The 49,810-nt window shown below is 46.9% G+C and carries 47 protein-coding genes; 29 read left to right on the forward strand and 18 right to left on the reverse strand.

The window, feature by feature from the left end:
* From Q0502_RS17815 to atpG, 14 genes are all read left to right on the forward strand, one after another.
* The coding region (locus tag Q0502_RS17815) for a hypothetical protein (protein WP_298653729.1) at positions 1–511 on the forward strand (511 nt) is incomplete at its 5' end.
* A 283-nt stretch (positions 512–794) separates the two neighbouring features.
* Positions 795–1,856: a TerC/Alx family metal homeostasis membrane protein gene (locus Q0502_RS17820; RefSeq protein WP_298653731.1), complete on the forward strand. Its 1,062-nt coding sequence runs from the start codon at positions 795–797 to the stop codon at positions 1,854–1,856.
* A 51-nt stretch (positions 1,857–1,907) separates the two neighbouring features.
* Complete coding sequence (locus Q0502_RS17825) at positions 1,908–2,714, forward strand: MotA/TolQ/ExbB proton channel family protein (protein ID WP_298653732.1); 807 nt, start codon at positions 1,908–1,910, stop codon at positions 2,712–2,714.
* Between the two features lie 39 nt (positions 2,715–2,753).
* Positions 2,754–3,356, forward strand: coding sequence for a biopolymer transporter ExbD (locus Q0502_RS17830; protein ID WP_298653734.1), 603 nt, complete (start codon positions 2,754–2,756; stop codon positions 3,354–3,356).
* Positions 3,357–3,557: 201 nt separating this feature from the next.
* The gene (locus Q0502_RS17835) at positions 3,558–4,241 is read left to right on the forward strand and encodes a biopolymer transporter ExbD (protein WP_298653736.1); all 684 of its coding nucleotides are present in this window, start codon (positions 3,558–3,560) and stop codon (positions 4,239–4,241) included.
* Between the two features lie 15 nt (positions 4,242–4,256).
* The gene (locus tag Q0502_RS17840; RefSeq protein WP_298653738.1) at positions 4,257–5,093 is read left to right on the forward strand and encodes an energy transducer TonB; all 837 of its coding nucleotides are present in this window, start codon (positions 4,257–4,259) and stop codon (positions 5,091–5,093) included.
* A 263-nt stretch (positions 5,094–5,356) separates the two neighbouring features.
* On the forward strand, positions 5,357–5,572 hold the full coding sequence (locus Q0502_RS17845; RefSeq protein ID WP_298653739.1) for a hypothetical protein: 216 nt from the start codon (positions 5,357–5,359) through the stop codon (positions 5,570–5,572).
* Positions 5,560–6,561 carry a substrate-binding domain-containing protein gene (locus tag Q0502_RS17850; protein WP_298653741.1) on the forward strand — a complete coding sequence of 334 codons (1,002 nt, stop codon included), beginning with the start codon at positions 5,560–5,562 and terminating at the stop codon, positions 6,559–6,561. The genes Q0502_RS17845 and Q0502_RS17850 overlap by 13 nt, the downstream gene beginning before the upstream one ends.
* A gap of 22 nt (positions 6,562–6,583) precedes the next feature.
* Positions 6,584–8,287, forward strand: coding sequence for a tetratricopeptide repeat protein (locus tag Q0502_RS17855; protein ID WP_298653742.1), 1,704 nt, complete (start codon positions 6,584–6,586; stop codon positions 8,285–8,287).
* Between the two features lie 46 nt (positions 8,288–8,333).
* On the forward strand, positions 8,334–8,603 hold the full coding sequence (gene atpE, locus Q0502_RS17860) for an ATP synthase F0 subunit C (RefSeq protein WP_298653744.1): 270 nt from the start codon (positions 8,334–8,336) through the stop codon (positions 8,601–8,603).
* Between the two features lie 15 nt (positions 8,604–8,618).
* Complete coding sequence (atpF, locus tag Q0502_RS17865; RefSeq protein ID WP_298653746.1) at positions 8,619–9,119, forward strand: F0F1 ATP synthase subunit B; 501 nt, start codon at positions 8,619–8,621, stop codon at positions 9,117–9,119.
* Between the two features lie 7 nt (positions 9,120–9,126).
* On the forward strand, positions 9,127–9,660 hold the full coding sequence (locus tag Q0502_RS17870) for a F0F1 ATP synthase subunit delta (protein ID WP_298653748.1): 534 nt from the start codon (positions 9,127–9,129) through the stop codon (positions 9,658–9,660).
* Between the two features lie 62 nt (positions 9,661–9,722).
* Complete coding sequence (gene atpA, locus Q0502_RS17875) at positions 9,723–11,312, forward strand: F0F1 ATP synthase subunit alpha (protein WP_298653750.1); 1,590 nt, start codon at positions 9,723–9,725, stop codon at positions 11,310–11,312.
* 4 nt (positions 11,313–11,316) lie between these two features.
* Positions 11,317–12,183 (forward strand): ATP synthase F1 subunit gamma, encoded by an 867-nt coding sequence (atpG, locus tag Q0502_RS17880; protein ID WP_298653752.1) that lies wholly within the window; start codon positions 11,317–11,319, stop codon positions 12,181–12,183.
* Positions 12,184–12,211: 28 nt separating this feature from the next.
* On the opposite strand, the gene yihA is transcribed toward atpG, so the two are convergent.
* A complete protein-coding gene (gene yihA / locus Q0502_RS17885; RefSeq protein WP_298653754.1) occupies positions 12,212–12,808 on the reverse strand; it encodes a ribosome biogenesis GTP-binding protein YihA/YsxC in 597 nt (198 codons plus the stop codon).
* 104 nt (positions 12,809–12,912) lie between these two features.
* On the reverse strand, positions 12,913–14,394 hold the full coding sequence (locus Q0502_RS17890; RefSeq protein WP_298653756.1) for a sodium:solute symporter: 1,482 nt from the start codon (positions 14,392–14,394) through the stop codon (positions 12,913–12,915).
* Positions 14,395–14,685: 291 nt separating this feature from the next.
* Here Q0502_RS17890 and Q0502_RS17895 point away from each other — a divergent pair, with 291 nt between their 5' ends.
* Positions 14,686–15,636, forward strand: coding sequence for a diacylglycerol kinase family protein (locus Q0502_RS17895; protein WP_298653758.1), 951 nt, complete (start codon positions 14,686–14,688; stop codon positions 15,634–15,636).
* Positions 15,637–15,639: 3 nt separating this feature from the next.
* On the opposite strand, the gene ovoA is transcribed toward Q0502_RS17895, so the two are convergent.
* The 5 genes from ovoA to Q0502_RS17920 form a co-directional block, all read right to left on the reverse strand.
* Complete coding sequence (gene ovoA, locus Q0502_RS17900) at positions 15,640–17,745, reverse strand: 5-histidylcysteine sulfoxide synthase (protein ID WP_298653760.1); 2,106 nt, start codon at positions 17,743–17,745, stop codon at positions 15,640–15,642.
* 93 nt (positions 17,746–17,838) lie between these two features.
* Positions 17,839–18,393, reverse strand: coding sequence for an N-acetyltransferase (locus tag Q0502_RS17905; RefSeq protein WP_298653761.1), 555 nt, complete (start codon positions 18,391–18,393; stop codon positions 17,839–17,841).
* 142 nt (positions 18,394–18,535) lie between these two features.
* On the reverse strand, positions 18,536–20,299 hold the full coding sequence (locus Q0502_RS17910) for a DUF2207 domain-containing protein (protein WP_298653763.1): 1,764 nt from the start codon (positions 20,297–20,299) through the stop codon (positions 18,536–18,538).
* Positions 20,299–20,853 (reverse strand): LemA family protein, encoded by a 555-nt coding sequence (locus Q0502_RS17915; RefSeq protein ID WP_298653765.1) that lies wholly within the window; start codon positions 20,851–20,853, stop codon positions 20,299–20,301. Before Q0502_RS17915 ends, Q0502_RS17910 begins: the two co-directional genes overlap by 1 nt.
* A 110-nt stretch (positions 20,854–20,963) precedes the next feature.
* The gene (locus Q0502_RS17920) at positions 20,964–22,862 is read right to left on the reverse strand and encodes a biotin/lipoyl-containing protein (RefSeq protein ID WP_298653767.1); all 1,899 of its coding nucleotides are present in this window, start codon (positions 22,860–22,862) and stop codon (positions 20,964–20,966) included.
* A gap of 259 nt (positions 22,863–23,121) precedes the next feature.
* Between Q0502_RS17920 and Q0502_RS17925 the strand changes: the two genes are divergently transcribed.
* Both Q0502_RS17925 and Q0502_RS17930 read left to right on the forward strand, forming a co-directional pair.
* Entirely contained in the window at positions 23,122–26,403 is a 3,282-nt protein-coding gene (locus Q0502_RS17925; protein WP_298653769.1) for a S41 family peptidase, read from the forward strand.
* A 72-nt stretch (positions 26,404–26,475) separates the two neighbouring features.
* Positions 26,476–27,708 carry a PQQ-dependent sugar dehydrogenase gene (locus Q0502_RS17930; RefSeq protein WP_298653771.1) on the forward strand — a complete coding sequence of 411 codons (1,233 nt, stop codon included), beginning with the start codon at positions 26,476–26,478 and terminating at the stop codon, positions 27,706–27,708.
* On the opposite strand, the gene Q0502_RS17935 is transcribed toward Q0502_RS17930, so the two are convergent.
* The 9 genes from Q0502_RS17935 to Q0502_RS17975 form a co-directional block, all read right to left on the reverse strand.
* On the reverse strand, positions 27,685–28,116 hold the full coding sequence (locus Q0502_RS17935) for a VOC family protein (protein WP_298653773.1): 432 nt from the start codon (positions 28,114–28,116) through the stop codon (positions 27,685–27,687). The two genes, Q0502_RS17930 and Q0502_RS17935, sit on opposite strands and share 24 nt — an antisense overlap.
* 213 nt (positions 28,117–28,329) lie before the next feature.
* Positions 28,330–29,193 (reverse strand): VOC family protein, encoded by an 864-nt coding sequence (locus tag Q0502_RS17940; protein WP_298653775.1) that lies wholly within the window; start codon positions 29,191–29,193, stop codon positions 28,330–28,332.
* A 131-nt stretch (positions 29,194–29,324) separates the two neighbouring features.
* On the reverse strand, positions 29,325–29,906 hold the full coding sequence (locus tag Q0502_RS17945; protein WP_298653777.1) for a Crp/Fnr family transcriptional regulator: 582 nt from the start codon (positions 29,904–29,906) through the stop codon (positions 29,325–29,327).
* Between the two features lies 1 nt (position 29,907).
* Positions 29,908–30,843 carry a TIGR01777 family oxidoreductase gene (locus Q0502_RS17950; protein ID WP_298653779.1) on the reverse strand — a complete coding sequence of 312 codons (936 nt, stop codon included), beginning with the start codon at positions 30,841–30,843 and terminating at the stop codon, positions 29,908–29,910.
* Positions 30,844–30,872: 29 nt separating this feature from the next.
* Positions 30,873–31,151, reverse strand: coding sequence for a GNAT family N-acetyltransferase (locus Q0502_RS17955; RefSeq protein ID WP_298653781.1), 279 nt, complete (start codon positions 31,149–31,151; stop codon positions 30,873–30,875).
* A gap of 17 nt (positions 31,152–31,168) precedes the next feature.
* Complete coding sequence (locus Q0502_RS17960) at positions 31,169–31,852, reverse strand: zinc metallopeptidase (protein WP_298653783.1); 684 nt, start codon at positions 31,850–31,852, stop codon at positions 31,169–31,171.
* 282 nt (positions 31,853–32,134) lie between these two features.
* Positions 32,135–33,394 (reverse strand): adenylosuccinate synthase, encoded by a 1,260-nt coding sequence (locus Q0502_RS17965; protein WP_298653785.1) that lies wholly within the window; start codon positions 33,392–33,394, stop codon positions 32,135–32,137.
* A complete protein-coding gene (locus tag Q0502_RS17970) occupies positions 33,391–33,915 on the reverse strand; it encodes a transcriptional repressor (RefSeq protein WP_298653787.1) in 525 nt (174 codons plus the stop codon). Before Q0502_RS17970 ends, Q0502_RS17965 begins: the two co-directional genes overlap by 4 nt.
* Positions 33,916–34,053: 138 nt before the next feature.
* On the reverse strand, positions 34,054–35,505 hold the full coding sequence (locus Q0502_RS17975) for a family 10 glycosylhydrolase (RefSeq protein ID WP_298653789.1): 1,452 nt from the start codon (positions 35,503–35,505) through the stop codon (positions 34,054–34,056).
* Between the two features lie 336 nt (positions 35,506–35,841).
* Here Q0502_RS17975 and Q0502_RS17980 point away from each other — a divergent pair, with 336 nt between their 5' ends.
* From Q0502_RS17980 to Q0502_RS17995, 4 genes are all read left to right on the forward strand, one after another.
* Positions 35,842–35,964, forward strand: a complete 123-nt coding sequence (locus Q0502_RS17980) for a nucleotidyltransferase domain-containing protein (protein WP_298653814.1) — start codon at positions 35,842–35,844, stop codon at positions 35,962–35,964.
* Positions 35,965–36,073: 109 nt separating this feature from the next.
* The gene (locus tag Q0502_RS17985; protein ID WP_298653790.1) at positions 36,074–36,577 is read left to right on the forward strand and encodes a UpxY family transcription antiterminator; all 504 of its coding nucleotides are present in this window, start codon (positions 36,074–36,076) and stop codon (positions 36,575–36,577) included.
* A 231-nt stretch (positions 36,578–36,808) separates the two neighbouring features.
* Entirely contained in the window at positions 36,809–37,006 is a 198-nt protein-coding gene (locus Q0502_RS17990; RefSeq protein ID WP_298653792.1) for a hypothetical protein, read from the forward strand.
* Positions 37,007–37,113: 107 nt separating this feature from the next.
* Positions 37,114–37,539 carry a BT0820 family HAD-type phosphatase gene (locus Q0502_RS17995; RefSeq protein ID WP_298653794.1) on the forward strand — a complete coding sequence of 142 codons (426 nt, stop codon included), beginning with the start codon at positions 37,114–37,116 and terminating at the stop codon, positions 37,537–37,539.
* Between the two features lie 120 nt (positions 37,540–37,659).
* Here the strand turns inward: Q0502_RS17995 and Q0502_RS18000 are convergent, their stop codons facing one another.
* Entirely contained in the window at positions 37,660–40,065 is a 2,406-nt protein-coding gene (locus Q0502_RS18000) for a polysaccharide biosynthesis tyrosine autokinase (protein ID WP_298653796.1), read from the reverse strand.
* A 15-nt stretch (positions 40,066–40,080) separates the two neighbouring features.
* On the reverse strand, positions 40,081–40,878 hold the full coding sequence (locus tag Q0502_RS18005; RefSeq protein ID WP_298653797.1) for a polysaccharide biosynthesis/export family protein: 798 nt from the start codon (positions 40,876–40,878) through the stop codon (positions 40,081–40,083).
* 456 nt (positions 40,879–41,334) lie between these two features.
* Here Q0502_RS18005 and Q0502_RS18010 point away from each other — a divergent pair, with 456 nt between their 5' ends.
* From Q0502_RS18010 to Q0502_RS18045, 8 genes are all read left to right on the forward strand, one after another.
* A complete protein-coding gene (locus Q0502_RS18010; RefSeq protein WP_298653799.1) occupies positions 41,335–42,306 on the forward strand; it encodes an SDR family oxidoreductase in 972 nt (323 codons plus the stop codon).
* A 15-nt stretch (positions 42,307–42,321) separates the two neighbouring features.
* Complete coding sequence (locus Q0502_RS18015) at positions 42,322–43,617, forward strand: nucleotide sugar dehydrogenase (RefSeq protein ID WP_298653801.1); 1,296 nt, start codon at positions 42,322–42,324, stop codon at positions 43,615–43,617.
* A gap of 10 nt (positions 43,618–43,627) precedes the next feature.
* A complete protein-coding gene (locus tag Q0502_RS18020; protein ID WP_298653803.1) occupies positions 43,628–44,815 on the forward strand; it encodes a hypothetical protein in 1,188 nt (395 codons plus the stop codon).
* A 21-nt stretch (positions 44,816–44,836) separates the two neighbouring features.
* Entirely contained in the window at positions 44,837–46,273 is a 1,437-nt protein-coding gene (locus tag Q0502_RS18025; protein ID WP_298653804.1) for an oligosaccharide flippase family protein, read from the forward strand.
* Between the two features lie 17 nt (positions 46,274–46,290).
* The gene (locus Q0502_RS18030) at positions 46,291–47,556 is read left to right on the forward strand and encodes a glycosyltransferase (protein ID WP_298653806.1); all 1,266 of its coding nucleotides are present in this window, start codon (positions 46,291–46,293) and stop codon (positions 47,554–47,556) included.
* A 1-nt stretch (position 47,557) separates the two neighbouring features.
* Positions 47,558–48,481 carry an NAD-dependent epimerase/dehydratase family protein gene (locus Q0502_RS18035; RefSeq protein ID WP_298653808.1) on the forward strand — a complete coding sequence of 308 codons (924 nt, stop codon included), beginning with the start codon at positions 47,558–47,560 and terminating at the stop codon, positions 48,479–48,481.
* A gap of 257 nt (positions 48,482–48,738) precedes the next feature.
* A complete protein-coding gene (locus Q0502_RS18040) occupies positions 48,739–49,014 on the forward strand; it encodes a transposase (protein ID WP_298653810.1) in 276 nt (91 codons plus the stop codon).
* Positions 49,015–49,028: 14 nt separating this feature from the next.
* The coding region (locus tag Q0502_RS18045; protein WP_298653812.1) for an IS3 family transposase at positions 49,029–49,810 on the forward strand (782 nt) is incomplete at its 3' end.

Consider the following 49,810-nt stretch of genomic DNA (forward strand, 5'->3'; position numbering starts at 1 on the left):
AAGTGTTTTTTTGGAGAAATTAAATATAATGATGAAACGGATCCTTACATATTTATTTTGTTTTTCCATTACTTTACAGTCGGTACTCGGACAGTTCCTCTTGTTTGATTATTCGACCGGCTCATTTGGTCTGTTGCCTTCCGTTGCCTCTCTTTTTTCAGATAAAACCGCCACCGACCGTATTTACCTACCTGTAACCGATATTTCGGAAGAGAATATCGAAAACATTAAGGAAAATAAAATTCCGGAAACTACGGCTCATACGGGCGGCTTGAGATTCGTACGTGATTTGGCCGGGGAGCACCTGTTTTCTCCTTTTAATTGTCCGAATGAAACGGCCCATCATGTATTTGTTACTTTCTCTTATCTTTATGTGGGGAACTATTATGATGTATTCGCCATTGAAGAGAAGATCAATAATTTTATCATTTTTTACTCGGAATTTTTCAGGATCATCCGTATCGGCCTTCCTGTAACAAAACTGATCTACCCTTTCCACTACTTTTACTGAATACCCATTGAAAACACGCTAAAAGGGCGCTGTTAGAAACAGTTCTTCGCCCGTCTTTACATCCCTGTTTTCTTCTTTTACAATAATTTTGTCAACGGTTTATTTGTTTGATAAAGCTCCTTCTTTATCCGGTAAATATAGCCTTGACTGACGTCACTTAACAACGACTGTTGCAAACTGTGATATGCATCTGTTATCTGCATAGATAATATATAGATTCATATACACAGTCTATCCATCTGCAATAAAAGAAGAATACCCCATATTTATTAAACATCTTATTATGAGTGCAATCACACTTTATTGGTTTACGTTTATAGCGATTTTTATCATCGTCTATGCGATTGATCTGTATGTCACTTCCCATAAAAGAGGTCCTGTAAGTTTAAAATCGTCGCTTAACTGGGTGGCCGTGTGGGTGTCTATCGCGCTGCTTTTCGGCTTATCGCTCTATTTTTTCTTCCCGCAGAATCCGGGGAGTACGGTCCGGACAGGGCCGGTGATGATGTCGAAATTTATGGCAGGCTATTTTACAGAATATTCCCTGTCGATAGACAATCTTTTTGTCTTTATCCTCATCTTCTCGATGATGGGAATTCACCCGAAGAATCAACCTAAACTACTGAAAATGGGGATACTTATTTCCATTATACTGCGTATCCTGTTTATAGTGGTAGGGATGGAACTGGTGGAACGCTTTCACTGGATCATTTACATTTTTGGCATCCTCCTGATCGGGACAGCGTACAAAATGGCATTTTCAAAAGAGGAAGATAATGTGAATCCCGAATCGAATATTTTATACAAGATTGCATCGAGATTATTTCATATAGATCCTGATGTACACTCACCTCATTTCTTTACCAGGATAAATGGGAAAACGCACATAACAAACATCTTTCTGGCATTGCTCGTCATCGGGTCTACCGATATTCTTTTCGCGATAGATTCCATTCCGGCCATTATCGGCGTAATAAAAGAAGGGGCAAATAATATACTCACGCTGGCAGAAGAGAATTTTATCGCCATCTCATCCAACCTCTTTGCCGTGATGGGGCTGATATCCCTTTTCTTTGCCCTGAGAGGTATCATGGGCATGTTCCGGTACCTGAAGACAGGCGTCAGCGTTATCCTTCTGTTTATCGGGGTAAAGATGTTATTGGGCTCGATCGGGCCGGTAAGTGATTTTTTCACACATCATGCATGGTTCTCCCTGGCGGTCATTGCCGCTATACTGATTATCTCCATCCTGCTGTCGGTTTTCGTCACCGAAAAGGAAGCAGCGCTCAGGAAACAGAAAATAAGCGAAGAACCCCGGAAAGAATACCGGAATAAAAACAAATAATCATTTATTATAAACTTAAACACAAATTTAAATTTAAAAAAAGAATTTATTATGGAGACAAAAAAACAGACAAAAAGTAAAGGAGTTTCAGCCGGTTTAATAATTCTCGGAAGTGCAATTGTCGCTTCAGTTTTCTTTTTCGCTGTATGTGGGCATCCAAGCCATTTCGATGACAAAGGCCATCCCCTGCAAGGCGATGTTTTCGGTGTCCTTTATCAGGGAGGATATGTAATTCCTCTGGTGATCACACTATTATTAACGGTACTGACTCTCTCTATTGAACGTTTGTTTGCATTACACAAGGCTAGTGGCCAGAACAAGAATGAACGATTCGTAGTGAAGGTAAAACAGAAAATCGACGAAGGTGATATTAACGGAGCTACTAAGCTTTGCGACGAACAAAAAGGTTCTATTGCAAATATCGTAAGAGAGGGTTTGGTGCGCTATAAAGATGTGGAAGACATTCCGAATATCACCAATGCCGATAAGGCCGAACTGATTCAAAAAGAGGTCGACGAAGCCACTACGCTGGAATTACCCTATCTCGAAAAGAACCTGAATATCATCGCGGCCATTTCTACTTTAGGTACATTATTCGGGCTGTTCGGTACTGTGTTGGGAATGATCCGGGCGTTCTCTGCAATGGGACATGAAGGCGCACCCGATTCCACCGCACTCGCCGTCGGTATCTCGGAAGCCTTAATGAACACGGCTTTGGGTATCGGTACCGGTGCTTTGGCTATTATAACCTACACCTATTTTTCAGGGAGGATCCAGACTATGACGAATGCTATTGATGAGATCGGATTCGCCATCGGACAGTCATTCGTAAAACGTCATGGCGGCCTGGTAAAATAACAGGGATATTGAATCAGATTAAAGTTAATTCAAGAAAAAATGGCCAAAGTAAAAAAACATAGCGTCTTTATCGACATGACCGCTATGAGCGATGTAACGGTACTGCTGCTTACATTCTTTATGCTTACTTCCACCTTTCTGCCCCTGGAACCGGTCAAGGTCACCGCCCCGGCATCCGTAATGGAATTCAAGGTGCCGGATTACAATGTGATCAATATCCTGATCGATCTGCAGGGAAAAGTCTTTGTGAATATCGACCCTGCCGAAGTGCGCCTGGAAGCGTTGGAGAAGATGTCTGAAGAATATAGAGTAACACTCAATGATAAGCAGAAGAAAGCTTTTCTGGAACAGCCATTTATCGGTGTACCGATGAATCGTCTTCCCGCTTTGCTGGATTTACCCCTCGTGGAACAGGATGCGGCAATGAGGCAGTACGGCATTCCCAATGACAGTACCAACAATCAGTTTATTAACTGGGTACAGAAAGTAAGGGAAATAGACAGTGAAATGAAAATAACGATAAAAGCCGACCAGACAACTCCTTATCCGCTCGTAGAGAGTGTGATGAAAGACCTGGTAAAAATAAAGGCCAACCGTTATAATTTGATAACCGTGCTCAGAGGTGCGCCGGAAGGATTTTAAACGGACTATTTCGTTAAGCAATACGAGCAGAAGACAAGTTTTACTTGAATTATGCCATTGCAAAAACTATTTCGTTAAGTGAGAGTAAAGTAAATTTATTTGCTTTGCCGAACGTAGAATTAACAATTGAGGAGCGAAGGCGACTCAAATAGTCTAAAGCATTTGAAATAGTCTAAATTTATTGAATTTAATTGATAGAATATGGCAAATATTGATACAGGCGGAGACGAGGTAAAAAAAGGAAAACCGAAGAAGGAAACTCTGCGCGTAGATTTCACTCCCATGGTGGATATGAACATGTTGCTTATTACATTTTTCATGCTCGTTTCAACATTATCAAAACCCCAGGTAATGGAGATTGCGATGCCCTCGGACCAGAAAGTGGAAGAGGACCAGGCGCCCAAGGTGAAAGAATCGAAAGCGATCACTCTTTTGTTGGCAGAAGATGACAAGGTATATTATTACCTGGGTAAACTCGATGAAAGCGCTTATAGCGATTATACCGTTTTAAAAGAAACCACCTATTCCACCAACACTTCCAATGAGGGGCTCAGGAGTATCCTCCTGGAACGGAATGCAGATGCTGTAACCATGATGCGCAATCTGAAACTCGAAAGGGCTGAAAAGGGAAACAAGATGTCGGAAGAAGAGTTCCGTGAACGCTCCAAGGATATAAAAGCCGATATAGATGCACTCACGGTAGTTATTAAACCGATGGCCACATCCAATTATAAAAATCTGGTGGATGCCCTCGATGAGATGCAAATATGCAGCGTTGGGAAATACGCTATTGTGGATGTGACCGAAGGGGATCATTTTCTGGTGGAGAACTATAAGACCAAAGGCGCTTACGGCGCCGCCAACTTAGCACCTCGTAACCCATAAACATAAAGATACGATATGGATAAATTCATAAACTTAAACTCCACTGAATGGTGTGATCTGGTATTCGAAGGGAGAAATAAGAGCTACGGGGCATATAAGTTGCGTCAGACTTCATCCGAAAGATACCTTGTTGCATTTCTTATAATGGTGGCTTTTACAGCTATTATCGCTGTACTGCCTCAATTGTACGGAGTGGTAGAGAATCTGACAAAAAAAGACCTCGGCCCCATGGAAGAAACGGTAGAACTATCGAATCTGCCGCTTGAAGAGCAGGTTCCCGAGGAAAATATCATCAAACAGGAAGTAGCTCCCCCACCCCCACCTTTGAAGTCAACCATTCAGTTCGTACCTCCCGTGATCGCCAGGGATGAAGAAGTGAGCGAAGATGACAAAATGAAAACTCAGGATGAGTTGCAATCCACAAATCTTCAGATTTCTGTAGCGGATGTGAAGGGTACGGATGAGGAGCACGGAATCGACATCGCCGAACTGAATCAGAACAAAGTGATCGTTGAAGAAAAAGTAGATGACGATAAACCGTTCGAAGTGGTAGAGCAGGCCCCGTCTTTCCCGGGTGGTCTTGCGGAATTGAATAAATTTTTATCGGATAATATCCGGTATCCGGTGATCGCTCAGGAGAATGGTATCCAGGGCAGGGTAATTATAAAATTCGTGGTTTCCAGAACCGGGAATATATCGGATATTCAGGTTGTACGCGGAGTCGATCCTTCACTCGACAGGGAAGCTGTCAGGGTAGTGCAATCGATGCCTAAATGGATACCGGGACGACAGAGAGGACAAGCGGTTCCCGTTTATTTCACTCTGCCGGTTGTATTTAGACTGCAAAACTAGTTTTCAAAGTGATTGACGAATGGGATATTCTTCAGTCACGAAAAACGCAAAACTAGCTTTCATTGTGTGTAAGAAGAGAAACGGGAGATAGGATGAAATGAATAATCGATGTTTTATGAAATCATATTCCTTGATGTTTTTAATGATTAATTGTAGACAATGTTATGTTTATTTCTTCTACCCTCTCTTTCTCTTCTTTTTTTATTCACGCGAGATAAAAAGAACAAAGTCCTTTACATATTGTTAGAAACAGATTAAATGGAATGAACAAAAGAAACAACAGACAAGCCGGCCATTATAAAAGAGGCTTTAAACTGATAGGGGGCATAATGATGATCATTATCTATATATCAGTTGCCTATTTATTGGTTTTCACTCCTCTGTTCCGGAAAAATATTCCTGAAGGAATAAGGATCGCATTTGGAATAATCTTTACAGTTTATGGAATATTAAGAGGTTATAGGTTATGGAAAGAATAGTAATAATGATCGGGGTGCTTTTTCTGTCATCCTGCCATCAAAGGAATATCAGACCCGACACATTGACGTCCGGTATTGCCCAGGTAGCGGTGGATGAAAGTTTTGCTCCTATAGTGGAGGCAGAGATCAATGTGTTTGAATCGCTCAATACCGAGGCTACCGTTATTCCTGTGTATACTTCCGAACAAAACGTGTATAATTTATTGATGGAGGATAGCATACGCTTGATTATCGGAACCCGTTTATTAACGGATCAGGAGCAAGCCATCCTCAAAGAGCGGAAACAGCGCATACGCAGCCAGAAAATCGCGATTGACGGCATTGCGCTGATTACCCATAAAGAGAACACAGACACTCTCTTGACAATAAATGACATAAGGAATATTATGTCGGGTGAAATCGGGAGTTGGAAACAGATAAACCCCACCTCCCCGTTAGACACGCTGACCATCATATTCGACACCCCTAATTCGAGTATGGTCCGTTACATTCAGGACTCACTTTGTAACAAGCTCCCTTTCGGGAAAAATGTGAAAGCCCTTTCATCAGACAGCTCTTCGGTCGATATAACCCGGGTGAACTCCCATGGTAAAGTGATCGAATATGTCGCTTCGCACCCGAATGCACTCGGCTTTGTAGGTCTGAACTGGATCGCCAATCCTGTCGATACGACAAACCTTAGTTTTATCGATAATGTGAACATTGTATCCGTGAGCAATTCAACGCAGGCTACTCCCTACAACAGCTATAAGCCCTACCCTTATCAACTGGCCTTAGAACTGGCCCACCGGGAATCTCCGCTTGAATTTCCAACAGGCGGTTACCCGTTGGTACGCGATATATATATTATTATCACGGACGCTACCGGTGGCTTACCCTCCGGATTTTTTAACTTTATCGCCGGCGACAGGGGGCAGCGGATCATATTGAAATCGGGCATCCTGCCCGCAAACCGGCCAATCAGATTAATTCATATAACAGAAGATTGAAAAAATTAAACATACACCGATAATGAAAAAAAGTCTCTTATTAGTCGTAATCTTTTCTTTCCTTACTACCCCGGGCGCATGGAGCCAGGTGGAAAAAGGAATAGAATTATTTCTCCTGGAAGATTTTGAAGAAGCAAAAAAAACCTTTGAACAATCAGCCTCTCAGGCCCCGGATATATCATACTATTATTTAGGTGAAATAGCGCTCCGGAAAAATAATTCCGAAGAGGCGGCAGCCTATTATGAAAAAGGAATTTCCGCTGACAGAGAAGCTGTTTTTTGCCGGATAGGAAAAACGAAACTGGAATTGAAATCGAATCCGGAAGAGTTGAAAAAAAGCATAAAAGCCATTACCAATAAAAACAAGAAAAAGGCGCCCGTCCTTTTAGCGGCCGCCCAGGCATACCTCGATAATAACCTGCCCGGGGAAGCGGCAGGCGTATTGTCTATGGCACGTAATGCAGACAAAACCTATCCTTACATTTATATTTTCGAAGGTGACCGGTTAAAAGAAAAAGGAGAACCGGGGAAAGCCGCAACACAATACGAACAGGCGGTCAATTTCGATCCGAAATGCGCGATAGCTTATGTAAAAAATTCAATGGTATATGAATCCATTTCACCAACCACAGCGATCAACACGCTGAAAAGCGGATTGGAAGCCAATCCCGATAATATACTGATCAGGAAATACCTAAGTCGGAGTTATTATAGAAACGGATTTTACGAACAAGCAATTGCTGAATATGAAACATTGAATCGGAGTGAATTATTACAATCCGAAGATGCGAGGAATTACGCAGCCAGTCTTTACTTTGCAGGGAAATACAACGAAGCATTGACCTCTCTCAATCATATTGTGTCGAATGAACCCAATCATCCGGTGATAAACCGGTTATTGATGTACACACAGGATAAATTAAAAAACTATGATGAAGTCATAGCAACCGGTAAGAAGTTTTTCAGTTTGCCGGCCAGCGGAGAAAACATCCATTATTTAGTGACTGATTATACCGTATTTGCCGACGCACTGATGGCCAAAGGACAAATTGATGAAGCCATAGAAACGTACAGAAAGGCCGTGGCTGTTGAACCTGCACAGGGCGCACTCAGTAAAGAAGTTGCCGTCAGGCTTGCCGGCGCCGACAGGACCGCCGAGGCGGCGGATTTTTACCAGAAATATATAGAAGCAGAATCAAGTGAAGATGCTTCCGATTATCTGCAGTTAGGCATCTATTATTACCGTACTGCGAGCCAATTCGCGGGAAAGGCGACAGCCGCAGGGAAAGCCCCGGCCGGCGCCGTGGCAAATTCCGGACAATCCGGTACCGAAGGCGATTCCGCAGCTCTGAAAGAGAGTACAGCCCAATATGTATCCAAAGCCGATGAAGCATTCGCCAAAGTAATTGAACTTGCCCCCGACAGTTATCAGGGATATTACTGGCGTGCTAATGCCAATACGCTGTTAGACCCCGATTTATCGAAGGGATCGGCCAGCGAAGATTATGTGAAAACAATCGAAATCCTGACGGCAAGCGGCGATAAAGAAAATCAAAGTAAATTAATAGAAGCTTACCGCTATTTCTCTATCTACCACTTATACCAATTCGACGCGAACAAACAAGCCACTGATAAAAATAAAGCCAGAGAATATGCGGATAAGGTTTTGCAACTGAAACCTGACGATGAGACTTCCCTGAAAATAATAGAAGTATTGAATAACTGAACTGACTTTCCATTATAAACATATAAACACATAAAAAATAAACATTATGGTACTACTTACAGTTTTATTACAGACAGCCGGCACGCTGCTACAGGTAAGCGCCGACGGCTTAGGATCTTTAGGGGCAGCCATCGGTATAGGCCTTGCTGCGATCGGTGCGGGGTACGGGATCGGGAAGATCGGAGCATCGGCCATGGAAGGTATTTCCCGCCAACCGGAGTCCACCCCCGATATCAGAATGAATATGATCATTGCCGCAGCCCTTATCGAAGGCGTGGCTTTGTTTGCAGTAGTAGTCTGCGGTTTTATTCTCTAATAAAAGCAATAAGGTATGTCGTTACTTACACCCGAACCCGGCCTGCTCTTCTGGATGCTTATTTCTTTCGGCATCACGGTGTTCGTGCTGGCAAAATTCGGATTTCCCGCGATACTGAAAGCGGTTGAAAAGCGGAAGAACTATATCGAAGAGTCGCTCCTCGCTGCCCGGAAAGCGCATGAGGAACTGGCCGGCATAAAGGAGACCGGTGAAGCCATACTGGCGCAAGCCCGTAAAGAACAGGCAGATCTACTGAAGGAAGCTTCCCTGAAACGGGAAATGATGATAGAAAGGGCCCGGGAAGAGGCCCGCGTGGAATCGGAGAAACTGATCGTCTCAGCCCGTCAGCAAATCCGTGCGGAAAAGGAGGAAGCCCTTCGTTCCATCCGAAACGAAGCGGCCACACTGTCGCTGACCCTTGCCGAAAGGATATTACGGGAAAAACTGGGAACAAAAGAGGAACAGAAGAACATGATCGACCGCCTGTTCAACGAAATGGATATCTCAAGATCATAAGGCCAATATGAATACCGGACTCATTTCTTCACGTTATGCGGACTCCCTGTTGCAATATGCCGTCAGCCTGGGGCAACAGCAAGAGGTATACGATAAGATAAAATTGCTTTCGGAGATATTCATGAAAATGCCCGGACTGCGCAGCGCGATGATGAACCCGTCCATAGCACGTCAGGATAAAAAGAAAATTCTCATGACCGCTTGTAGCGGCAGTATGCCCTCATCGCTCTCCAAGATGATCGATCTTATCCTGAAGAACGAAAGAGAAGAGGTACTTCAATACATTGCCCTCCGCTTTATCGACCTCTACAGGGAAAAGTTCAATATCCGGAGCGGCAGGCTGGTCACCGCCATTTCTATCGACCACGAAACGGAGTTACAGCTTATTGCCCGGATACGGAAAATGGTGAATACCGAAGTGGAGATGGAATCTGAGGTCGATCCCGGAATCATTGGCGGTTTCGTGTTAACTTTGGGGGATCTCAGGTGGGATGCGAGCATATCGGGTGAATTGACCCGTATAAAAAATAATATACAATAGGGTCAGTAAAAATATCTGCAGAAAGAATCACATTAAAAAACAGCATGTAATAAAAAAAGAACATGTCCAATAATACTATCAGGGTAAGCGAGGTCTCCGAGGTGCTACGGATGCAACTCGAAGGGATCGATACCGGCATTCAATTCGATGAGACAGGTAAGGTCATCACCGTGAGCGATGGGGTCGTACGCATTTTCGGGCTACGCAATGCGGAAGCGAACGAGTTACTGGAGTTCGATAACGGCATGGGGGCTATCGTGATGAATCTCGAGGAAGATAATGTGGGGGCCATCCTGTTGGGCAGTTCCACGGAGGTCAAAGAGGGGTTTACTGTCAAGCGGACCGGCCGGGTAGCCTCCATCTTTGCAGGAGAAGGTATGCTCGGTCGTGTAATCTCTCCCACCGGGGAACCGGTCGACGGGAAAGGTCCGTTAGAAGGTGAGTTGACAGAGATGCCGATGGAGCGGAAAGCGCCCGGAGTGGTTTTCCGTCAACCCGTAAACATCCCGTTACAGAGCGGCCTGAAGGCGGTCGATACCATGATCCCTATCGGGCGCGGCCAGCGTGAACTGATCATCGGCGACCGGCAGACCGGCAAGACCAGTATCGCCATCGATACCATTCTTAACCAGCGGAAAAATTTCGAGAACGGCGACCCGGTCTATTGTATCTACGTGGCGGTGGGACAAAAGGGGTCCTCGGTGGCATCCATCGTGAAGACACTCACCGACGGGGGCGCTATGGACTACACCGTGGTGGTCTCCTCCAACGGGTCTGACCCCGCTGCCATGCGGTATATCGCACCCTTTGCCGGCGCAGCCATAGGCGAATATTTCCGCGACACGGGCAGGCATGCCTTAGTGGTCTACGACGACCTCTCCAAACAGGCGGTAGCCTACCGTGAGGTGTCGTTGATCCTGCGCCGCCCGTCAGGCCGGGAAGCCTATCCCGGCGACATATTCTACCTTCACTCCCGCCTGTTGGAACGGGCGGCAAACATTATCTCCCAGGAAGATGTGGCCATACGGATGAACGATCTACCCCCCAGCCTCGAAGGGAAAGTAAGGGGAGGCGGCTCACTCACCGCCCTGCCCATCATCGAAACGCAGGCAGGTGACGTCTCGGCCTATATTCCCACCAACGTCATCTCCATCACTGACGGGCAGATATTCCTGGAAACCGATCTTTACCACAGGGGAATCCGCCCTGCCATCAACGTGGGTATCTCCGTCTCCCGCGTGGGGGGTAACGCGCAGATCAAAGCGATGAAGAAAGTGGCCGGCACGCTGAAGATCGACCAGGCCCAATACCAGGAGCTGGCAGCCTTTACCAAATTCGGTGGGGATATGGATGCTGTAACAGCCATGACCATCGACAAGGGGCGGAAGAATGAACAATTGCTTGTCCAACCCGTACATAGCCCTATGAGCGTGGAGCAACAGATCGCCCTTCTCTACTCCGGGACTCATGGCCTGTTGAAGGATATTCCCCTCGAAAAAGTGTCGGCATTCGAAAAAGAGTTTCTCGCTACGCTGGAAATAAGCCATCGTCATGATGTACTCGATCCGCTGAAGAAAGGTGAAATTAATAATGGGATCGGCAAGATCATTGAAACGGTGGCGGCAGATACCGCAAAAATAATAAAATCGTGAATCGATGGCGCAGTTGAAAGAGATAAAAAGCCGGATCCAGTCGGTGCGGTCTACACAAAAGATCACATCGGCCATGATGATGATCTCTTCCGTCCGGTTGCGGAAAACCCAGCATATCATCCAGAATCTCTATCCCTATGAACAGAACCTGTACCGGATACTGCAGTTGCTTCCGGATCGGGAAGAGAGTATAGATTCGCCTTTCCTGCAAATACGCACCGTCAGACGGATTGCCATTGTGGCATTTGCGTCCAACACCGGGTTGGCCGGCCGGTTCAACGACAATATCTCCGAAAAACTGAAATCAGTAGTAGAGCACTATATACCGCTCGGAAAAGAAAATATCCTTCTTTATCCCATAGGGGAGAAAGTGGCGAAAACCGTGCGGAGTATGGGATTGGAACCGCAAGGAGATTACAGTGCGATCAGCGAAAACCCCTCCTATGGCAACGCGCAGCGGATTGCCGGGGAACTGATGGAAATGTACCTGAAAGGGGAAACCGACCGCGTGGAGCATATCTATCACCATTTCCGCAGCAAAGGGTCGCAGGTGGTAGTCAACGAGACATTTCTTCCCCTCGAACTGAAAATGCCGGACGCCGGAAAACCCGCCCCCGATTATATCGTCGAGCCCGACAGAAGGACTATCCTGACGCAACTGATCCCCAAAATACTGAAAATACAACTCTTTACCGCCCACCTCGATTCGGTCACCTCGGAACATGCCGCCCGCATGACGGCCATGAGGATGGCTACCGATAATGCCGACGACCTCACCGAAGCGCTTACGCTGGAATACAACAAACTGCGACAGCAATCCATTACCAACGAGCTGCTCGATCTTGTCGGTGGTTCATTCGACAACCACTAAATTCAATTTCCTCATCCGGCAGCCACGCCTAAATCGTTGTAGTGATATTGCCGATATAACCGAGGAGTTCTTCCCTGCCCTGCCCTTTTTCGGATGAGGTAACAAAGACGGGCGGCAACTCCTCCCAGGTTTCCAACAGCTTCTCTTTATAGGCATCGATATTCAACTGCAGACGCCCGGAACCCAGCTTATCGGCTTTGGTAAAGACAATGGCAAACGGTACCCCGTTCTCACCCAACCACTCCATAAATTCCAGATCGATCTTCTGCGGCTCATGGCGTGAATCCACCAGCACAAACAGGTTGGTCATCGCTTCGCGCTCAAGGACATAATCCTCGATGATCTTACGAAGTTTATCGCGCCCCTCTTTACCCCGGCGCGCATAACCGTATCCCGGCAGATCCACCAGGTACCATTCGTCATTGATCAGAAAATGGTTGATGAGCATGGTCTTTCCCGGCGTAGAAGAGGTCATGGCTAACCCTTTACGGTTGGTCAGCATGTTGATAAGCGACGACTTCCCCACATTCGACCGGCCGATAAACGCGTACTCCGGCTTCCCGTCCTGCGGGCATTTCCGGTAGTCGCTGTTACTCACTACAAATTCGGCTTTCTTTATAATCATATTTCTTTTATTTCAAATTCAGGATTTCAGATTTCAGATTGTCTTAATCAACACATCTTTAAATCATCACATCATTAAATCACCTAACCACTTATCCCTACTTTTTAGTTTTTCACTTTTAGTTTTTCACTTTTCACCCCCGAGACCGCCCAGAGCCCCAGCCCCGTCAACAACCCGTTCAGCAGCAGCAGTTCATATCCCACCCGGTAGGCGAATAACTGCAGTATTGCCGCTTCTATCACAAAACAAAGTACCGGCGCCGCGAAAGCCACATAGGGTACCCATTTGTCCGTCGGTTTCACCTTGCTGTAAAGCCCGAAGAAATAAAGTCCCAGCAGCGGCCCGTAGGTATAGGAGGCCAGCTTGTAGATAGCCGTGATGATACTGTCCGACCCGATTGCTTCGATCAGCAGGATGATCAGCACAAACACCCCGCTGATCCCTACATGTACCATCCGCCGTGTGCGGATATCCCTCTGTTCCTGCTCTTTGGTCTGTGAAATGGGTTTCATATCCAGAATATCCACACAGAACGAAGTCGTCAATGCAGTCAAAGCCGAATCCGCACTCGAAAAAGCCGCCGCAACGATCCCCACGATGAAAATACCCAATACAGCCTGGCCAAGGTACCCGCTCGCAATCACGGGCAGGATATTATCCGACACTTCCGGCAGTAGAATACCGTGCTGTTCCGCAAAGACAATCAGGAGCACCCCCAGGCAGAGGAACAGAAAATTGATCGGGGCAAATGCCATTCCGTACGATACCACATTCTTCTGTGCATCTTTCAACGTGCGGATGGTCAGGTTCTTCTGCATCTGGTCCTGGTCCAGCCCTGTCATCACGATCGTGATAAACATGCCACTAAAGAACTGCTTGAAGAAATTCTGCGTACTCGCCCAGTCGTCAAATACAAAAATGCGCGAGTGCGGACTCGCCACGATCGTCTGCACCATCCCTCCAAAACCCAGATCCAGCCGCAAAGCCACCTGCCATACGATCAGTATCAGCGCAGCGATAAACAGGATCGTCTGCAACCAGTCCGTCCATATGATGGTCTTGATGCCGCTCTTGTGGCTATAAAGCCAGATGACCAGGATAATTCCCGTCACCGTCACTACGAAAGGCACCCCCCAGGCGTCAAATACCAGCGTTTGCAGGATAAAGGCGACCAGATAGAGCCGCGCCGCCGCGCCCACGATCTTCGAGATCAGGAAGAACCATGCTCCCGTCTTATAGGATCTCGGTCCGTACCGCTGATCCAGGTAACCGTAGATCGTGGTCAGGTTCAACCGGTAATAAAGCGGCAATAATACATAGGCAATCACCATGTAGCCCAGGAAAAATCCGAACACCATCTGCATATAGGTCATATCCAGGTTACGTACCATTCCGGGCACGGAGACGAAGGTCACCCCCGAGATCGATGTACCGACCATAGCCACAGCCACGACATACCATTTGGAAGATTTATTGGCGCGGAAAAAGGTGTCATTGCCCGACCCTTTCCGGCTCGTGAGCCATGAAACCAACATTAATACGCCGAAATAAACGGCGATCACGATCAGGATAAAAGCAGATTGCATAATGAATAGGTGTTGTTCCGGGATAAATCGTGAACGGATTTAATTTTTGAGTGCAAATATAGTGAAAGCCGGGAGAAATGCCAAGCTTGTTTGAGCATTTCCGAGGCGCATCCTATATTATGGAAATGTAAAAAACAAAACGCTAAAGGACAAATAAAAAGGGTTAAAACAAAATGCAGCACCGGTTGTTTATTATATATTCCGACTGACGACCACCCGAAGCCAAAGGACAAACGTGTCTGGGTTTTGGTGAAGTACGGAGGAAGAAGACAAAGTCAAATCACAAAACGCATGGCAAAAGAAAAGGTGTGCCTCATCATCAACCCTGTTTCGGGTACGGAATCCAAGAAAAACATTCCCGAGGAAGTGGCGGCCGCATTCGACCAACGGCAATATGATATCATTATCCGTATCACCGGTTATCCCGATCATGCTACGGAGATTGCCCGGAAGGCGGCGAAAAAAAACTACAAATATGTGCTTGTGGCCGGTGGCGACGGCACGGTAAACGAGGTAGCCAAGGTGCTGGTACACACCAACACCACCTTGGGGATCATCCCCTCCGGATCGGGCAACGGGCTGGCCAGGGAACTGGGCATACCGATGGATCCGGAGAAAGCCATCGACATCATCCTCCGCGCGCATACCCGCACTATCGATTACGGCGTGGCTAACGGGCATATCTTTTTCTGCACCTGCGGTTTCGGGTTCGACGCTTTTATCAGCGACCGGTTTGCCGAGGGTAAAAAACGCGGCCCGTTGGGTTACGTACGCAATATCTTAGAGAGCGTGGTCGACTTCCGCTCGGAAGAGTATGAGATCACCTCCGACGAGGAAACCATTACGGAGCGTGCCTTTATCCTCACCTGCGCCAATGCGTCGCAGTACGGCAATGATGCGCATATCGCCCCTGGCGCCAGTATGGATGACGGCATGATCAATGTCTCCATCCTGAAGCCGCTGAACGCCCTCGAAATACCGCAAACCACCCTTCAGCTCTTCACCAATAATATCGACAGGAACAGTAAGATGACCACCCTGGTCACCCGCAACCTGCGGATCAAACGCTCCCGTGCGGGAGTGATGCATGTGGACGGGGAGCCGGTGAATACCGGCAACGAAATCAATGTAGAAACTATTCAGGGGGGACTAAAAGTGCTGGCTCCCGACAATGGCGCCCACGAAAAAAAGCGGAAAGAGAGTGAAAATATCTTCAACTCCCTCACCCGCTGGCTTAATTGATAATCACCTTTTTTTCCAGACAGTAACCTGTAGCATCCGGTGTTCCGTTAGGCGCGACGATCTCTTCACCGGCCGGCGGATATCCTGCGGATCGGCTACAAGGTTGAACTTCGGTGTCAACACTGCCTTTATACCATCGAATGAGGTCACCGGTTCGCCATCCTTCTTAAAACCGCCCGGCCATTTATCCCTCGGTGTCTTTGCCGGATCCCATTCATAGTCCGAAGCCAGCATCAGGTAGCCGTTATCGTTCAGTCGTTGATGGATCTGCGACAGGAATAGCAGCGGATCGCTCAGTTCTTCCAGCAACGCAGGTATAATGACCAGGTCGTACCCCGAATAGTTAGGCTTCAGGTTCATCGCGTCCGCCTGCATAAACAGGATATTCCCCTTTGCTTCCGCCAAACCGAAATCAGCCAGCACGATATCGCGATAGAACACCAGTTCCCCTTCATCCTTTGTGGTGTAACGTACATATCCCTGTTCCTGCAACTGAATAGGGATCCTTATCATCCTTGCGGTGAAATCGAGCGCCGTCACATCTTTGTATTTCCTCGCCAGTTCAAAGGCGAGCCGGCCCGTGTCGGCATTCATATCCAGGATACGCGCCCCGGTATCACCCTTCAGCAGGTCATCCCCCAACTCTGCCATCCGGAGGGCAAAAACAGGTTCATTGAACCAGGCATCACCCCAGTTATTCTCACAAGAGAGCGTTACCTCCTCATCCGTTTCGTAATCCGCCTGCCGTATTACCAGCGGCGTATCCGACTCAACATACCTGAATCCGGCATGCTGATAGAAATGCCTCCGGAAAGCGTATCGGGAATGGATCGTCGCTTCGTTACCGGTCGAGATCCAGGAACCGCCCTTGATCAGGTTATGCTTGCCGTCGAAGGTAGGCGTGGAGAAATCATCGTACATCGGATGCACTTTAAAGCCCGGGAATCCTGTGATAGGTGTCTCCGTCCACTGCCACACATTGCCGGCCACATCAAAGAAACCTCCCTGCTCGAACATATCCACAGGGCATGGTGATGTGAAATATTCCAGATTGATATTGCCCGGCGCCTGCTCCCATTCCGTCACCTCCGTCAGGCCCGCCGCCTTATGCAGGCGATACCATTCCGCCTCGGTGGGTAACCTGAAGTTACGGCCTGTCTTCGTACTCTTCCAGTTACAGAAAGCCTTTGCCTCCAGATAGTTCACCTCCACCGGCCAGTTCCACGGCATGGGTATCTCCCCGGCTACCAATCTTAACCGATAGGCGTTCCCGTCTTTCCGCCAGAAGAGCGGCATCTGCGCCTGCTTAAAGTTGCGCCAGTTCCATCCCTCTTCCGTCCAGTATTGTTCTGTGTCATATCCTTTATCCTCTATGAACGCCAGGAATTCCCGGTTGGAAGTCAGGTATTTTGCCGCCGCGAAATCAGCCACTTCCTCCTCATAGGCGCCATATTCATTATCCCAGCCGTAAAGCGGATAATCCGCCGGTTTTCCCAATCGCATCGTAGCGCCCGCCACCGGGATCAATTCGTTTTCCGGCGCCTCACCGGTCACCGTACACCGTTCGCCAAACCGGCCCTCTACTACCTGATCCAACGGCAATTGCCTGATCAGCACCGACGAAGTCTCCAGATGGATCCGTTCATGTTCGATTCCCATCATCACGATCCAGAAAGGGCTCTGCCAATCGATCGGCAGTTCAAGCGGGGTATTGTCGATCACATTCAGGATCAATTCTTTCGCCTTATCCCGGTAAGCCCGCACCTCCGACACCGGGGGCCAGTCGTAATGGTTGTTATCCAGATCGTCCCAGCTCATCTCATCCACCCCAATGGCAAAAATCGATTCAAACTTAGGATTGATGCGCCGGTCGATCATCTTTGCCAGATAAAGTTTATTGATGAAAAAGACAGCCGTATGCCCCAGGTAAAAGAGAAGGATATGGCGCAGCGGATCGCCCCGCATATAAAACACATCATCCGACTTCAACTGTGTATATAGTAATTCGTCAATTGCCCATGTCTTCAGGAAATAATCACGGATCTCCTGCCGTTTCTCTTCCGGTGAGCCGGAGCGCAGATCAATTGTTTTAGCAAGTAAATTCTTCATTTTTATTATTGTAAGATTCAAAATTCAAAATTCAAAATTCAAGATTTAAGATTCAAGATTTAAATCATCAAATCGTTAAATCATTTTTCACTATTAATTTTTCACTTTTTTCCCCAGATATACCTTCTTCATCTCAAACTCCTCTCCGTCAGCGTTCAACTTCTTCTGTGAGATCCCGGCAATGGGTACGAACCCCAGCTTTTTGTAAAGCTCCACTGCGGGCCTGTTCTTCTCCCACACCCGGATCACTGCATATGAATAGTCTTCCGAGACCTTTCGCAGCAGGCACTCCATCATCCGTGAAGCAATCCCCCTGCCCCGGTAATCGGCGTGTACCATCACTTCAGCGATATAGACCGTCTGCCCGACCGGGATACCGGGACACTCCTCCACGGGAAAGTCCGGATCTCTCCTCAAGGGAAGGGATGCAAGCAATCCCACAAGCCAGTCGCCGACAAACGCCATACAGCCGGATCCGTCGCGCAATACCCCGTCCAGCGTAACTTCCACCGTTTCGGGAGCGATATACTGGGCATACTCCCCGGTAGTAAAAGCATGCAGATAAAGATCGATCAGCTTGCTTCTGAACTTGGGATAATTGAATTCATCCAATTCATATATCCTGATTACCTCTGTAGGACCTTCCATCCGGAGTTGTTTTAAATAACCGGCCGGAAAAGAGAATTCCCCGGCACGGAATGTACCGGTCCTCCTTTCGTGTGGACAATGCCCCAACGACATCGTACCGGGTTTTGTTATTCAACAAATTAGAATGAGGGATGTTCAAAAATCACCAGCCGCCAACCCTGCCGCCGCCGCCACCCATACCGGAAAAACCGCCGCCAAATGAACCGCTGCTCCAGTTTCCCCCTCCCGGGGAAGAGGATTTCGGCAGTGTGGCAGCATGACTCATCGTATTGGAGAGTGTGCTGTTGAGCATATGCCCGAAACCGGCAGGATTCACATAGGTACCCCCATACCATGCCGGACGGTAAGATTCAGGCTGTACGGAAGATGAGAGAAAGGTCTTCTCAAACTTCTCGCCCCATACTTTCTCCATATCCAGGGCAATCGCATAAGGAAGCAGTTGTTCAAAAACCGCAGGGGTCACGGAAGGGGGATTAAAAAACTGCAATCGTTTTTCTTCGGCAAAACTCAGGTACATCTTCAATCCTTCTATGGAGGAGCGGTAATGCAGTTTTCGCTCCCCGGGGCGCACAATCAGCCATGCATATACCGGATAAGCGATCACCAACAGCGGAAGGGTGATATGAAAAGCAATTCTATTCACCGGGAACTCCAGCAGACCGTTCTTCGCAAAACGGATAAGTAAAAAAGCATATGCAATCATCATGAGCCAGGGAATGATATGGAACTTCAGGTTGCGCCCCTCTCTCAACACTGCTCCATATTGATGATCCATGCTGTTATGGTAGGCGCGCACCATATCGGCAATATCTTCATTATATTTCCCGTCCAGAGAGAAATCATTGCCTGAGGCGAACAGGTATTGCATCACGACCTGCTCTTCCGGCGGAAGCGCCTTGTCGCTTTCTTTCAGTCTGGTGAGCGAATAGCACCTGTCCCGCCGTATTCCGAACAAACCCGTCCTTTCGATCACCTCCTCTATGTAGATATAGCCCTTCACAGAAAGATTTACTATGGAAGCGGTGATAAGGTCGTCCAGAAACCGCCCTTTGTACAGCATTCCCACACCCGCAGGAGAGAGTCCCTCCGGTGCTGCGAATTGGGGAATAGCGACCGGCTTGGGCGGATCGATGCCGAATCTGCGCCAGGTGATACTATAATAAATGAACAGCGCCAGGATGATGATAAGGCTGATAACCGCCAGGCCATATTTGTCGAAAAAGGTGAATTTCCGCGGTTGGGCGAACGGTGGTTGCCTCACCGCTCCTTTCGTGAAACCGACCGACAAGGTAAGCATTGCCTGCGGCGGCATATCGGCGGCGGTGATAAACAGAGAACCATTGTCCCTGCTTTCAGTCATGCAATTGCTTTCGGTCGACCCGTAAGCTCCGGTATAACAGCGGTAGCTCAGTATTTCCGCCTTTTCCGGCAAACGCACCACAGCGCTCACCGAATCAATGGTGCGGTCAGATTCGCCGTTCACGTTCCAGCTCAGCTCATCGTAATCGGCAAAAAAACCTACCTGTCCCGCCGTTTCATACACAATTTCATAGGAATAAAAGCCGGGCGACAGAAATATATCTTTCTCACCCACGTAAATCACCAGATTTCCCTCCCTCGTCTCAGTGAAAAAGCCGGTCGGATTCCCATCCTGCAGTACCTCGGTCACGGCATATTCCATCTTTATCCGGCTTCCCTCCCTGTCGCGCCTTGTAAGGGGCAAAGAACGGGTAACTCCCCGTTTAAAGAGATCTCCTTTGGCGTAGATACGGATATTTTCACGCACGGTGATTATGCCCGAACTATCCACACTGATATCGGAATGAAACGTGTACACCTTTTCCTCCTGCGCAATCAGCGCTGCGAAAGAAAAAAACAGAATGAGGGAGGAGATGAGTGAGCGCATCAGAATTGTATCCGGGGAACCTCTTTCTCAGCTTCGTTTTCGAGTTCGAAAAAGAGCGATTTGGTAAAGTTAAACATACCGGCTATGATGTTACTCGGGAAGGAATCGATCACGATATTTTTTTCCCGCACCGTCCCGTTATAATATCTTCTCGATTTCTCGATATCCGACTCAATCATGCTCAACTGATCCTGTAACTGCAGGAAGTTCTGGTTCGCCTTCAGTTCGGGATACTGCTCAGCTACAGCCAACAATCTGATCAACGCGGCATTCAGGCTGTTTTCGGCAGCTTCCTGCGATTTTACACCGGACGCCTGCATAGCGCTTGCACGCGCCTGCGTAACCCGTTCGAAGGTTTCTTTCTCGTGGGTGGCATACCCTTTTACGGTTTCCACCAGATTGGGAATAAGATCATGCCGTTTTTTCAACTGAACGTTGATGCCGCTCCATGCCTCTTCCACCATTGTACGTAGTTTTACCAGTCTGTTATAGATAGATACGCCGTAAAGAAGTACTATAACCCCCAGGGCAAGAATAAGTAATATGATTCCCATATATTTACATTTTAATTGAATAGAAAACGGGTTAAAGATACAATATATTTGCTGTTCTGATAATGAACAGCAAATATATTTTTCAGAACAGAGGGTTTGATCGTCCCGGATCAGGCAATTTCTACCAGCGGCGTTCCTTCCATTACCATATCCCCTTTTTTGACAAAGACATGGCGCACGGTCCCGGAAACCTCAGAAATGATATCGTTCTCCATTTTCATGGCCTCAAGCACGAGGATATTTTCTCCTCTTTCCACCCGATCCCCCTCTTTTACAATAATCTGCAGAATATTACCCGGCATCGGGCATCTTACATAATATCCTTTTGAATCTTCTGTGTGTGTATGCTCCGCCTGTGAATCCACTGTTTCCTGCGCCTGCGGGATCACTGTTCCTCCTTGTTTTGCCTCCCATTCTTTCCGGCGTTGGCCCTTCAGGAAATTTGCGGCGACACTGGGGAACAATTCAAGCAAAAGCAGTTCTTTTTCATCCTTTGCCAGGGGAATGCCTCCTGACTCCTCCAGCACCGGATTGTCCTGACGCTTGTAGGTGGAAGTATCGTAGGGGGTTTCTTCCCGTGTGCCGGCGATCTTCAGCCGGAATTCGGGATCCACCGGAACGGGAGTTCTCCCGTATTCCCCCTTTACAAGGGAAACGAATTGATTGGACGGATTGGCGTACTTGGGGCGTCCGTTTTTCAGGTTCAACGCAGAGGCCACGGCTTGAGCGCCCACAATCTGGCTGGTAGGCGTTACCAGGGGAGGTAACCCCGCGTCGAGACGCACACTGGGGATCAGCTTCATTGCCTCCGGCAGGATATCGAGCGAATTGAACTGCTTCAACTGAGCAACCATGTTCGTGTACATTCCTCCGGGAATCTCGGCGTCCTTGACCTGCTCATCGGGTGCGGGAAAATGAAAATAAGCTTCAATCGCGTGGCAGGCATTCAACAAGGCGGCTTCGTCATTGCTTTTCGCTGCTTCAATAGCCAGATCAAACTCTTTGTCGATTTCGGCCGGAAGAATGTCAGTCAACGGATTGAACGGTTTCGGGAACTGTTTTACGGCGTCGTACGCCTCCAGTTCCTTGCGTATCCCAAGCAACTCCTCATTGATCCTGGCCACCGCCTCCATGTTCACATCCAGTTCAATGCCGAGTTTCCTGCAGAAAATATAAATCAATTCTATGGCCGGAGCAGCAGGGCCGCCGGCAAAGTTCCAGATAACGGTATCCACGATATCCACTCCGTGGATGATGGCAGCGAGTACGGCTCCCAATCCGAAACCGGGTGTACAGTGCGTATGGAAATCAATCGGCACATTCAGTTGTTCTTTAAACAGGGGTACCAACCTGGCTACCCGGGAGGGCGGTATCAGCCCGCTCATGTCTTTTATCGTGATCATATCGGCGCCCAGGGCAAGCATCTCTTTTGCCTTATCCACAAAGTATTCATCCGTAAAAACAGGTTCATAGGCGGGTTTCACAGTTTCTTTTTTAGAAAACAAGCCGAACAATCCTCTTTTTTTATTTTCGGAGAGGGGTTCTTCATCGTATTTCGGATCCACCGTATAGCAAACGGCACAATCGGCCATCCCCCCGTATTTCTTAATACACTCTACGCTCGACCTGATATTATCCACATCGTTCAAGGCGTCAAAAATACGCATGATATCCAATCCCGAAGCAACGGCGTTTTTAAAAAATCCGTCGATGATCTCGTCGGGGTAAGGAGCATATCCGTATAAATTACGTCCGCGGGAAAGGGCGGTCAATTTGGAAATATTTCCGACCGCATGATGAATTTTCTCCAGCCTGTCCCAGGGGTTTTCATTCAGAAAACGCATTACCGAATCGGGGACGGCGCCTCCCCACACTTCCATTGCATAAAAATTGGCCTCCTTATAATAGGGCAATACCCTGTCCACTTGCGATTGGTTCATTCGCGTGGCAAAAGCCGATTGCTGACCATCCCTCAACGTGAGGTCCCTGATCAAAAGTCTCCGTGTCATACTTAAGTGGTTTTTACTTAATTAACTAGATTTTCCTTCACATTCGAATAATAACAACTTATTTTCAATTCAGTTGTAAAAAAACTATAAAACTTTCTCCCCCGGATTGGCTTATCGCAGGATCACCCGTTCTGACAAATCTATCGGAGAGTTAGCCTACCACAAAGATACGCTAAATTAGTTTATCCCCTCTGAATTGCGATAAATAAACGGAACTTCGGGAAAAAATCGTAAATTTGACCTTAAAAATAGTAAACTCATGCGAAAACTGACCATTCTTCTCTTATCAAGCTTTTTTTTCCTGCAGGCGCCGGCAATGGATGACGCCAGGATGATGCGTTATCCCGACATCAACGGAAACCTCATCACCTTCGTCTATGCAGGCGATATCTGGACGGTGAACGCCGACGGCGGAGCCGCCAGGCGGATCACCTCACATCCCGGCATCGAACTGTTCCCCAAGATCTCACCCGACGGCAAATGGATCGCCTTTTCAGCCGAATACTCCGGCAGCCGCCAGATATGGGTAATGCCCTCCGGGGGAGGTACGGCGCGGCAACTTACCTTCTATAACTCCATAGGAGAAATGCCGCCGCGGGGAGGGTTCGACAATGTGGTGCTCGACTGGACACCCGACAGCAAACAGATCCTCTTCCGGGCTAACCGCACAAGTTTCGGCGACCGGAACGGACGTTACTTTACCATCGGTATCGACGGCGGCTTTGAGGAACCGTTTCCCCTTGTCAACGGCGGATTTGCCACCTTTTCACCCGACGGGTCGCAACTCTGCTTTACACCGGTCGACCGTGAATTCCGTACCTGGAAACGCTATAAAGGCGGGCGCGCCACAGACCTGTGGACCTACGACCTGGTAAACAACCGTTCACAACAGATCACTCAATGGGCGGGTTCCGACCAATGGCCCGTATGGTACGGCGGCCATATCTTCTTCGCCTCCGACCGCGACACACGCCTCAATATCTGGCGCTATAACATGACCACCGGCGAGAACGAACAGATTACCCGCCATACCGATTTCGACGTGATGTGGCCTTCCGGGCATAACGGTAAACTGGTCTATGAAAACGGCGGTTACCTTTACGTGCTTGACCTGGCATCAGGCGACAGCCGCAGGATCACCGTGAGCATTCATTACGACAATCCGAACCTGCAGTCTTACTTCAGGAATGTGAAGGATTTCATCGGCAGCTATACCCTCTCGCCCACCGGCAAGCGGGCACTCTTTGAAGCCCGCGGCGATATCTACAGTGTGCCGGTCGACAAAGGTGAAATACAAAACCTCACCAATACCCAGGGCGTGCGTGAGATCTCTCCCGCCTGGTCGCCCGACGGCAAGCAGATCGCCTATTACTCCGACGCTACCGGCGAGTATGAACTTTACCTCCTCGAAAATAAAGAGGGAGCAAAACCGCGGCAGATCACCCGCGGCTCCGCAGCCTGGAAATATACCGCCGAATGGTCGCCCCGCAATACCCACCTCGTCTATAGCGACCGCACCATGAAACTGTGGCTTGTAGATGTTTCCACGGGCCGGCAGGCCGCTATCGACGAGGCTACCGCCGAAGAGATCAGGGATTATGCCTTCTCTCCCGACGGCGACTGGATAGCCTACAGCAAATCATCGCCTAACTACCAATCTGCCCTTTGGGCCTACCAGCTCTCCACCGGACGCAAGTACCAGCTTACTGACGCCTCTTTCTCCGACGGCAACCCGGTATTCAGCCCTGACGGAAAGTTCCTCTTCTTCACCTCCAATCGCGACTTCAACCTCGCCTTCAGCAGTTTCGAGTTCGATTACCTTTACAACAACGCCACCCGCATTTACGCCCTCCCGCTACGCGACGACGGCACCACCCTTGCCCCCTATAAGGAAGACAAGGAGCCCTACGGCAACGAAAAAGAGGACAACGCGAAGAAAAATGAAAAGGACAGTACTGAGAAAGAGGACGGCAACGGCAAACCATCCTCCGGCGAAATGAAGGTGGAAATCGACTTAGATCACATCCGGAACCGCATTCAGGCATTACCCCTGCAGCCCGGCAACTACCACATCATCGGCGCCGTGGAAGAGGGACTCCTCTACGCCGAAGGGAACAAGATCATGCGCTATAATATCAACGAAGAGAAAACCGAAGAGATCCTCAACGGCGCAGGCTACGGTATCCCGGCTGCCGACGGCAAATCGTTCATCTATCGCAAAGACGGTGATTACGGCGTGGCCAAAAACCAACCGGGACAAATCGCCGGCACCGGCATGATCAAACTGGACAACCTTACTATGAAGATCGATCCCCGCGCGGAATGGAACCAGATCTATGCCGACGCTTTCCGTATCTTCCGCGACTACTTCTATGTCAATAACCTTCACGGCGTGGACTGGCAAGGTATCCAAAAAAATTACGGCGCATTGCTGCCCCATGTACCCAGCCGGTTCGATCTTGACTATATCCTCAATGAAATAGTGAGCGAAACCAACACAGGCCATGCTTATGTGGACTGGGGCGATATTGCACGGGTTGACCGTATCCACGGGGGACTTCTGGGAGCGGAACTCGAAGCCGACCTCTCCGCCGGGCGCTACAGGATCAGGAAAATATACGCCGGTGAGAACTGGAATGAAAGCAGACGCTCTCCCCTTACCGAGAGCGGGGTAAACGTGAAGGAAGGCGACTATATCATCCGTATCAACGGACAGGAGCTGACCACCGCCCGGAATCCCTATGAGCTGCTCGAAAACCTGGGAGGCCGCCATATCGAGCTGACCGTGAATAACAACCCCTCCGCTGCGGGAGCGAAAAGCTATACCGTCAAAACCATCACCAGCGAGCAGGAACTCAGGTACATGGACTGGGTGAGTGAGCGCAGGGAAATGGTCGACCGCCTCTCGGGCGGTAAGGTCGGCTACATCCATGTACCCAACACCGCCGTCGAAGGCAACCGCGAACTCTTCAGGGGAATGTATGCCTACCACCACAAGGATGCCCTTATCATCGATGACCGGTACAACGGTGGCGGCTTCATCCCCGACAGGATGATCGACCTGCTTAACCGCCGTACCCTGGTCTACTGGCACCGCAACGGGCTGTCCCAACCCATGAAGACGCCCGGTATCGCACACGACGGGCCCAAGGCCATGCTCATCAACGGCTATTCCTCCTCCGGCGGCGACGCCTTCCCCTACTTCTTCCGCAAGACCGGTGAAGGCAAACTTATCGGTACGCGTACCTGGGGCGGACTGGTCGGTATATCCGGCAATGCCCGCCTGGTGGACGGCGGTTATATCTCCGTCCCCCGCTTCGGCATCTACGACAAAACCGGCGAATGGATCATCGAAGGCATCGGCGTCTATCCCGACATAGAGGTGGTCGACCGTCCCGAAGAACTGGCCAAAGGGAACGATCCTGCCATCGAGAAAGCGGTCGAAGTGCTGCTTGAAGAACTCAGGGCCAATCCCCGGCCATCAGTAACCGCACCCCAGCCGCCCGACCGATCCCAATGGATCGAAGTGGAAATTAAATAATCCGGTGAACAATTGTAATTTACAGGTTGTTAAATAAAACAGGCAAATCGATCTAAAATAAATAACAGCCCTATGCATTACTTAAAAATCACAGCACTTTTTTTATTTGTTTTCATGCTGCTTTCCGCTTCGTGTGAAGAACGGAAGGTAAGCGACGGTGAACCGGAGGGGGATGTCCTTCCCCCGGTAGAGACCCGTGACCCCAATACCAGCTTCAAACCCGCTTTCGAGGGACAGACCCGCATTCAGGGAGTAAAAACCACGACTCCTTACCAGGCGACTGTTATCGCCGAGGGACTGGTGAAGCCCTGGGCAGTCACATTACTGCCCGACGGCCGGCTGGCTATCACAGAAAAAGGCGGCACCATGCGCATCGCTACTACGAACGGCAATGTAAGCAGCTCCATTACAGGCTTCCCCGAAGTGGACGACCGGAATCAGGGAGGACTGCTGGATGTAGCGCCCTCACCTGATTTTGGCAGCAGCAGGATGTTATACTTCACGCTGGCCGAACGCACGGCAGAGGGTTCCCTCACGGCCATAGGCAAGGGGAGGCTCTCGGACGATGAGACCCGGATAGAGGATTTCCGCATCATCTACCGCGCCATCCCCTATTACGACAACAGTATGCACTTCGGCAGCCGCCTCCTGTTCGATAAAAACGGACATATCTTCGCCACTACCGGCGAGCGGTCCGATCTGGCTACCCGCCCTAATGCACAGAAACTTAATACAGGCCACGGTAAAGTGATCCGTATTACGACCGAGGGCGCACCCGTGCCGGACAATCCGTTCATGGGTACCGAAGGAGCGCTGCCAGAGATATACAGTTACGGCCACCGCAATCCGCAGGGCCTCGATATCCATCCCGTCACCGGCGAACTCTGGCTCAGTGAGATGGGACCACGCGGTGGCGATGAGCTCAACCTCATCAAACCAGGGAAAAACTATGGATGGGCTACCATCACCTACGGCATCGAGTACAACGGCAACATCATCGGCGAGGGTATTACACAGCGGGAAGGCATGGAACAGCCTGTCTACTACTGGGATCCAGTGCTCTCGCCCAGTGGCATGGCCTTTTACAGCTCCAATGCCATCCCCGAATGGGAAAACAACCTCTTCATCGGCGGACTCAACAGCAACCATATTGCCCGGCTTGTGATCAAAGAAAACAAGGTAGTGGGCGAAGAGCGCCTGCTTGCCGATGAGGGGCAGCGTTTCCGCGATGTGGCCGACGGTAATGACGGCGCCCTGTATGCCGTAACGGATGAAGGACGATTATACCGGATCGGAGCGGAATGACCACGAAATCATCCACATTATCCCGAACCGGTCTTTGAAACTTCCGAAGTAATCGCCCCAGAACATATCCTGCATGGGCATCTCCACCTCACCGCCGGCGGACAGTTCGTTGAACAGCCTGTCCGCCTCCTCGCGGCTGTCGGCTGTGGCACTGATATAGTTATTGTTTCCCTGATGAAAAGGATTCCCCATACCGGGAACTACGTCCGATCCCATCAGCAGATCGTTACCTACAGGCAATGAGACATGCATCACACGGTCTTTATAGGCCTCGGGCACATCCATCCCATCCACATCTTTCATTCTCATGATCCCGCCTTTAAACTCTCCGCCGAACACGGATCTGTAGAAATTGAAAGCTTCTTCACATGTACCGTCGAAATCGAGGTACGGATCTAATTTAACCATGATTTTTAAATGTTTAAGTGATTGTAAATAATGAACGTTTTCGTTAAGCGAGTACAGAGGCAAAACTTGTTTTGACTATGTCGAGCGTAGAAAACGACTAATTTTAATGAACTATTTCGTTAAGTGAGAGCAAAGCAAATTTATTTGTTTTGCCGAACGCAGAATTAACAATTGAGGAGCGAAGGCGACTCAAATAGTCTACTGTAATTGAAATTATTCGGGCGATTCCGCAGCTTCCCTCAGTTTCCTGATATCCATCTTTTTAATTTTCAACATCGCCTCGAATACTTTGGGTGATTTTAGTATCAGTTCTTCGAACTCCCTGGGCGTGATTTGCCAACTGACCCCATATTTGTCCGTCAGCCAGCCGCACATCACTTCTTGGCCGCCATCGGCAGTAAGGCCGTCCCAATAGTGATCTATCTCCTCCTGGGTATCGCACTCTACCACCAGTGAGACTCCTTCGTTGAAGTTGAAGGCGTGCGGATAGGAACTATCCATACTCATCAGCAGGTAACCGTTCAATGCAAATTCGGCATGCTGGATATTTCCCGCGGTCTCACCCTCCTCACCGGTATATCTTGATATACCTCTTATTCCCGATTCGGGAAAAAGCGAGGTGTAAAAACTCATCGCTTCCTCCGCTTTGCCGTTGTTATCTCCTACGAACATCATTGTAGGCACTACTTTCTGAATGATATCCTTCGCTTCGGCGGCAATCAGTTGCCATGATACACCGTAGCGGTCCTCTACCCAGGCATACTTCGGGCTGAACGGGTAACTGTCGAGCGGCATCAAAGTACTTCCCTCTTGTGTTAGTTTTGCGTACAGATCCTCTACCTCCTTTTCCGATGTAGTGAGGTACATCAGCGAGATTGAGGGATTGGGAAAACTTTCCTCGTTGCCGTTCAGCAGCATGATCCTTTGACCGCCTATCGTAATAATATCCACATAGCGATCCTCATCCGTTATTTTTGTATCGGGAAAAACGGACACGTAAAAACCCGCCATCTCAGGGGCGTTATTATTTTTGCACCAAATGCAAGGGTAAATGGGTTGATGATTTTTCTGTGCCATGATTTTTACTGTTTTAGAACGATTCCATATTACAAAAATAGGATGACGGCTTTTTAATACACTTATCCTATGACAAGAAAAAACCAAAAAGTGTCCAAAATCGGGTTATGTCACGAAATGGTTAAGTGGACTTATCCTACGGTTAATTCTTTTCGGATGCGGCTTAAAGAAGTATCCGTGATGCCCAGATAAGTCGCAATCTGCTTCAGTGGGGCCTGCCTGATCACCTGGGGATTTTCTTTAATCAACTTCAGATAACGTTCTGTGGCTGTTTGGGTAATCATTTCTACCGCGCGTTGCTTCGACTGAAAAAGCTGCTCCGACATCCATGCCCGTCCCCATTCATTCAATCCCTGGATGGAGTGGTATAGCATCTCAAACCGGTCGAGATCGATCTTCCAACAGACACACTCTGTCAGCGCCTGAATATACTCCTCGGAAGGGATATGCTGGAACAGCGACAACACTTCAATAACTACTTCCCGATTGGAAAAAAAGTTAGTCGTTATCTCATTCGCGTCGTAATCATAGACAAACGACCGCATCAATCCGTTTTCAAGGATCAGGTAACTGTTTGATCTCTCACCGCGCTTCAGAAAAAAATCCCCTTTGTAAAACATTGCTTTCGTATGCATATTGCCGATCGTAATCAGATTTTCCTCTGTCAGCAAAGGATGCCGGTATACCTCTCTCAGGGTTTTCTCTTTATCCATTTTAATTCCGCTTGCCCTTCTTCATTGCCTGAAGAGTAGCTTTAATTGCTTCTTTTGCCGTGGGATAGACAAATTCATACCCTGCATCGCGTACTTTTTGCGATGAGATACGGCTACCGTAAAGGATCATATCGGCCGATTGCCCCATAAAGACGCGAAGCAGGAATGCCGGCAGCGGTGGCATAAAGAAAGGACGTTTCATCTCCTTCGCCAACATCCTCATAAATCCCACGTTGGTCTTGAATTCCGGTGCAACCGCGTTATAGACACCCTGCATGGAATTATCCCCGACCGCTTTCAAATAGAGACGGCAGAGGTCGTCAATATGGATCCAGCTCAGGTGCTGTTTGCCCGAACCAAGTGGTGCACCCAGTCCGAACCGCGTCGGCAGCACCATTTTCCCGAAGGCCTCACTCTCCCTGGAGATCACGAAAGCGGTCCGCAGCGCCACCGTGCGTATGCCCAGTTCCTCACGGAACCTGAAAGCCTCTGCTTCCCATTTCCGGCAGGTACGGCTCAGGAAGTCGCTGCTCGGGGGATTATCCTCCTCGGTAAATATTCTCTCTCCTGTTTGCTGCCCATAGAATCCGACCGCAGAAGCGGAAATAAACGCCTCCGGCTTTTTATCCATCCGCTTCACCGTCTCCAGCAACAGTTTCGCCGTCTGCACGCGGCTCTCTACGATCTTCTGCTTCTTCAACCGCGTCCAGGAGCCGTCGCCCAGGTTCGATCCCGCCAGGTGAATGATCACATCGGCCTGTTCCACCGCCTCCGTATCGATCTCTCCCTTGCGGTAGTCCCACCGATAGCGGGGGATCTGCGCCTTCACATACCGTTCACGGCTCAGCCAGATCACCCTGTAACCTTTCTCAATGAGCAATTCCGATAACCTTTTGCCCACCATTCCCGATCCGCCTGTAATTAAAATCGTCTTCATACGATTATCTGTTTCCTCCCTGCCGGGGCTCATAAAACATCCCTTATCCCGGGCGTTTTGTCGAATATCCTTTTAGCAAAAGGGCAGAGAGGCAAAATTTTCATGTCATTGTCCCGCGCATATTCCACTGCGGCCACTACCAGCTGTTTGCCGACACCTTTGCCGGCATATTCGGGCCTTACTTCGGTATGATCAATGATGAGCCTTTTCTCCCCTGCCCGGACATAAGTCATCTTTCCGGCTTCTTTGCCGTTATCCGCGGCTTTGAACACGCCTTTTCCCCCGGTATCGATCTGTTTGATTTCCATGATCCCTTTGTATGTTATCACCTTCTGCTGCCGCTCATGGCGATCATGATGTAATAGAGCAGCGTGGCCAGGGAGCCGAGTGCAGCCACTACGTAGGTGTAGCCTGCCCAGCGGAGGCCATCCACTGCCTGGTTATGGTTGCTTGCATCGGTAATACCGGCGCTGCTCAACCAGCGGAGGGCGCGGTTGGTGGCATTCTTCTCCACCGGCAGCGTGATAAAGCTGAAGAGCGTGGTGAGAGCGAACATCCCGATCCCGAGCCAGAGGAGCATCGGAAAGGTCTGGATCAGGATAATGCCCGCCAGGATCACCCACATCACCCATTTGGAAGTAGAGGAGATCACCGGCACCAATGCCGACCGCATCTTGAGAGGAGCATACCCCATCGCGTGCTGAACGGCATGGCCCGTTTCGTGCGCCGCCACAGCCGCAGCCGCCACACTGTAAGAACCATATACCGGCTCGCTCAGGTTAATCGTCTTGTTCAACGGGTTATAGTGGTCCGTCAGCTGCCCCCTCACGGAGATCACCTGTACATCGTAGATCCCGTTGTCGCGCAGCATCTTTTCCGCCACCTCCTTTCCCGTCATTCCGTTACGGAGAGGTATCTTTGAGTACTTTTTAAAGCGGCTCTGCAACGTACCCTGTACGATCCAGCCCGCCACTGCAATTGCAATAAATATAATCCAGATTGTTGCCATTTGTTATTATTATAGTGTATTTCTTAATAGTGTATTTCTTATTCCCATGTGAACGTTTTCGTGAAGTGCTCCGCACGGAAGCCAGGTTCACCTGCCTTCTGCCGTTGCACTGAATATTTCAACCTTAAAACATCTTAGCGCCGGCAAAAGTTCACCCTCCGGGAAAAGTGCATTATCAATGAAGCAGGTTGAATTACCGGTAAAATAAAGTGAGGGGTAGGTGAAGCAAAAAAAGAGCGCCTGGTCCGGGCGCCCTTAATGAAATTCCTTATAACGGAAGTATTATCTTATAATTGTCTGTGCACGGTCGGGGCCCAATGACACGATAGCCACAGGTACTCCCAGTTCCGTCTCCAAAAAGGTCAGGTAGTTGTTGAACTCTTCGGGGAATTCATCTTCCGACTGCATCTTCGTCATATCGGTCTGCCAGCCGGGCAGTTCCACATACACCGGTTCAATTCCTTCCGAGATGTCGTAAGGCAGGTCTTCCGTTTCTTCGCCGTTCACCTTGTAGGCCACACAGGCATTGATCGTCTCAAAGCTATCCAGCACATCGCTTTTGGTCATCACCAACTTGGTCACCCCGTTCAGCATGACGGTATATCGCAGCGCCACCAGGTCTATCCATCCGCAGCGGCGCGGGCGTCCTGTCACTGAACCATACTCGTTGCCGTTATCGCGCAACCGCTGCCCGTCGGCATCGACCAGTTCGGTAGGGAAAGGGCCGCTGCCCACCCGGGTGCAGTAGGCCTTGAAAATACCGTATACCTCGCCGATCGCCCCCGGGGGCACCCCCATCCCGCTACAGGCGCCGGCGCAAATGGTGTTGGAGGAGGTCACAAAAGGATATGAGCCGAAGTCTATATCCAGCATCGATCCCTGCGCGCCTTCGGCCAATACCGACCCGCCGGTCGCCAGGTGCCTGTTGATGAAATGTTCGCTGTCGATGATCCGGAACTCCTTCATCTTCCCGATGCCGGCAAACCACTCCTCTTCAAGGGCAGTCAGGTCATACTCAAAGCGGTAATGGTCGAGCAGTTCCTTGTGGCGCAGCACCGCGTTGCGGTATTTTTCCTCAAAGTTGTGAAACAGGTCGCCCACCCTCAGTCCGTGGCGTCCCACCTTATCGGTATAAGCCGGGCCGATACCCCGTCCCGTGGTGCCGATCCTGGCATCGCCCATCGCTTTTTCCGAAGCCGCATCCAGCAGCCGGTGCGTGGGCAGGATCAGATGCGCCTTTTGAGAGATAAAGAGCCTGTCGGTAAGGGAGTGTCCTGACGCCTCCAGCGCTTCCACTTCCTGTTTAAAGAGCGTCGGATCAATTACCACCCCGTTGCCGATGATATTTATTTTTCCATCCTGAAAAATCCCCGAGGGGATCGATTTCAGAATATATTTCTCACCCTCGAATTCCAGTGTGTGTCCCGCGTTGGGTCCGCCCTGGAATCGTGCCACCACCTCGTACCGGGGCGTAAGCACATCCACCACTTTACCTTTACCTTCGTCGCCCCACTGGAGCCCTAAGAGTACATCAACCTTCATTTTTTATCCTGTTTACCGTTGCTTTTATTCTGTTTGGTTTCATTTTTCCGTGCCAGCTTTCTGAGTTCCATCCGTTTGGCATGGATACACTTGCTGCATGTGCCGTAGATATAGGTGCTATAGTAGCCCACCTTGAACTTCCTGATCTTTTTGAGCTGGGCCGGCGTCAGCAGGTCGCCCGTCATCTCGCGCACCTCCCCGCAGGTAGTGCAGATAAGATGGTCATGATTTTCGTTACCATAAGCCCGTTCATATTTCGATATATTCGCCCCGAACTGATGTTTCACCACCAATCCGCAGTCCAGCAGCAGCTGAATAGTATTGTAGAGCGTGGCACGGCTCACCCGGAAGTTCACTTCAATCATGGAATTATAGAGCGAGTCCATATCAAAATGTCCCCGTACAGAGTAGATATGATCGAGAATAGCGAACCGTTCGGGTGTTTTTCTGTGTTTATGGAGCGTCAAATACTCCATAAACTCGTTCCTTACCTGTTGCTTCAATTTTTGAGCGGCATCCATATGGCTACAAAATTATTCTATTTTTTTCGATTTTCCTCTTTTTTCTAATGTAAAATTGATTTCGAATTTCACTCCCCACATTGACACATTATTCACATTGACACATTATTCACATTGGCACATTGACTCATCATCAAATCACTTTACCGTTTCCGAATGGTAGAAGAAAGCCGGGATACACGGCCCACTCTCGTTGTAGTATGGATCCGACGTGGTGACATAGTAGTAATAGGCCTTGTCGTTCTCCTCCGCCCGGTAGCGGAAGTGCGGTTCACGCAACCCTACGGCCATCAGGTTTTCGGCCCTGTCGATACGCAGCGTATCGCTTTCACTCCGGTACACGTTATAGGTCACCCTCTCCCCCTCGCTCTCCTCCCACGAAAGTTCAAATATTCCCTGGTCGTTCTTCTCCGCCCGGAGGTCGTACGGACTACCGGGTATTGAGTCGCATAGCCACGTCATGGGCGGCAGCTTCGCGGGGTATCTGTAATATTCGCGTAACTCCCGCAGGATCCCTTTCGTATCGGAGAGCACGTTCTCCGCGCGAAAATAGGCCTGCCCGTGCGTATCCTTATTGCGTGTATAATCCACCTGGTTCAGGATATCGCGTTGCGACCATCCCAATTCGATCATCTGGTAAGCCCCCAGCCCCGGCACCACGATCCGTCCGTTGCCGTGCTCCAGCCAGTCGTCCACAAAAGGATAGAAGAGCCTGTCCTTATAATACATCATCGGGTAGATCGCATCATGCTTGCCCGTCATCATCCATTTGCCCGCGTCCTGGGACACCGTCTCCAGTGCGGTCCATCCTACGCCGTTGCCACCCAAGGCGCGGTACCGTCCCAGCGGGGCGCTGCTCACCTGTACCCACGGCTTCAACTCCTTCACCAGGTCGTACGCCTTCGTCACAAAGCGGGTGATATTATCCCTGCGCCAGTCCGCCCGCGACTTGCCCTTACTATGCAGCCGGTACATCCCGTCGTCGGGGAAGCGCCCCCTGTTATCGGGATAGCGGATATAGTCGAAATGGATCCCGTCCACATCATAGTCCGTCACGATCTCCTTTATGAGCGAGAGCAGATAGTCGTCGGTACGCGGGTTTCCCGGGTCGAGGAACCACTCCCCGCCGAATTTTTTGGTGATGGAAGGATCTTTCCGGGTCACCGACCGTGTTCCCAGGCTGCGCACATGGCGGTCGTTCCCCAACGGATAGGTCACTACCCAGGCGTGACATGCCAGACCCCGTTTGTGGCACTCCTCCACGGCAAATGCAAGGGGGTCGAACGTAGGGCGTCCCGCCCCGGCGGGAGCAATGAGGGTCGACAACGGTTCAATCCGTGAGTTATAGAGCACCTCTCCCCTGCCCCTCACCTGAAATATCACCGTATTGAAATTATATTCCCGCAGGTTATCCAGCATCTCCGTCAGTTCCCTCTTCTGCGCCTCGACGCTCGTACGGTTACGCGGCCAGTCCAGTCCGTAGTTCGTGGTCAGCCAGACCGCCCTCACCTCCGTTACCGGCGGTTGGGACGGAAACAACCTTATTGTTCCGGTCAAAAACAAAATCAGCAGGGGAAATATTTTGTACATAGTATGAATTCGCAATTGCCGTTATAACGGAGTATTTGTTATTTTCCGGGCACAAATTTAGCATAAATAGAGGGTCCGGGGAGTCAATTTTAGAATGTTAACAGTTTTGGCTTCTTTCCCATGGCATCCTGGACTTGCTGAGGAGTGACTGCTAGGCGGTAAAAGACAATCAAAGGCTCCTGTGTAAAGAGGTCGAAATTTGCTGGTATTCTTATTTTTGTGTATCTTTGTTATAATTAAAGACATCTGATATGGCAACACGTGAAGAATATATAAGACTACTGCGTAAATTCGTTTCAGAGCATTGGTACTGAATACGGAATTTCGCGTATCGGTATTTTCGGTTCGGTAGCACGTGGTCAACAGACAGAAGATAGCGATGTGGACGTTCTTATCGAAGCTCCCGTACTCGACTTGCTATCGCTCATAGGCATAAAACGTCAGTTGGAAGAGATGTAACGTCCGCCCATTCTTGGTAACCATACAACATATAATTGCCGATTTGGAAAAACAAGAGTATGATAAAGAATAACCCGTAAAAGGTAAATAAGTATACAAACCGGTAAGTATGGCAGAAAAGAGATGGCTGGCAGCCTATGTGAAGATGCACCACGAGAAGCGGGTACGCGACCGGCTCACGGAGACGGGCATCGAGAACTTCCTGCCGGTACAGGAGGAAGTGCGGCAATGGAGCGATCGTAAGAAAAAAACGGAACGGGTACTTATTCCCATGATGATCTTCGTGCGTGTCGATACCGAAGAGCAGCGCACCGTCATTACCCACCCCTCCATACTCCGCTACCTGACGCTGCGTGGCGCACATACGCCCACAGCGATACCGGCAGAGCAGATGGAGCGTTTCCGTTTTATGCTCGACCATTCCGACAGCGCCCTCAATTTCAGTGCCGGCGACCTGCAGCCGGGGGAGAAAGTGCGCGTGGTCAAAGGTTCGCTTGCCGGTCTCGAAGGCGAGTTGGTCACCCTCGAAGGTAAATCCAGAATCGCCATCCGTATCCATCAACTTGGCTGCGCCGTGGTGGAGATGAGCACCTCCCTGATAGAAAAAATTTAAAAGTAACAGTCTATAAGCATTGAGTCGGAAAAAATTTATTTTTTCAATAAAATTGATGCTTATTCCATAAAATCATATTATATTTGCAACTTAAGTGGGTATTTCCGTACAAACGGAAACGCCATTGGAAAATCAGGTTTTGGAAAATCACTTTCCCTTGTTACCACAGCAAGCGGGGAAAGAATATGGGAGAAAAAAGGCTATTATTCATAAAAAATTGAATCCGGAAGTATGTTGGGATTCCTCAGATATATGTTTTTTTCGGGGAACAAAGCCGTTTACCGTTCCATTGCACGTGAATTTCAGACAAGTTCGTTCCGTGTCTATCGGTTGGCACACGGAAAAAGAGCAAAGACTAACAAAGATTATCAGATTCTGAAACATTTGCAAAAGCAGGAGATCATTGAAGGTGTGCTGCAAGTGGGTTAACGACTCTTTTTGTACGTAATTATCCCCAATTTTCAGGCGGCCGTGAAACGGTTGTCGGGTTTTTTTCGTACCTTTGCAGTTGCAATTCAAAAATATCCGAACTGATTATGATGATAGCCATAGATTTCGACGGGACCATCGTGGAGCATGCCTACCCCGAAATTGGTAAACCCATCCCTTTTGCTATTGACACGCTGTTGCAGATGCAGAAAGACGGCCACAAACTCATCCTCTGGACGGTACGCCGCGGCCAGTTGCTGCAGGAGGCCATAGACTACTGCGCCGGGCGGGGCCTTTATTTCTACGCCGAGAACGAGAATTACCGGGGAGAAGTGAAAGAAAAGAAAGGAGAGGTTTCACGCAAACTGAAAACCGACCTCTTTATCGACGACTGCAACTTAGGGGGCCTTCCCGACTGGGGCGTTATCTATAACGCCGTGAAGACCACGGCCAACGGAGGGAACGCCCTGCATTTGCTGGCAGGGCAGTCGGCTATGCCGGAACCCAAAAAGAAAAAGCGCTGGCTTTTTTGAGTATAAAGTCTCGTTTTAATGGAATAAATTGAGAGTATCCATATATTGAAAATGCACCCCAAAAGTCAGATAAAAACTTTTGGGGTGCATTGTGTATGTCAAAACTCTATTGGGTTCCGTTTACGTTCTTTTGTTCCTTTTTTCCCCTTTGTGGCCGTATCCGTAACCATAACCGTAGCCGTAGCCGTACCCGTATCCGCGGTGGAATTCGCTCACGTCATTCACTACCAGCAGCATATTCTTCAGTTTATTCTGTTCCATCAGGCTGTTGGCAAAACGAAGATTCCCCTTGCTGGAATAGTCGGCACGGCAGACATATACCGTGGCGTCGGTCACGCGGCTTAGTATCAATGTATCGGTTACCTGAGCCGAGGGAGCCGAATCGATAAAGATATAGTCGAACTCCTCCCTCAGTTTCCCGATGGCGCTATCCAGCGTGGGACGCGAGAGCAACTCCGCCGGATTGGGAGGGATAGGTCCCGAGGGAAGCGCATACAGGTTAGGATGAATGCCCGAGGGCACGATCAGGTTGTCGATATCTTTCTCGAAGCCGGAGAGATAATGAGTGATCCCGCCGGAGGTCTTCAGATTCATGTACTCCTTCAGGCGGGGAATACGCAGGTCCATTCCGATCAGCAGCACCTTCTTGTCGAGTAATGCCGTGCTGATGGCCATGTTGATGGCGACAAACGATTTTCCTTCACCCGATATGGTAGAGGTAAACACTACCACCTTATTGTCAGCGCCCAGCGTGAGCATCAGGTTGGTGCGGGCCATGCGGAACGCCTCATCGATGGGCCGTGTTTCGTTCTCCTGCACCGCCACATTATCCGCCTCTTCATGTTTCGGGATCTCGCCCAGCACCGGCACCTTGGTAATCCTGTCCACATCGGCGCGGGTGCGGATCTTGTATTGCAGTATATCCATCAGGTAGATAATACCTGCGGGTACCAATACCCCCAGCATCAGCGCCGCCAGTAACAGGATCATGGAACGGGGGGATACTTTTCCACCAAGCATTGCTTCATCGAGCACCTTGGCGCTATTGGCCGTAGCAGCTAGTTCCAGCGCGTTCTCCTCGCGTTTCTGCAGCAACATCAGGAAAAGGCTTGCTTTGATCTGCTGCTCACGGGAAAGTTCCATGAATTCACGCTCCTGCGTGGGCACGCTTCCGATGCGCCCACCATAGATATTGGCCTGGTTGCGTGCGTCGCGTCGCTGTATGCTCAGTCCCTGCTGCACGCTGTTGATGGATGAGTTGATATTCTGCCGCAAGCCGCTTATCTGCTCGTCGAGCCTCCGCATGGCCGGGTTATCGGCTGTCATGCTTTGGGAGAGCCGCTCCCGTTCCAGTACCAGGCGATTGTATTCGCTGGTGGTAGCCGCCAATGTGGGATCTTCCACCCCGACATTGGTGGGAAGGGTCTTGTTGGCGTTCTTCGGGTCATTGATATATTCATTCAGGGAGCTTACTACATTCAGTTGCGTCTCTACCTGCACCAACTGACTTTCATACTGACTTCCCATCTGCATATTGCGCTGCAGGTCGGCCTGCAGGTCAGTCAGCCCCTGGCTCCGCTTGTAGTCCTCCACATCCCTTTCGGCCTCTCCCAGTTCCGCATTGATAATGGCGATACGGTCATTGATAAAGGCCTGGGTGTTAAAAGCCTCCATCTTGTTGTCCTCAATGGTCTCGTTATTATACACCTCCACCAGCATATTCAGGAAATCCTTTCCCTTTTCGGGATAAGGGGTATTGACGGAGAGGTTGAGCACCGATGCCTGCTTCGAGGCTTGCTGCACGGTGAGACTCTCCCTGTATTGCCTGATCACCGCATCGGGGTGCTGGATCACCACGTTCAACGGCCGGCTGTCGCCCTCCACTCCCAGCCGGCGCGTAAAGCTGATATCGCCCCGCGGTGTAGGAAGTTGTGCCGGCAGCGCAGTAAAAACGGTATCTATCTGCAATTCACCAACTAATCCTGACATAGTCACCGTGCCCCTCCCGTTATCCACCTGCATCCGGAACTCGATATTCTGCTTCAAACTGTCCATCTTACTCTGCTCCATGCTCACTACTACAGGGCTTCCCTTATAGAGGTCGGTACTCTTGATACGCCCCTCTACGATATAGGAGGTATGCAGGTTCAGCCGGTTGACCACATTACGGATGATAGAGCGACTCTGCAATATAAAGATCTCATTCTCCAGATTGCTTACCGCCCCCAGTCCGCTCAGTTGCAAACCGTCCATCCCACCCAACGTGGGTTCGAACCGCTGGTTTTTGGATTCTTTCAGGATAATACTCGAGGTCACATTATATACCGGCGTGGTGTACCGCAGGTATAAAAAAACAATGATCAGGGCTATGGCGATCCCCAGTACGAACCATTTCCAATAACGTATAAAACGGAGCAGGATCTCCATGACGGAGATGGTCTCTTCGTTGTTCTCTTCTGTCAATCTCTCCGGCTGCACCACTGAATTTATATCGGCCATTCCTATACTATCTATTTGAAATTTCAACAATGTTGTTTTATCTTATTTTCTTAACACATTTACCAGCAATGTAGCAACTGAAATCATTACAGAAGTGGCGGAGAGCCATATACCGGTGGCGCTGCCGATATCGGAATTCCTGGCTTTGGTCTTGTTGGGTTCCACATAGACCACATCGTTCTGCTGCAGGTAGTAATAGGGCGAGTAAATGATGTTCCGGTCGTTCAGGTTCATCAAGATCACACGCTGGTTCCCCTGCGCGTCTTCTCGGATGATCTTCACGTTATCGCGACGGCCCCAGATGGTCATGTCGCCCGCCATGGCCAACGCCTCTAAAATGTTAACCTTTTCGTTGCTTATGGTAAAGGTATTGGGGCGGGCCACCTCGCCCAGCACCGATATCTTGTAATTCACAAAACTGACCGTCACCACGGGCGGCTCCTTGAGGTATTTACCCAGCAGGTCGGTGATCTTCAGTTCCGCCTCCCGTTTGGTAAGACCGCTCAGAGTGATCATTCCTAATACCGGGAAATTGATCTGGCCACTGTTGTCCACCAGATAGGGCTGTAATTGGGGCTGTGAATAGGTAGTTAAACCGGTTGTGCGGCTAGGCACTGTCAGATTAAACGATTGTACCGCTTCGGGATCGGTAGCCGTCACGGTTATGGTGAGCAGGTCTTTCGGCAGTATGCGCGCGTCGTACAAAGGGGTGGACTGCACATATTCGTCCGCATCCTCTTCTCCCGCACCCTGGATATAGGCTACGTTTTTGGATCCGGTACATCCGGCAAGCCATATCGCCAGGATTGCCACCGGAAAAAGATAGAGCCGTTTCTTCATAAGAATTCAGTTTCTGGTTTTACTGATCAGGATCCAGCGCTTGTCGCAGCAAATTTTGATCGAGCCGGATTCTTTCATTTTTTAAAACGCAAAAGTAGCTCTTTTCGTTCAAACCACCACCCTGTATCTCAAAGAAAAACGGGTTTTTATATTTTTTTTTAGAAAAACGCCCCATCCGGCCGAAAGAAAAAAGAAAACAACAAGAAGTGACAATCCTGTTTATAAAAAGGGACAAAACAATGAAAATCCGATCTTTTTTTGTTTTTTACACATTAAAAAAATTGGGGGATGAAGGTTTATATTGTAATTTTGCACCGCTCGGAGACAAGAATTACCGTACACAATACTGTGACCGGTAGCCACGAAGTGTACCCAGAACCTCCGGTGATGGAGTAAATGTCGTAGATATGTTGTAGGAAGCAAAGGATTAAAAATGGCAGAGTAAATAAAAAAGATATGTACAAAATTGTAGTAACCGGCGGCGCCGGTTTTATTGGTTCCAACCTCACAGAAGAACTGCTGAATCGTGGACACCGGGTAACAGTGCTCGATAACTTCACCACGGGAAAGATAGAAAATCTGCTCCCGCTGTTGGAGAAATATCCCGAAAGCCTCACTCTGCAGGTAGGTGATATCCGGAGCATGGACGATTGTCGGAAAGCTGTGGAAGGAGCTGAATATGTTTTTCACGAAGCAGCATTGGGTTCCGTCCCCCGCTCTATTAAATATCCGGTCACGAGTAACGAAGTCAATGTAACCGGTTTCTTGCATATGCTCACGGCCAGTCGCGATGTTGGCGTAAAACGGTTTATCTACGCTGCCAGTTCCTCTACCTATGGTGACAGTCCATCACTGCCCAAAGTGGAGGATGTGATCGGTAAACCGCTCTCACCCTATGCCATCACCAAATATGTAAACGAACTCTATGCCGATGTGTTTGCCAAAACCTACGGGATGGAATGCATCGGGTTAAGATACTTCAACGTCTTCGGTCGCCGGCAGGATCCCAACGGAACATACGCTGCCGTTATCCCCCTGTTCGTGAAAAAGCTTATAAATCACGAATCACCTGTAATCAACGGCGACGGTGAGTACAGCCGTGACTTTACCTATATCGATAACGTGATCCGGATGAATCTGCGGGCAATGGAAACGTCCAATCCCGAAGCCGTAAATCAGGTATATAATACCGCCTATGGCGAACGCACCACACTCAATCAGTTGGTAGGATATTTAAAAGAGTACCTTTCGGAATACGATGCCGCGATAGCCGATGTAGAAGTCCTTCATGGACCCAACCGCACCGGCGATATCCCCCACTCCCTTGCCAGTATCGACAAAGCCAAAAACCTATTGGACTACGATCCGGAATACAGCATGCGCGACGGGCTTAGAGAAGCCGTGAAATGGTATTGGGAAAATTTATAAAATTCATACAAATAAATGCATAAAGAAACAAAAATTGCCGTTATCGGACTTGGGTATGTAGGATTACCTTTAGCACGTTTATTCGCCACAAAATATCCCGTGGTAGGTTTTGATATCAATCAAAAAAGAGTCGGTGAATTAATGGACGGGCACGACCAGACTTTAGAAGTGGAAGACGAAGTGCTTCAATCGGCTTTGGTAAAAGAAAATCCTTTCAACCGGCACGATAAAGGGCTTTATTGCAGCGCCGACCTCAATGATATTAAGGATGGGAATATCTATATCATAACCGTCCCCACCCCGGTAGACAAGAACAACCGCCCCGACCTTACCCCGCTGGTAAAAGCTAGTGAAACGGTAGGCAAGGTAATCGATAAAGGTGATATCGTAATTTACGAATCCACTGTATATCCCGGTGCCACTGAAGAAGACTGTATCCCTGTAGTAGAAAGAACGTCCGGATTACAATTCAATGGAGATTTCTTCGCCGGCTATTCTCCCGAGCGTATTAATCCGGGTGACAAAGAACATACAGTCGAAAAAATAAAAAAAGTAACTTCCGGCTCTACACCTGAAATCGGGAAAACAGTAGATGAACTATATCGATCGGTAATCATTGCTGGTACCCATCTTGCACCCACTATTAAAGTAGCAGAAGCTGCCAAAATAATTGAAAACTCCCAACGCGATATCAATATTGCTTTTGTGAACGAATTGGCTAAAATTTTTAATCGCATGAGCATTGATACCCAAGCTGTATTGGAAGCTGCGGGCACCAAATGGAATTTCGTCCCGTTCAAACCAGGATTGGTTGGCGGACACTGTATTGGCGTTGATCCATATTATTTAGCGCAAAAAGCACAGGAGTACGGCTACCATCCGGAAATTATTCTGGCCGGGCGACGGATGAACGACAGTATGGGTGAATATATAGCAGAGCAGGTAGTAAAACTGATGCTCAAGAAAAACATACAAGTGATTGAATCCAAGGTACTTATACTAGGGTTTTCCTTTAAGGAAAACTGCCCAGATGTACGCAATACTAAAGTTATCAATATCGTTCACGCTTTAGAAGAGTACAAAGCCAATGTAATCATCTATGATCCTTGGGTCAATCCGGAAATTGCACAACATGAATATGGAGTAAAGGTATGGAATGAATTACCGAAAAGTAAGTTTGATGCTGTAATACTAGCAGTAGCACATAAAGAATTTGAAACATTGAATATCAAAGAACTATCAAATATGAAAAAAATTATTTATGATGTGAAGAATTTTCTCAAAGGAGAAAAGGGAGTATATAAATTATAATATTGATGAAATGAAATTTTTTTTATACATTATTATTGTATTCTTGTTTCTACTTTACCCGACTTCATCTAGCGGAGTAATAAGGGACTCAATTAATGATGTAATTTTTGATTGGACTATTGTTTCTCTGCTTGTATTTATAGTTCTGATATTCTATGGAAAATTGGATCGAAAAAATACTATTATAGGATCTCTAATTATTTTTTATTTGACAATAATGACTCTTGTCTCAAATAGGAGTGACTCTTATTCCACATTTTCAATAGCTAGATTTGCTCCTGTATGTTTATTTTTATTATTATCTTCTACAAAAATAGACTACAAAATATCAATGAATAAATTGTTCCCGTTATTCGATATTGTTATAATAACAATTATTGTTTTTAATATACTAATAATTTTCGATAACAATATAGTGAAACATTTCATTATAAATAATTATTCGCAATTTTACGAAAGTGCAACGCAAAATATGTTTATAAAAAAAAGACCTGTATTTACATTTGGTGTTTATACTTTTGCTTCATATTTCTATACGATTCTCTTCCTTTTATGTACTTATAGTTATGAAATTACAAAGAAAAATAAATATAGATTTTATTATTTCATCCTGCTAATATTTAATATCTTATTGGCTTCAAATTTTTCAATTCTCTCTTCTCTGTTTATGATTTTTGTAATATTCAGAACAAGCATAAAAAATAGAAACTCAAAAGAAATTATGTTCTTTTCTCTATTCATCTCAATTATAATAGTATGGTTAGTAAACAATAAGGAATTAATAGGTTATTACCAAGAAAGTTTATTTAGTCTTGAAAACGGTTTTATTGGGAGATATTCAGATTCAGGAGTTTTGATGATAAATAATGAGTACTTGAAAACACATCCTAATATAGGCTTTAATATAATTAGAAATAAAGATTTAACATATACTGATTCCGGTTATTTTGTAGTAAGATTAATGGGAGGATGGATACTATTGATTCCATTTTATTATTTATTATATAGGTTTATAAAAAATAACTTCAGGAGTAAGTATCTTACATTCCTAATCATTACATTGGTGTTTGAAACTGTTATACCTGTCACCACCTATATAAAATTTATATACGCCATGATTTTCTGTATTGTATATCTATCTTCATTAAGTTCACACGAACTAATTAAATTCAAAAGGAACGATTACGGCAGATCATGATAAGAAAAAGGAGTTCAGATAATGAGTAGAAGATTGGAATACAATATTTATACACTTGGAGTAAAGAATATTTTATCGTCCTTTCTGTCGCAGATAATTGTTTTATCTGTAGGAATTGTTCTTTCCTTTGTCTTACCTGTTGTAATTGGAATTGAACAATTCGGTTATTGGCAGGTCTACCTCTTGTATGTAACATTTGCAATGTTTTTTGGACTTGGGTTCACTGATGGCATATATCTTACGTATGGTAAATATGATTATAAAGATCTGCCTTATGAAAGACTTCGGAGTACACTCTTGGTTTATACTATTACAGCGATTATTTTCACTACGTTGGCATTATTTTTGGCTCTGGAAGAAAGAGATACCAATAAGCAATTTGCATTAGTTGCAGCGACATTAAATATATTTGTATTATTATTAAGCAATGCAGGTATTAGTATCTTACAGTTTACAAACCGAATCAAAGAATATAGTTTTATCGTAGCCATAGGGAAACTATTACTTCTTTTAGGTATTGTCTTACTTATTGTTTTGAATATATGTAATTTTAAAACAATAATAGTTATAGATTTATTTGCTAAAGTTATTATACTAACAATTAATATTCTTCTTATAAAAGAAATTTTTTTTGGCAAAGTATCTACTAATTATCAATCAGCAATTAAAGAGTGGTACAAGAATGTTAAGATTGGAATCAAAATCATGCTTGCTGTCTATGCCAGTACTTTTGTTATGAATATTGGACGAATACTTATTGAGCGATTTGATGGTATTAAAATTTATAGCAGCTATGCTTTGGCTGTATCGATCTCTTCGTTTTTTTTAGTCTTTGTAAGTAGTTTCAGTTTATCATTTTATCCGTTCATAAGGAGAGTTAACGAATCAAAATGGAGTTCTATATATAGCAAAATGAACACCTTCATTTTTTTTATTTCCTTTGTTATATTAGGGTGTTATTATCCATTGAATTATATTATAAGAAATTGGTATGTTGATTATATTTCGGTAACCCAATATTTACCATTATTTCTGGTTATGACTTTAATGCAGGGAAAGGAACAATTCCTTCATGTTACTTATATGAAAGCACTCAGAAAAGAAAATAAACTACTATTAATTAATATAATTTTTTCAATCATTGCATGCTTAACTCTTATTCCTGTCTATTTATCAACAAAATCTGCTTATTGGGTTGCATTTATTACCAATATACTCATTATAGCGAAAAGCTACTGTCTTGAATTGTATTTAAGAAAAAAAGAACTGGAGCTTGAATTCAAAAATATTTTTTCTGAATTGTTATTAATTATCTTATTTATTAGCATTACTTATTTTTCAGGAACATTCGCAGGGTTATTAATATTTATTTTGGTTACTTTGATATATTTTACGATTAAACGACACGATCTGATAAATTTTACACGGAAACTATTTCGTGAATTTCGATCTAAATAATTAATAAAGTATAATTGATGAACGTAGATAGGGATAATGTGGATTTTCTTTTTATTGGAGGAGTTTTCCCAAAAGAGAAGGAAGAAGAAATAATCAGAAAAAGTAAATCCGGGCTCCAAATGGCAGCCAATAATTTTCAATGGAGTTTAATCCATGGTTTTGATCGTAACCTTTCAAAGCCGATTACAATATTAAATACAATATTTATAGGTTCATATCCAAAAAACTATAGCGACTGTATTATACATGGAGAACAATTTACTCACACTCCTGGTGCAAAAGATTATAATTTAGGTTTTATAAACTTGACAATTTTAAAACAATTTCTTCGCCCCTTTAATGAAAAAAAAATTTTAAAGGAATGGTTAAATGCAAATAAAAAAGAATCAAACAAAATTGTTTTCATTTATTCTTTAAGTCCAAGATCTGCAAGATTAGCAAAACTAATAAAACAAATCAATCCGGATGCATTCACCTGTGTTTCTGTTAATGACCTCCCCCAAAATATTATGCTCGGAATTAGAGGAAATAAAAAAATAGTTCAAATTTGGAAGAATTTATTTAAGAAAAAAGTGGAAGCTAGCCTAAAGTATATAGATGGATTTATGATTGTATCGGAACAAATAGCGGAAAGTCTAAATATCAATAACAAACCGTATATTGTGGTTGAAGCATTAACTGAGATTGATCCCCTTTCTCTACCAATAATAAATAGGAAAGATGATAAAATTAAAAGGATAGTATATACCGGAGGACTCATAGAGAAATATGGGATTATAAATTTAATTCAAGCTTTTTCACTCATTGAATCTGATGAATATCAATTGATAATTTGTGGTGATGGTGATTGTAAAGAAGCTATAATTGAAATGTCCAAAGCAGATAATCGAATAGTTTATTTAGGAGTTCTATCCCCAGACAAAGTCAAAAAAATTCAACAATCAGCTACTGTCCTTGTAAATCCACGTCAAAATACAGGTGATTTTACTAAATATTCTTTTCCAATAAAAACAATTGAATACTTATTATCTGGTAAACCGGTTATAGGCTATAAATTAGATGGAATACCTCATGAATATGATGAACATCTGATATACGTGGAAGATAACTCATTAGATGCTATAAAAAATAAAATTATAGAGGTGTGCACAATGCCTGAAAAATTTTATTCTATAATAGGTAATAAAAACATTGAATTTGTAGCTGAACAAAAAAATAACATAATACAAACAAAACGAATATTGTCTATGATTATAGATCAATTAAAAAAAAGGAGAATATAATATGAAAGCGCTTGTAACTGGGGGCGCCGGTTTTATCGGCTCAAATGTTGTAAAATATCTTTTAGAAGAAAAGTGGGATGTGAGGGTAATTGATAACCTCTCTTCAGGTAGTAAATTAAACTTGAATAAATTAAATATTGAATTTATTGAAAGTGATATCCGTGACCCGGAAAGTGTTTTAATGGCCTGTAAAGATGTGGATATAGTTTTTCATTTGGCGGCTTGTGTTGGTAGACAAAAGTCTATAGATAATCCAATACTTGATTCAAGTACTAATTTATTGGGGACGTTAAATATTTTAGAAGGAATGAGGATTCAACACATTAATCGTATTGTTTATTCCTCGTCTGCCGCTATTTTTGGAGAACTGGAAACTTCATCAATTGATGAAAACCATCCTCAGAATGCTGATTCACCATATGGGGTGAGTAAACTGGCTGCTGAGAAGATGATACTGACTTATTGCGGTATATATGATATAACCGGTATTTGTCTGAGGTATTTCAATATCTATGGCATCAATCAAAGATACGATCTTTATGGAAATGTTATTCCTATTTTTGCTAAACGCATCTTTTCAAATGAACCAATAACAATCTATGGTGATGGTGACCAAACTAGGGATTTTGTAAATGTTAAAGATGTGGCAAAAGCCAATTATTTAGCAGCTATCACTGATAAGGGAACTAATGTTTATAATTTGGGAAGTGGAAGCAGTATCACCATCAATGCCCTTGCGGAAATGATGTTTAAATGTGCGAAAAAGAAATCAAACATTATATACGCCCCGAATCGAATTGCAGATGTTAGACATTGTAAAGCAAAAACCGATAAAGTTTTAAACGATTTAGGCTTCAAAGCTACTATAAATCTTGAAGAGGGTTTATTAGAGTATTTGAACTGGTTTAAAGATTACTTATTTTAGACTAAGATCGGATGATTTTAAAAAATTACTATCACATATTCAGCAATATACGCATTACTTGATCATGAAGGTTATATCCGATGGAAAGGAGTTAAAATAGGGGTGAATGTTCGGATATATAGGAATCCATATGATATGTTGAGTACTGAATCTTGGTGTATAACCCTTGGGAATAATGTATATACAAAAGAAGTATATAATTACCCCTGAATCTTAGACAACAAGTATCATTAAAAAATAGTATTAATTTTGTTGTCATGAAGAAAAGAAAAAGTTACAGTGCAGGTTTTAAAACGAAGGTAGTTTTAGAAGTGCTTCAAGAAAGGGAAACGTTGCAGGAGATTGCGCGCAAGTATGAACTTCACCCGAGCCAGATCTCGTTGTGGAAAAATCAGTTCCTGTCCAATGCAGATGCTGTTTTCGAGCGTGGTACCAGCAAACCTGAGGAAGACAAGGAGAAAGACGCCCTCTTCAAGAAAGTGGGTCAGCTTCAACTGGAGGTTGATTTCTTAAAAAAAGTATTGGGGAAATAGCTAAATCCGAGCGTATGTCAAAGATCGACAAGACCCACCGGTTGAGTGTCTCACGCCAGTGTGAGCTGTTGGAGGTGCCACGTAGTAGCTTCTACTATTCTCCCCGTGAAGACGGTTCCTGCAATGAGGAACTGATGGAGCTGATCGACAAACAATATATGCATACCCCGTTCTATGGGGTACCTCGCATGACGAACCATTTGCGTAGCCTGGGACATGAAGTAAACCACAGGCGGATCCGCCGGCTATACCGGAAAATGGATTTGCGGGCAATGGGACCACGTCCCAATACGAGTAAACCCCACAAGGGGGAGGGACACCACATTTATCCCTACTTGCTGCGGGGGGTGTCCGTAGACCGTCCGGGCCAGGTCTGGGCGATGGACATCACCTATGTCCCGTTAGCGGGGAGCCACATGTGCCTGGTAGCCATAATTGATGTTTACAGCCGTTATATCGTGAGTTGGTCGCTGTCCAACGAGATCACCCGTTGGTGCCGCGAGTGCCTTGAAGGGGCTATAATGCGTTATGGAGCCCCTGAGATACTCAACACGGACCAGGGGAGCCAGTTCTCCAGTCCCGAGTTCACCGGCTACTTTTCTTCGTATCCGGATTTAAAGTTCAGCATGGACGGTAAGGGACGTGCAATCGACAATATCTTTATCGAACGGTTCTGGAGGAGCCTCAAACACGAAAAGATCTATCTTGAACCCTCCGACAATGGTTTGGAGTTATATCACAAAATAAAGGATTATATGGAATTTTATAACAGGGAAAGACCCCATCAGGCATTGGG

The organism is uncultured Proteiniphilum sp. (genome assembly GCF_937873925.1).
Classification (GTDB): domain Bacteria; phylum Bacteroidota; class Bacteroidia; order Bacteroidales; family Dysgonomonadaceae; genus Proteiniphilum.

Coding starts and splice junctions, on each gene's coding strand:
- atpA (WP_298653750.1), top strand. CDS start 9,723: ATGTCCAATAATACTATCAGGGTAAGCGAGGTCTCCGAGGTGCTACGG.
- Q0502_RS17835 (WP_298653736.1), top strand. CDS start 3,558: ATGGCAAATATTGATACAGGCGGAGACGAGGTAAAAAAAGGAAAACCG.
- Q0502_RS17930 (WP_298653771.1), top strand. CDS start 26,476: ATGCATTACTTAAAAATCACAGCACTTTTTTTATTTGTTTTCATGCTG.
- Q0502_RS17920 (WP_298653767.1), bottom strand. CDS start 22,862: ATGACACGGAGACTTTTGATCAGGGACCTCACGTTGAGGGATGGTCAG.
- Q0502_RS17890 (WP_298653756.1), bottom strand. CDS start 14,394: ATGCAATCTGCTTTTATCCTGATCGTGATCGCCGTTTATTTCGGCGTA.
- Q0502_RS17955 (WP_298653781.1), bottom strand. CDS start 31,151: ATGGAAATCAAACAGATCGATACCGGGGGAAAAGGCGTGTTCAAAGCC.
- Q0502_RS18005 (WP_298653797.1), bottom strand. CDS start 40,878: ATGAAGAAACGGCTCTATCTTTTTCCGGTGGCAATCCTGGCGATATGG.
- Q0502_RS18015 (WP_298653801.1), top strand. CDS start 42,322: ATGCATAAAGAAACAAAAATTGCCGTTATCGGACTTGGGTATGTAGGA.
- Q0502_RS17985 (WP_298653790.1), top strand. CDS start 36,074: ATGGCAGAAAAGAGATGGCTGGCAGCCTATGTGAAGATGCACCACGAG.
- atpG (WP_298653752.1), top strand. CDS start 11,317: ATGGCGCAGTTGAAAGAGATAAAAAGCCGGATCCAGTCGGTGCGGTCT.
- Q0502_RS17905 (WP_298653761.1), bottom strand. CDS start 18,393: ATGGAAGGTCCTACAGAGGTAATCAGGATATATGAATTGGATGAATTC.
- Q0502_RS17870 (WP_298653748.1), top strand. CDS start 9,127: ATGAATACCGGACTCATTTCTTCACGTTATGCGGACTCCCTGTTGCAA.
- Q0502_RS17850 (WP_298653741.1), top strand. CDS start 5,560: ATGGAAAGAATAGTAATAATGATCGGGGTGCTTTTTCTGTCATCCTGC.
- Q0502_RS17925 (WP_298653769.1), top strand. CDS start 23,122: ATGCGAAAACTGACCATTCTTCTCTTATCAAGCTTTTTTTTCCTGCAG.
- Q0502_RS17845 (WP_298653739.1), top strand. CDS start 5,357: ATGAACAAAAGAAACAACAGACAAGCCGGCCATTATAAAAGAGGCTTT.
- atpF (WP_298653746.1), top strand. CDS start 8,619: ATGTCGTTACTTACACCCGAACCCGGCCTGCTCTTCTGGATGCTTATT.
- Q0502_RS17910 (WP_298653763.1), bottom strand. CDS start 20,299: ATGCGCTCACTCATCTCCTCCCTCATTCTGTTTTTTTCTTTCGCAGCG.
- Q0502_RS17945 (WP_298653777.1), bottom strand. CDS start 29,906: ATGGATAAAGAGAAAACCCTGAGAGAGGTATACCGGCATCCTTTGCTG.
- Q0502_RS17940 (WP_298653775.1), bottom strand. CDS start 29,193: ATGGCACAGAAAAATCATCAACCCATTTACCCTTGCATTTGGTGCAAA.
- Q0502_RS17975 (WP_298653789.1), bottom strand. CDS start 35,505: ATGTACAAAATATTTCCCCTGCTGATTTTGTTTTTGACCGGAACAATA.
- Q0502_RS17935 (WP_298653773.1), bottom strand. CDS start 28,116: ATGGTTAAATTAGATCCGTACCTCGATTTCGACGGTACATGTGAAGAA.
- Q0502_RS17825 (WP_298653732.1), top strand. CDS start 1,908: ATGGAGACAAAAAAACAGACAAAAAGTAAAGGAGTTTCAGCCGGTTTA.
- Q0502_RS17950 (WP_298653779.1), bottom strand. CDS start 30,843: ATGAAGACGATTTTAATTACAGGCGGATCGGGAATGGTGGGCAAAAGG.
- Q0502_RS17970 (WP_298653787.1), bottom strand. CDS start 33,915: ATGGATGCCGCTCAAAAATTGAAGCAACAGGTAAGGAACGAGTTTATG.
- Q0502_RS17915 (WP_298653765.1), bottom strand. CDS start 20,853: ATGGGAATCATATTACTTATTCTTGCCCTGGGGGTTATAGTACTTCTT.
- Q0502_RS18035 (WP_298653808.1), top strand. CDS start 47,558: ATGAAAGCGCTTGTAACTGGGGGCGCCGGTTTTATCGGCTCAAATGTT.
- Q0502_RS17820 (WP_298653731.1), top strand. CDS start 795: ATGAGTGCAATCACACTTTATTGGTTTACGTTTATAGCGATTTTTATC.
- yihA (WP_298653754.1), bottom strand. CDS start 12,808: ATGATTATAAAGAAAGCCGAATTTGTAGTGAGTAACAGCGACTACCGG.
- Q0502_RS17855 (WP_298653742.1), top strand. CDS start 6,584: ATGAAAAAAAGTCTCTTATTAGTCGTAATCTTTTCTTTCCTTACTACC.
- atpE (WP_298653744.1), top strand. CDS start 8,334: ATGGTACTACTTACAGTTTTATTACAGACAGCCGGCACGCTGCTACAG.
- Q0502_RS18025 (WP_298653804.1), top strand. CDS start 44,837: ATGAGTAGAAGATTGGAATACAATATTTATACACTTGGAGTAAAGAAT.
- Q0502_RS17965 (WP_298653785.1), bottom strand. CDS start 33,394: ATGAAGGTTGATGTACTCTTAGGGCTCCAGTGGGGCGACGAAGGTAAA.
- Q0502_RS17840 (WP_298653738.1), top strand. CDS start 4,257: ATGGATAAATTCATAAACTTAAACTCCACTGAATGGTGTGATCTGGTA.
- Q0502_RS17895 (WP_298653758.1), top strand. CDS start 14,686: ATGGCAAAAGAAAAGGTGTGCCTCATCATCAACCCTGTTTCGGGTACG.
- Q0502_RS18020 (WP_298653803.1), top strand. CDS start 43,628: ATGAAATTTTTTTTATACATTATTATTGTATTCTTGTTTCTACTTTAC.
- Q0502_RS17990 (WP_298653792.1), top strand. CDS start 36,809: ATGTTGGGATTCCTCAGATATATGTTTTTTTCGGGGAACAAAGCCGTT.
- ovoA (WP_298653760.1), bottom strand. CDS start 17,745: ATGAAGAATTTACTTGCTAAAACAATTGATCTGCGCTCCGGCTCACCG.
- Q0502_RS17995 (WP_298653794.1), top strand. CDS start 37,114: ATGATGATAGCCATAGATTTCGACGGGACCATCGTGGAGCATGCCTAC.
- Q0502_RS18040 (WP_298653810.1), top strand. CDS start 48,739: ATGAAGAAAAGAAAAAGTTACAGTGCAGGTTTTAAAACGAAGGTAGTT.
- Q0502_RS17960 (WP_298653783.1), bottom strand. CDS start 31,852: ATGGCAACAATCTGGATTATATTTATTGCAATTGCAGTGGCGGGCTGG.
- Q0502_RS17830 (WP_298653734.1), top strand. CDS start 2,754: ATGGCCAAAGTAAAAAAACATAGCGTCTTTATCGACATGACCGCTATG.
- Q0502_RS18030 (WP_298653806.1), top strand. CDS start 46,291: ATGAACGTAGATAGGGATAATGTGGATTTTCTTTTTATTGGAGGAGTT.
- Q0502_RS18010 (WP_298653799.1), top strand. CDS start 41,335: ATGTACAAAATTGTAGTAACCGGCGGCGCCGGTTTTATTGGTTCCAAC.